This window comes from Prauserella flavalba (assembly GCF_003202235.1).
GTDB lineage: Bacteria > Actinomycetota > Actinomycetes > Mycobacteriales > Pseudonocardiaceae > Prauserella_A > Prauserella_A flavalba.
In genome coordinates this window covers 111,892-168,595 of the sequence record NZ_MASU01000007.1, presented here as the reverse complement: position 1 = coordinate 168,595, position 56,704 = coordinate 111,892, and the positions used below count along the sequence as shown (strand labels likewise).

Below are 56,704 nucleotides of genomic sequence, written 5' to 3'. Positions count from 1 at the left end.
GCTCGCGCAGGCCGCCGGGCACGACATCAACTACCTCGGCTTGGCGGGGGCGCTCGAGCCCATCGGCAGGGCCGGGGAACGCCCGGTGCCGCCGGTGAACTTTCTCGGCGACTTCGGCGGCGGAGGGCTGTTCCTCGCGATGGGGATCCTCGCGGCGCTGTACGAGCGGACCTCCTCGGGCAAGGGTCAGGTGGTGGACGCGTCGATGGTTGACGGGGCGGCCCTGCTCACCACGCAGCTCTACGGCCTCAAGGCCAGCGGCGTGTGGGAGGGCGGCCGCGGCGAGAACCTGCTCGACGGCGGCGCGCCCTTCTACGACACCTACGAGTGCGCCGACGGCAAGTACGTCGCGGTCGGCGCACTGGAGATGCGGTTCTGGGCCGCGCTCGTGCAGGTGCTCGACCTCGACGCCGACGAGCTGCCCGTGCACCTGGACCAGCGCGAGTGGCCGCGGTTGCGCAAGATCCTCGCCGAGGCCATCGGCAAGCACACCCGCGACGAGCTGGTCGCCAGGGCGGAGGGCACGGACGCGTGCCTCACCCCGGTGCTCTCGCCGTGGGAGGCGGCGGAACACCCGCACAACGCGGCGCGGGGCACGTTCGTCGACGTCGGCGGCGTCACGCAGCCCGCGCCGGGGCCCAAGTTCGACCGCACCCCGCCCGCGACCCCGGAGCCGCCGCACGAGAAGGGCGCCGACACCGCCGAGGTGCTGCGGGAGCTGGGCCTCGGCGACGACGAGATCGCGCGGCTGCGCGACGGGGGCGTGACGGCCTGAGGCGTGTCGTACCCGCGGTGGGTGGCCGAGCACGCCTAGGGTGACCCCTGTCAGCCGGACTGAAGGGAATTCACGACCTACGGGCAGTCACTACCGCCGCCCATTCGCGTGATTACCCGTCGGGATGCCCGGGGGTAGGGCATCATGGCGGTGTACTGCGCGGGGAGAGCAGCGCGGTCACCGTGCACGTTCGGTGCCGCCGAGATGAATCGGATGGAGCTATGTCGCCGGGTCTCAAGAAAATCCTCATCTTCGGCGTCGTCGCACTCGTCCTGTTCTTCTTGATCACCCGGCCGACCGAGTCGGCCGACGCCGTCCAGGCCGCCCTCGGCTGGCTGCGGGACGGCGCCGAAGCCATCGTCACGTTCGTGCAGAGCCTCTTCTCCTGACCCGAAACAGCGCCCGGCCGGCACCGCGAACCCGGTGCCGGCCGGTTTGGCGCGCGCGAGCCGAATGCGATCACTCTCCGTGGCGAAACTCGATTTTCGACATGGTTGCTCCACCATCCGGGTGGATTCACGGGGTTAAGACGCTGGTCAACGGATTGGTCACCGAGAAGGTCTGGCGGAGGGCTGGCCCGCTCTCATACGGTGCTCACATTGCGTGATCGGCCGGTTCCCCAGGCCTCACGCCGACATCTCGAACAACGTTGCTCGACCAGTCTTTTGCGATACGACAGCAGTGCCGTTGCAGAGGAGGCAGGGATGCGAGATCCCGGAGTTGACGCGGTGATCCGGCAGTGGACGTCCGAGCGCCAGCAGAGCGCCGAGGACCGCGAGATCACCAGGATCGCGTCGGCGTGGCTGGCGGAGGCCCCGCAGACCTCCCAGCCGGCCCCGGGCATCCCGGGCCAGCGCAGGAACACCGGTGCCGGCAGCTGGGCGCCGGTCGACGCCGCCGACCCCGGTTACCTCGCCGCCATGCGCGAGCGTCTTCCCGAGGTCCCCGACGAGCTGCTGACGGCCGCGGCCGGCTGGTGGCAGATGATCGGCGACGTGAGCGAGGCCGAGGCGTGGTGGGACGCCGGCATCAGCCCGCTCGACCAGCGTGCGCTCGACTATCGTGCCGCGGGCCTCACGCCCGCCGACCTGAGCAAGCGGCTCGGCCCGCTCACCGTGCTCGAGCACCTGCGCCGCGGCAGCGCCCCGGCGTGGTGCGTGGCCAGGCTCTCGCGGCAGCGCCGCGACGCCGCCAGCTGATCTCTCCAGGCCCGTAACGCTAGGCTGCACCGGCTCGTTGTCAGAAGGTCACAAGGTCGGCCAGGTGGGGGGCCCAGCGGTGCAGGATCCGGGGACGCCCGAGACGACGCGTCCGGGCCGGGCGGCCCTCGTCCGACTGGTCATCGTCGTCGCCGTACTGGGCGTGGCGGGCGCGGGAGCGTGGCTCATCGCCCGCGCGGGCACTCCGGAGGCGAGCCCGACCACCACCGACATCCCCGCCCTCCAGGTGGAACCCGCCGACGTCGAGCCGGGATCGGTGATCCCGGCGGCCGACACGATCGCGGGCGCCGAGACAGGTGCCGGCCAGGTCCGGCCCCGGCCACAGGCCGGTGCGGACCCGCTCCGGGAGTGGGCGGAACGGACGTCGGCCGCGGTCGGCGTCCCGGCCAGGGCCCTGCGGGCCTACGGCAACGCCGAGCTCGCGATGCGGGCCCACCAGCCGGACTGCCGGATCTCCTGGGCCACCCTCTCCGGGATCGGCCGCATCGAGTCCGATCACGGCCAGTACCGCGACGCCGTGCTCGGCGACGACGGCAGGCCGTCCACCCCGATCATCGGCGTCCCCCTCAACGGTTCCCCCGGGGTGCGGGCCATCCCCGACACCGACGGCGGCGCGCTCGACGGCGACCCGGTGCACGACCGGGCCGTCGGCCCGATGCAGTTCATCCCGTCCACCTGGGAGCGCTGGGCCAGCGACGGCGACGGCGACGGGCTCGCCGACCCGCAGCAGATCGACGACGCGGCGCTGACCGCGGCCCGGTACCTGTGCGCGGGCGGGCGCGACATGGCCAGTGCCGAGGGCTGGTGGGCCGGGATCATGTCGTACAACAACTCCGTCGAGTACGCGCAGAAGGTCTTCGGCCTCGCCGACACCTACGCGAGGCAGGCGCAGACCGCGCAGGGCTGACCTGTGGCGGCCCTCACGTCGGGGTTAGTGCTAGTTTCGTTGGCGTGTCCCTGAGCTCCACGACGGCACGCCGGCTCGCTATCGTCGGCGTCTCCGTGCTGAGCTTGATCATCTGCTGCGGGCTCGCCTGGTGGCAGTGGGAGCGCTACTCCTCGGCCGGAGGCACGTTCCAGAACCTGGGTTACGTCCTGCAGTGGCCGCTGTTCGGGCTCTTCCCCGCCTTCATGTTCTGGCGCATCCGCAGGCTGAACCGGCAGGCGAGGGAAGCCGAGCAGCACGGCGCGAGCGAAGGGCACACGCCGAGCAGTGGCCGGGTCGAGTGGGGCCGCAGGCCCGCCGACGTCCCGGCACCCCGTCCTGCCGCGCGTCAGGCTCCGCCTGCCGACGACGAGGACGAGGAACTGGCCGCCTACAACAGGTACCTGGCCGAGTTGAACGCCCGCGACCAAGAGGTGACATGACATGGTGACGACCGACCGCGACGAGACGCAGGCGGCTCCGGCCGCGACGTCCTTGCGTGGACCACTCCAGCGGTTCCGCATCGCGGCCTTCGCCACCGGCATCGGGCTGCTCGGGCTGTGCGCGGTGATGATCGTGCGCTACGGCTTCGACAACCCGGAACCGTCCGCGATCTACTCGCCCATCCACGGCGTGATCTACATGATCTACCTGGTCGTGGCGGTCGACCTCGCGCTCAAGGCGCGCTGGTCGGTGAAGGGGACCGTCGGCGTCCTGCTCGCCGGCTGCGTCCCCCTCCTCTCCTTCTACGTCGAGCGCAAGGTGACCCAGCGCGTCACCGAGGGCCGCAAGCTCTGACCGAATACGGCGGCACGGTGCAGCCGCGCAGCGCCTCGGCGTCGATCGATGCCGGGCGGTAGCCCGCTCCGGCCGCGAGCCGCGCGGTCATGGCGCCCACCGGATCGGCCACGGTGTCGGGCCGGCCGGACAGGAACGCCCACTCGTGCTCGTCGGAGCCGAAGTACACGACCGTGCCGAACACCTCGGTGAACCGGCGCCACGCCGCGAGCAGCGTCTCGTTGCGCCACAGCGTGGGGCAGCCCGCCTGGCAGGTCACCACGCCGCCCGGGGCCAGCACGCCCGCGCAGCGGCGCAGGAAGTCCGCCTCGTAGAGCCGGTTGTGCTGCGCCTGCTCGTCGGTGTTCTCGTCGGGCAGGTCGATCACCACGACGTCGTAGCGGTTCGTCGTGCCCGCGAGGAACTCGAAGCCGTCGCGGTAGTGCACCCGCACCCGGCCCTCGCCGCGCTCGGCCGCGGCCAGCTCGGCGGGGGAGTAGCCGTAGGGCAGGTGCTCGGCGCACGCGCGCACGGTGACGTGGTCGATGTCGACGTGGTCGACCAGCTCGGCGCCGTGCGCGACGGCGAGCCGGCTCACGACACCCTCGCTGGAGCCGATGATCAGCACGTTGCGCACCTGCTCGGCCAGCAGCAGCGGCGGCACCATCAGCGCCTCGTGGTAGACGAGCTGGCTCTGCTCCGTGCTCTGCCGCTCGTCGTCGCAGAACAGCGTGACACCCTGGGCGGTCCGCCCGATCACGACGTGCTGGAAGTCGGTGTGGGTGTCGAGGATGGTCTCGGACACCTCCCAGACCCTGGTGAGCCCCGGCCCGAGCGGTTCGACGATCTGCCTGCTCATCTCACGTCCCCGCGGTGGCGGCCTGCCGTCCGCGCTGGACGGTCCTCATGGTCAGCGAGCCGGTGCCGAGCGCGGCGGCGAGCAGCCGCACGGCCTCCTCGGGATCGGCCCGGTCGCCGCAGGTGAACACGTCGACGAACACCGCGCCGATCTCCGGATAGGTGTGCACCGAGGCGTGCGACTCGGCCAGCATGGCGAGCACGGTGACGCCCTGTGGCTCGAAGCGGTGCGCGATCACCTCGCGCACGGTCGCCCCGGCGGTGGTCAGCGTGTCCGCGAGCGTGGTGCGCAGGAACGACTCGTCGTCGAGCAGTCCCGGCTCGATGCCGTCCAGCTCGGCCAGGACGTGCCTGCCGGAGAAAACGCCGACCTCGGCGAACTCACTCGGCACTGCGGGGCCTCCCTTCATGGATGCTGTGGATGCAGTAGGTGCGCAGGGGCGGGATACCGTTGAACGCCACCGACGAGTAGCTCGCCGTGTAGGCACCGGCGGAGAGGATGTCGATCCGGTCGCCCGGCCGCAAGGACAGGGGCAGCCGGTAGGGCGTCCGCTGGTACAGCACGTCGTCACCATCGCACGTCGGACCTGCGATGATCACCGGCCCGTCCGCCGCGGAGTGATCTGTGACAACCTCGAGCCGGTAGGCGATCGCCTCGTTCTCCGTCTCGGCCAGCCCGTTGTAGCGGCCGATGTCGAGGTACACCCAGCGTTCCGCGTCGTCGGCGGACTTGCGGGACACGAGCACGACCTCGCAGCGGACGAGCCCCGCCTCGGCGACGATCGCCCTGCCCGGTTCGAGCACCACCTCGGGTGCCTGCCCGGGAAGATGCTCGCGCAGGGCGGCTCCGATCGCGGCGGCGTAGTCGGCGGGGGCGGGCACCGGGCCGGTGTAGCCGACACCGATCCCGCCTCCGACGTTGAGCCTGCGCAGCGGCACGCCGTGTTCCGCCGTCGCCGTGAACACCTTGGCGGCCGACGCGATCGCGAGGTCCCAGGCACCGGTGTCGAGCTGCTGCGAGCCGACGTGGAAGCTGACGCCCGCGGGATCGAGGCCGAGTTCGGCGGCCCGCAGCAGGAGCGGGACGGCCTGGTCGGCGGCACAGCCGAACTTGCGGCCGAACGGTGTCACCGAGGCGGGTGCCTCGACGAGCAGGCGCACCGACACCTGCGCGCCCTGCGCCTCCTCCGCGACGTTGACCAGGTCGCTCTCGGCTTCGATCACGTACTCGCGCACGCCCGCGCGGTGGGCGAACGCGATGTCGGCCCGTTTCTTGACGGTGTTGCCGTACGACAGCGTCTCCGGGGCGGCCCCCGCGGCGAGGCAGAGCTCGATCTCCGCCGGGCTCGCAACGTCGAAGGAGGCGCCGGCCGCCACGAGCGCGCGCAGGACGGCGGGTTCGGGGTTGGCCTTGACGGCGTACTGGATCCGGCAGCCGTCGAACGTCGCCGCCAGCGCGTGGTAGCGCTCCAGCACGGTGTCGACGTCGATCACGAGACAGGGAGTGGGTGGGTCGTGTTCGGCGAGGAAGCCGCGAATTCGATCGAGCGTGGTACTCACTCTGCCCAGGGTCTCAGCTCCCGGCACGTCGCGGGAACGCGGCTCCATTCCGCGCAGTGGGGCTGCACCGCGAGGAGCAGAGGGGGCGAAGTTGCAGTCCTGACCTCGGCGTCAGCTCCTCACGCGACGGCGAGGAGCTGCCTATTCACCTGGCGATCCGGTGCCGGAAATGTGGGGCTGCGACCATTGTGCAAACAGTTCGGTGCGAATTGGCCGCGATACGAATCCGATCTCCGCATGGGCTGTGCCGGCAATTCCGGAAGGCCGCGGAATGCGTCAGGGCGGGCTTCCGGGGAGCCGGGCGGCGGCTCGGCCGTCCGAGCGCCGCCGGCGGCCCGTCCGGTGGCCCTCGTGGTGTCGCGGGACGCCCTTCCGCGACCTGATCGCGGGTAAGTCCAGGCTAAATCGCAGGTTCACCGGCTGGACCGGCCCCGATGTCGCACTCGGTCATCGTCGGCGGGGATTCCTGAACCAAAGGGTGAATGATTCCCGAACCCGACACCGATGCGATTTACCCTGGGTAGCAGGCCACGATGGGAGAACGTGGCCCGCCCCGTGGTGTCCGACATGTCACGCTTTGGTGAAGATCCCCTGGCCGGGCCACTGAACTCGTTAAGAAGCACCGGATACATCCCGTTCGCCGAAGCCACAACATCGGGGACTCTTTGGCGTGTTCACTCCACCGTGACGGCGTGTCGGCTAGGCCGTTCGAGTGGCGTGAATGCCGCCCATTGGGCTATGTGGGTGACGCTTGATGCCTTGTCTGCGATGAATACGGTAACCGAATTGCGGGGTATCAGATCGCCGTCGGGTGATTCGGTAGGCCACCGAAGAGTGAAAATCGGTATTTCCGCTGGTCACGGGCCGCGGATCGAGAGCATTTGCCGAGCACCCGATTGGTGTACGCTTTCTGGCACCTCGACCGAAGTCAATTGGGCACTGATACGCGCCTGGACGCTGTGCAGTTCGCATGATGCGATGTGCGGTGCCCTCAGGGGGTTGACGGACGTCGTGCCGGTAGACGTACGACAACGGCTGAATGCTGGCGAGGACCAGCGGCGAAGGATGGGCTCACATGCGGTACACGACTGGTCGCGTACGACACTTGGCCTCGCCTCGCGGGACCTGGTAGGCGGGGCAGCCATGAGCCGTCGGCAGTCAGCGAGCAAGCCGGAGGAGGAGTCACCTTCGTGACCGTTGCTGGAGAAGGTCAAGTGCCCGTGGGGACGCTTCTCGGCCAGCCGGCCCCCACTCCGCCCAGATGGCGTGCCCTCGTGCGATGGCGCGACTGGAGCCTGCCCGTCAAGCTGGGCGCCGTCACGCTGGTCCCCATCGTCATCGCGCTCGTGCTGGGCGGCATCACGCTCGGCAACCAGATCGAGCGCTCCGACCGCTACGACCGCGTGGCGCAGCTCGCCGACCTCGGCGCCGCCACACGCACCGCGCTCGACGGCCTGCAGCGCGAGCGCACGCAGACCGCGCGGCTGCTCACCGACGGCTCCGGACTGAACTCACCGGAGCTTCGTGACGCGCGAGCCGACGTCGACCGTGCCGTCGGCCCGCTCAGCTCGGCGGCGGGCGCCGCCGAGTTGGACGGCATCGCAGGCCCCCGGCAGGAGGTCCGCGACCAGCTGGGCAGGCTCGCCAGCCTGCGCGAGCAGGTCGCCGCAGGGCAGGTCGGCGCCGTGCAGGCCGTCACCGAGTACTCGAGCATCACCTCGGCCCTGCTCAACCTCGACGTCGCCGTGGTGGCTGGCATGGGCGACGACGGTCTCGGCGGTACGCCGAGCGCGGCGCACGACCTGCTCGTCGCGCGGGAGGAGGTGTCCGTCCAGCAGGCGCTGATCGGCTACGGCATCGGCCGCGGCGGGCTCGCGCCGAGCGAGTTCAACCAGGTCCGCACTTCGGACGTGCGGCTGACCGACCGCATCGCGGAGTTCCGCATCGCCGCCACCGGCGCGCAGCGCCAGGACTTCGACACCACGGTGCGCGGCGACGCCTTCGACAACCGTGACCGCGTGGTCAAGACGGTGCTCGCCGAGCAGGACTCGGGTGGCTCCGCGAGCTTCGGCTCGACCTCGGAACAGCAGTGGGCCGACGCCTCCGGCGCCGTGTTCACGAGCCTCGGCGAGGTCGGTGACCGGCTCGGTGGCGAGCTCACCAGCACGGCGGGAGAGCTGGCCGACGGCGCGAGCACGGGCGTGGTCGTGCTCGCCGTGGTCCTCGTCATCGCGCTGCTGCTGGCCGCCGCCGTGGTCTTCCTCATCACGCGGCAGCTGCTGCGCTCGCTGAAGCTCCTGCGCACCAGGGCACTGGAGGTCGCCGAGCACGACCTGCCCGCCGCCGTGCGCAACATCCAGGAGGGCCGGTCGCAGAGCACCGACGTCACTCCAGTTCCCGTGCGGACCGACGACGAGATCGGCCAGGTCGCCAAGGCGTTCGACGCCGTGCACAGCCAGGCGCTGCGGCTCGCCGTCGAGCAGGCGGGCATGCGGACCGGCTACGCGAGCGTGTTCGTCAACCTGTCGCGGCGCAGCCAGAGCCTCGTGCAGCGGCAGCTGCAGCTGATCGAACGGCTCGAACGCGACGAGGAGGACGCCGACCAGCTTGCGACGCTGTTCCAGCTCGACCACCTCGCCACGCGCATGCGGCGCAACAACGAGAACCTCATGGTCCTCTCCGGCGCGGAACCGGGCCGCAGGTCCGGTCAGCCCGTCAGCACCACCGACGTCCTGCGGGCCGCGGTCTCGGAGATCGAGCAGTACCAGCGGGTCGTGGTGCAGCCTCCGCCGCAGGTGCGGGTCGTCGGCTACGCGGCGGGTGACCTGGTTCGCCTCGTCGCCGAGCTGCTCGACAACGCCACCGCGTTCTCCGCGCCGGAGACGCAGGTGACCGTGGCGACGCGGCGGCAGGAGGACGGCTCGCTGTCGATCGACATCATGGACCGCGGCATCGGCATGAACGAGGCCGAGGTGATGGAGGCCAACGCGCGCCTGACCGAGGCGGGCTCCGTGGACCTCGCCACGTCGCGCCGCATGGGCCTGTTCGTGGTCGGCCGCCTCGCGGGCAGGCACGGCTTCGGCGTCGCCCTGCACGGTGGCAAGGACATCGTCGGGGTGCGTGCCACCGTGACGGTGCCCGCCGAGCTCGTGATGGACGGCCAGGGCGCGCCGCACTCCATGCCCACGCAGGGCGAGACCACCCAGCAGCTGCCGCAGGCGCCGCAGCCCTCGGCCCCGGCCGGCCAGGGCCCCGGCGGGCTGCCGCGCCGGAAGGTCAACGGCGCGAGCAGGCCGGGTGCGGTGCCCGCGTTCTCGCAGGGCACGCCTCCGCCCTCGGCCAACGAGGTGTCCGGCACCGCGTTGTTCACGCCGATCGGGCGCGACGAGCCGCAGGACCAGGCCCGCACGCCGCAGGCACCGCCCCGCTGGCCGCAGCAGGACCAGCGGGCGGCCGAGGAGCCGTCCCGCAACGGCGTCGTGCCCCCGCAGACGGCGGCGGAGACCACCGCGGCCAACCCGGCTGTCACCGACGGCCCGGTCCCCGAGGACACGGAGGCCACCGAGCGCACGCCGTCCCCCGAGAAGCCTGCAGAGGAGACCGGGCAGCAGCCGGAGCCGGAGGAGAAGTCCGAGGCGTCCCCGGAGCAGGAACAGTCCGACGAGGCGTTGAGCGGCAAGGAACTGTTCGCCGCCAACAGCACCGTGGTGAGCGACTGGTGGAGCGCGGCGACCACGCAGAGCGACGCCGAGCGCCGCGCCCGGCAGAGCATGGACCCGTCGGAGACGACGCCGATCTTCGACGAGATGCTGTCGGTGTGGTTCCGCAGCGACGCCGACGCGGCGGCGTCGCAGGGCGGCCGCAGCGGCTGGGACTTCGCCGCGGACGAGCGGTGGCGCACCGTGCAGGCCGTGTCGGAGGTGTCGCCTTCGGACTACACCGAGGCGGGACTGCCCCGGCGCCGCAAGGGGGAACAGCTCCTGCCTGGCAGCGCGGTCCCGCCCGCACCGGCCACCGGCGCCGGGGCGAAGGAGAAGGACGGCAAGCCGGAACTGCCCGCCAGGGACCCGGTCGACGTGCGCAGCAGGCTCAGCAGCTTCCAGCAGGGCGTGAGCCGCGGCCGCAGGCAGAGCGGCGCCGCCGAGCCGGCGACCCCGGACCAGCCGCAGGCGGAGCAGCCGAAGACCACCGCCTCGGGGCTGCCGCAGCGGCAGCCGAGGAAGAAGTCGGCACAGACGCCGGAACCGAGGCAGGCGGCGGACACCGCGGCGGCGCGGTCCGCCCCGGACCCCGCGCCGCAGGGCGCGGCTCCCGCCTCGGAGTGGGCGTTCGCCTCCGACGACCGGTGGCGGACGGTGCAGGCGGTGGCCGAGTCCTCGCCGTCGAGCTACACGGCGGCGGGCCTGCCGAGGCGCCGCAGGGGCGAACAGCTGCTCCCCGGCAGCGTGTCCGCAGCGAGCACGACCGAGAGCCGGCCACGAACCGAACGCGACCCCGCGGACGTCAGGGGCAGGCTCAGCAGCTTCCAGCAGGGTATTCGCCGAGGCAGGCATCGGACCGCTCAGGCGACCGAGAGCACTCAAGAGAAAGTGGAGGGTGAATGACCGCGCCGGAACGGGCTCAGCCCCAGCAGAATCAGTTCGGGTGGCTGGTGAACGACTTCGCCGAGCGGGTGCCCGGCGTCGCCCACGCCGTGGTGGTGTCGGCGGACGGGCTTCTGCTCACCGCCTCCAACCGGCTGCCCCTCGACCGGGCCGACCAGCTCGCCGCGGTCGCCTCCGGGCTCGTCAGCCTCACCCAGGGTGCGGCGCGCTGCTTCGAGGCGGGTGCGGTCAACGAGACCGTCGTGGAGATGGAGCTCGGCATCATGGTGCTGATGTCCATCAGCGACGGCTCGTGCCTCGCGGTGCTGGCCGCGCCCAACTGCGACATCGGTCAGGTGGCGTACGAGATGACGCTGCTCGTCGACCGCGTCGGGCAGATCCTCACGCCGGAGCTGCGGGCTCAGCTGCAGGGCGCGGGCGGCCCGCTGGTCGGCGAACCGGTGGGATGACCGCGCGATGAGCACGGGGGCTGGATCCTCGGCCGAGGACGATCCGGGCACGTTCGCCGACGTGCTCAATGGTTTCGGGCTGGGTTCCGGTCGTGGCCGTCGCAAGAAGGTCAAACGCAGGGACGACCCCGGTGACGTCAACGGCCGGGAAGCACCACCGGCGCTCCCGCCGTCCGAGGCGGAGGAGCGCGGTGAGACCCGGTCAGGGACCGGAGAGGAGCAGTTCGTGTCGGCCGAAGCCATCCCGTTCATACCGGCCACAGCGCCTAATCCAGCGGAGGAGACCGGTTTCGTCCGTCCGTACGCCATCACCGGCGGCCGGACGAAGGCGAACTACCCGCTGGAGCTCGAGACCTTGGTCTCCACTCGCGAGGCCGCTGTGATGGCGGTGCCCGACCAGATCGAGCACCAGCTGATCATGGAAGAATGTCGAACCCCACGTTCGGTCGCCGAGATCGCTGCGGCTCTCCGTGTCCCGCTCGGCGTGGCGCGGGTGTTGATCAGTGACGCGGCGGACACGGGGCTGGTCACCGTGCACAAGACCATCTCCGGTGACGAGGGCGCCGAAGCGCATCTGATGTTGATGGAAAGGGTTTTGAGTGGACTCCGTCGGCTTTAAGGCACCGCGCGAAGCCGCGCCGAAGACGATGACGTCGGCCAAGATCGTCGTGGCCGGCGGGTTCGGGGCGGGCAAGACGACCTTCGTCGGTTCGGTGTCGGAGATCGTGCCGCTGACGACCGAGGCGATGATGACGGACGCCAGTACCGGCATCGACGATCTCGAGGCGACGCCCAACAAGGCCACGACGACCGTGGCCATGGACTTCGGCCGGGTATCTCTCGACGAGGATCTGATCCTGTACCTCTTCGGGACTCCCGGCCAGCAGCGCTTCTGGTTCATGTGGGACGACCTGGTGCGCGGCGCGATCGGCGCCGTGGTGCTCGCCGACACCAGGCGGCTCGCGGACTCGTTCGCCCCGGTCGACTTCTTCGAGGACAGGGGCCTGCCCTACATCGTGGGGGTGAACACGTTCGACGGCGTGTTACACCACGACCTGAACGATGTTCGAGAGGCGTTGTCGATCGACCAGGCCATCCCGATCGTGCGCTGCGACGCCCGTGACCGGGAGTCCACCAAGCAAACGCTGATCACGCTGGTCGAGTACGCGATGCGCCAGTGGATCGCGCTCCGTTCGCCGACCGCTGCCGGCTGAATCGATTACGGGCGGCTGAGACCGCCATCACGGTGAAGCTTGGGTTCAAAACAGTAGGAAGTCCAAGTATTTTGGAGGCATGACCTCCGAACTGCACCGGCCTGCGCACCCCGTCCGGTTCGTGACCGCGGCGAGCCTCTTCGACGGTCACGACGCGTCCATCAACATCATGCGGCGGATTCTGCAGTCGCAGGGCGCCGAGGTGGTCCATCTCGGTCACAACCGGTCGGTGGACGAGGTCGTCACGGCGGCGATCTCGGAGGACGTGCAGGGCGTGGCCATCAGCGCGTACCAGGGCGGGCACGTCGAGTACTTCACGTACCTCGTCGACCTGCTCCGGGAGCGCGGCGCCGGGCACGTCAAGGTGTTCGGCGGCGGTGGCGGCGTCATCGTCCGCGAGGAGATCGACCTGCTGCACTCCCGCGGCGTGGCGCGGATCTTCTCGCCGGACGACGGCCTCCAGCTGGGGCTGCCCGGCATGATCAACTCGATGATCGCGGCGTGCGACGTCGACCTCGCGGCGCAGGAGACCGGGTCGGTCGACCAGCTGCTCTCCGGTGACGTCCCCACGCTCGCGCGGACGATCACGCGCCTGCAGCAGGAGGTCCTGCCGGGGGAGTGGGTCACCGCGATCCGCGACGCGGCACGGGCCCGCACGGTTCCGGTGCTCGGCATCACCGGCACCGGCGGCTCCGGCAAGTCGTCGCTCACCGACGAGCTGGTGCGCCGGTTCCGGCTCGACCAGGAGGACAAGCTCCGCATCGCGGTGCTCGCGATCGACCCGACGCGGCGCAAGGGCGGTGGCGCGCTGCTCGGCGACCGCATCCGCATGAACTGCCTCGACGGCGACCGCGTGTTCTTCCGCTCGCTGGCCACGCGCACCACCAGCGGCGAGATCCCCGCCGGCCTGGACGAGGCCATCCTCGCGTGCAAGGCCGCCGGCTACGACCTCGTGATAGTCGAGACCCCCGGCATCGGCCAGGGCGACGCGGGCATCGTCGACCACGTCGACCACGCGCTGTACGTCATGACGCCCGAGTTCGGCGCGGCCTCGCAGCTCGAGAAGATCGACATGCTCGATTTCGCCGACGCCGTCGCCATCAACAAGTTCGAGCGGCGAGGCGCGGAGGACGCCCGTCGCGACGTGGCCCGGCAGCTCGTGCGCAACCGCGAGGAGTTCCACGCCGCGCCCGAGGACATGCCGGTGTTCGGCACGAGCGCCGCGAAGTTCAACGACGACGGTGTCACGGCGCTGTACCAGCACCTGCGCGACCTGCTCGCGGGCAGCGGGCTGTCGGTGTCGGCCGGGGTGCTGCCGAAGGCCGAGGGCAAGGTCTCCACCGAGCTCAGCACGATCATCCCCACCGACCGCACCCGCTACCTCGCCGACATCGCGGCCACCGTGCGCGGCTACCACGACCGGACCGCGAGCCAGGTCGAGGCCGTGCGCAGGCGCGAGCACCTCGCCGCCGCGCGCGACGAGCTGGCCGCGGCAGGCGCCGACACCGAGGCGCTCGACCGGCTGCTCGCCGACGCCGAGTCCGGTGTGGACGGTTCGACCGTGAAGCTGCTGGAGGAGTGGAAGCGCCTCGCCGAGGAGTACCGGGGCGAGGAGCTGGTCTTCAAGGTCCGCGACAAGGAGATCCACACGCAGCTCTGGCGGGAGACCCTGTCCGGCAACCGCGTGCCGAGGGTCGCGCTGCCACGCTACAGCGACTCCGGTGAGCTGGTGTCGTTCCTGCGCCGCGAGAACCTGCCTGGCTACTTTCCCTACACGGCAGGCGTTTTCCCGTTCAAGCGCGAGGGCGAGGACCCGGCGCGCATGTTCGCGGGCGAGGGTGACGCGTTCCGCACCAACCGGCGGTTCAAGTACCTTTCCGCCGACTCCGAGGCCAAGCGGCTGTCGACGGCGTTCGACTCGGTGACGCTCTACGGCTTCGACCCGGCGACCCGGCCTGACATCTACGGCAAGGTCGGCACCTCCGGCGTCTCCATCGCGACGCTCGACGACATGAAGGTGCTCTACGACGGTTTCGACCTCACGGCGCCGAGCACGTCGGTTTCGATGACGATCAACGGCCCCGCCCCGACGATCCTCGCGTTCTTCCTCAACACGGCGGTCGACCAGAAGCTCGACGCGTTCCGGGAGGAGCACGGGCGCGAGCCTTCGGCGGAGGAGGCCGAGCAGATCCGCGACTGGACGCTGCACCAGGTGCGCGGCACCGTGCAGGCCGACATCCTCAAGGAGGACCAGGGCCAGAACACCTGCATCTTCTCCACCGAGTTCAGCCTGCGGATGATGGCCGACATCCAGGAGTGGTTCATCGAGAAGGGCGTCCGCAACTTCTACTCGGTGTCGATCTCCGGCTACCACATCGCCGAGGCCGGGGCCAACCCGATCTCGCAGCTGGCCTTCACGCTCGCCAACGGGTTCACCTACGTCGAGTCCTACCTCGCGCGCGGCATGGACATCGACGACTTCGCGCCGAACCTGTCGTTCTTCTTCTCCAACGGCATGGACGCGGAGTACTCGGTGCTCGGCCGGGTCGCCCGGCGGATCTGGGCGGTCGCGATGCGGGAGCGCTACGGCGCGAACGACCGGTCGCAGAAGCTCAAGTACCACGTGCAGACGTCGGGCCGCTCGCTGCACGCACAGGAGATGAGCTTCAACGACATCCGCACCACGCTGCAGGCCCTGTGCGCCCTCTACGACAACGCGAACTCCTTGCACACCAACGCCTACGACGAGGCGATCACCACGCCGAGCGAGAGCTCGGTGCGCCGCGCGATGGCGATCCAGATGATCATCAACAAGGAGTGGGGCCTGTCGAAGAACGAGAACCCGCTGCAGGGCTCGTTCGTCATCGACGAGCTGACCGACCTCGTGGAGGAGGCCGTGCTCACCGAGTTCGACCGCATCTCCGAGCGCGGCGGCGTGCTCGGCGCGATGGAGACCGGCTACCAGCGCGGCAAGATCCAGGACGAGTCGATCCTTTACGAGCGGCTCAAGCACGACGGCTCGCTGCCGATCGTCGGGGTGAACACGTTCCGCAACCCCCACGCCGACGAGGAGGAGGTGGAGGTCGAGCTGGCCCGCGCCACCGAGGAGCAGAAGCAGTCGCAGCTCGACCGGCTCGCCGACTTCCAGCGGCGCCACCACGACGAGGCGCAGCAGGCGCTCAAGGAGCTGCGGGACGCGGCCACGCGCGGCGACAACGTGTTCGCGGTGCTGATGGACGCCGCGCGGGTGTGCTCGCTCGGCCAGATCACGGAGGCGTTCTTCGAGGTCGGGGGCCAGTACCGGCGCAACGTCTGAACCGGGCGGAACAATCGGCGGGCCGGCCGGGTTGCCTGGTCATATGAAGTTCGGTGTCTCGACCTTTCTGACCGACGAGGGCATCCGGCCGGACGTGCTGGGCAGGGCGCTGGAGGACCGCGGGTTCGACTCGCTGTTCGTGACCGAGCACTCGCACATCCCCGCGAGCAGGGAGTCGCCCTATCCGGGCGGCGGGGAACTGCCGAGGATCTACTACCGGACCCTCGACCCGTTCGTCGCGCTCGCGGGCGCGGCGACCGTGACGACGAACCTCCTGCTCGGTACCGGCGTGGCCCTGCTGCCGCAGCGCGACGTGCTGCACACGGCGAACGAGGTGGCGAGTCTCGACCTGCTGTCCGGCGGGCGCTTCGTGTTCGGCGTCGGGGTGGGCTGGAACCGCGAGGAGATGCGCAACCACGGCACCGACCCGCGCACGCGGGGCAGGCTGATGGACGAGCAGCTCCAGGCGCTCAAGGCCCTCTGGACGCGGGAGCGGGCCGAGTTCCACGGCGAGTTCGTGGACTTCGACCCGGTCTACGCGTGGCCCAAGCCCGTGCAGCGGCCGCACCCGCCGATCTACATCGGCGGGGAGAGCCCGGCCGCGCTGGCCCGGCTCGTCGCGTACGGTGACGGCTGGCTGCCGCGCGCCGAGACCACGCCCGAGGAGATCCGCCGGGTCCGCAAGTGGCTCGCCGAGCAGGGCCGCCAGGACGTGCCGGTGACGATGTTCGCGATCGGGCGCAGGGCGTCGGCGGACCTCGCCGAGTGGGCCGACGCCGGGGTCGACCGGGTGACCTTCTATCTGCCCACCAAGCCGGAGGACGAGACGCTGCGCAGGCTCGACGAGTTCGCCGCGCTCACCGAGCGTCACGGGCGGTAGGTTGACCGGAGAGGCACAGGGGCACGCAGAAGGGTTGGATCAGGCGTGAGTGACGTTCAGATCGGCATCGCGGCGGCGCTGGAGCAGTTCTCGCCGAGGGAGTCCATCAAGCTGGCGGCATTGGCCGAGCAGCACGGGTTCTCCGGGCAGATGGCGGCCGACCACTTCCAGCCGTGGGTGCCGGCGCAGGGAGAGGCCTCGTTCGTGTGGAGCGTGCTGGCCTCCCTCGCCGAGAACACCACGGGAGACCTCGGGCCGGGGGTGACCTGCCCGTCGTTCCGGCTGCACCCGTCGATGGTGGCGCAGGCGGCCGCGACGCTGGAGGCGACGTACCCGGGCCGCACGTGGCTCGGCATCGGCTCCGGTGAGGCGCTCAACGAGCACGTCATCGGTGGCTACTGGCCGGAGGCTCCGGAGCGGGTGCGCCGGATGTTCGAGGCGCTGGAGATCATCCGCAAGCTGTTCACCGGCAAGGACGTCAAGCACAGCGGCGAGTTCTTCAAGCTGCACACCACGCGGCTGTGGACGCTGCCGGAGGCCCCGCCGCCGATCTACATCGCCTCGGCGGGCCCGTACACCTCGCGCAAGACCGGCGAGCTCGCCGACGGGCTGATCACGCCGGGGGCGTCGCTGGAGAAGCTCGCGGGCATCCTCGACAACTTCGGCAAGGGCGCCAAGAAGGCGGGCAAGGACCCGGACAGCATGCCGAAACTGCTCCAGGTGCACCTGTCGTGGGCGGCGACCGACGACGAGGCGTGGAAGAACGCGATGGAGCAGTGGCCCAACGGCGGCATGAAGTTCCCGAAGGCCGACATCCGCTCGCCGTTCGACTTCGAGCAGATGGCCAAGCTCGTGCGCCCGGAGGACTTCGAGGGCCGCATGGTGGTGTCCTCGGACCCCGACGTGCACCGTGCGTCGCTGCAGAAGTTCATCGACGCCGGGTTCAACCGGATCTACATCCACAACGTGGGCCGCAACCAGGAGGAGTGGATCGAGACCTTCGGCCGCGAGGTGCTGCCGAAGCTCACCGCGTAACCCTCGGCCCAGCTGCAGTGAAGGCCACCTTGCCTGCGTTCAACGCAGGCAAGGTGGCCTTCACTGCAGTGGCGGGTCAGTCCAGGAGCAGGTGAACCGAGAGCTCCAGCCGGTTGGCGACGTCGGCGGCGGAGGCCCTGCGCGTCACCCACGCCACCAGATTCGCCATCCAGACGTCGGCGATGACGTGGAAGACGTCCCGGTCGCGGTCGGTGGGGTCCTCGATGCCCATCGCCTTGGCGAACATGTTCTCCATGTGCCTGCCGACCAGCTCGACCTCGGCGGCCGCGGTGGTGTCGGCGAACATGAACGCACGGACCATCGCCTCGGTGAGGTGCGGGTCGCGCTGCATCATCCGCGTGTTGCGGCCGAGCACGAACAGCAGCCGCTCGGTGGGCGTGTCGCCGGGAATGGAACCGCGGTCGAGCTTGTCCTGCGCGCGCTCGAACTCTCGCGCCAACCCCGACACGAGCAGGTGGATCTTGGACGGGAAGTAGCGGTACAGGGTGCCGAGTGCGACATCGGCGCGTTCGGCGACCGTCCGCATCTGAACGGCGTCGTACCCGCCTTTGGCGGCCAGCGCGAGCGTCGCGTCGAGAATGCGCTTGCGGCGGTCGCGCTGCGCGGCCGAGCCCAGCTCCTCGCCGCCGATCGGGCTGAGTGCGCTCCGGCCCTTCGGCTGGGCCGGTGCCTTGGGCTTGCTTGCCATCCGCATTCTCCCCGTGTGCAGAACTTGTTCCACTTTGCGTGCTCAGCCTACCTAATGCCGGGCGCGGATCGGGTATGAGGTCGATCGCCCAAAAACTGAAACACGTTCTATAATTGCCCGCGTGTCGATCGCGATCACCGATGAGCAGCGTGCACTGGCCACGTCGATCCGCGCCTGGGCGGCAGGCGGGCGCGACCCCGATGGTCTCACCGCGATCGGGCTGCCCGCGATCGCCGTGCCGGAGGCGCTCAGGGGTGCCGGAGCGGGCGTGGCCGACCTCGCGGCGGGTGTCGAGGAGGCCGCCGCCGCACTCGCGGAGGGGCCGCTGTTCGGCAGCCTCCTCGCGGGGCTCGTGCTGGCCCGGTTCCCGGACTCGCCGGTGGCGAAAGAGCTCGTCCCCGCGCTGGCCGAGGGCACCGTACGCGCCGCGGTGGCCCTCGGAGCGGGCGAGCTGTCCGGGCGCAGGGCGCCCGGCGGCGGGCTCGTGGTGTCGGGCCGTACGCCGGCGATCCCTGACGCCGGAGACGCCGGGCACCTGCTGCTGGCCGCGGGCGTCGACGGAGAGCCCGTGTGGTTCGCCGTCGACGCCGCCCGGGTCAGTGTCACGCCCGCGACCGCGTTCGACGCGTCGCGGCCCCTCGCGTACGCCGCCCTGGACGCCGTGGAGGTGCCGCCGGAGTCGGTGCTGCCCGGCGCGCCGGTGGCCGAGCTGGCCGCCACGCTCGCCGCCGCCGAGGCCGCGGGCGTCGCCGCCTGGTGCCTGCGCACGGCCGGCGAGTACGCGCGGGTGCGCGAACAGTTCGGTCGCCCGATCGGGTCGTTCCAGGCCGTCAAGCACCTGTGCGCGGAGATGCTGTGCCGCTCCGAACTGGCCTCGGCGCTGGCGTGGGACGCCGCCAGGGCGGCGGACGAGAACAGCACGGACCCCGCTCAGCTCGCGTTCGCCGCGACCGTCGCGGCGGCGGGCGCGCTCGACGCCGCGGTGGACAACGCGAAGGACTGCATCCAGGTGCTCGGCGGCATCGGCTTCACGTGGGAGCACGAGGCGCACCGCTACCTGCGCCGCGCGCTCGCGCTGCGTCAGCAGCTCGGCGGCACGGCACGCTGGCGTCGCCGGGCCGCGGAGCTCGCCCTCCACGGGACCCGCCGGGCGCTGGACGTCGACCTCGCAGGCCACGAGGGCGACCCCGTCGCCGTGGAGGCCCGGCGGCTCGCCGGCGAGCTGGCCGGGCTCGACGCGCACCGGCAACGGGAGCGGCTTGCCGAGACCGGGTACCTCGTGCCGCACTGGCCCCGCCCGCACGGGCTCGACGCGACCCCGGCGCAGCAACTGCTCATCGACGCCGAGCTGCGCCGCGCGGGCGTGCGCAGGCCCGACCTGGTGATCGGCGCGTGGGCCGTCCCCACGATCCTGCGGCACGGCACCGGCGAGCAGCGGGAGCGGTTCGCCGGGCCGACCCTGCGCGGCGAGCTCACATGGTGCCAGCTGTTCAGCGAGCCCGGCGCCGGATCCGACCTCGCGTCGCTGCGCACCAGGGCCGTGCGCGCCGAGGGCGGCTGGCGGCTCAGCGGGCAGAAGGTGTGGACGTCGCTCGCGCACGAGGCCGACTGGGCGATCTGCCTCGCGCGCACCGATCCGGACGCGCCGAAGCACCGCGGCATCACGTACTTCCTCGTGGACATGCGGGCCGAGGGCATCGAGATCAGGCCGCTGCGCGAGATCACCGGCGAGACGCGGTTCAACGAGGTGTTCCTCGACGACGTGTTCGTGCCCGACGCCGACGTGGTGGGCGAGGTGAACGACGGCTGGCGGCTCGCGAGGACCACGCTCGCCAACGAGCGGGTGGCCCTCGGCGGCGGGTCCTCGGTCGGTGAGGCCGTGGAGGAGCTGCTCGCCGCGCGCCCCGCCCTCGACTCCGAGCGGCTCGGTGCGCTCGTGGTGCGGGGCTGCGCGGTGTCGGTGCTCGGGCTGCGCGACACGCTGCGGCGGCTCGACGGCGGGGAACCGGGCGCGGAGTCGAGCGTGAGCAAGCTGCTGGGCGCGCGGCACCGGCAGGAGGTCGCCGAGGCTGCGCTCGACGCGCTGGGCGAGCACGGCGCCGTGGTCGACGAGTCGACCTCGGCCGCGCAGCACGAGTTCCTGCTCACCCGGTGCCTGAGCATCGCGGGCGGCACCACGCAGGTACTGCTCAGCGTGGTGGCCGAGCGGCTGCTGGGTCTGCCCCGGAGTTAGCGAGGTAACGCAGGTAGGTCCACTCCAGGAAGCGTTCGACGCCGCGGACGACGTGGGCGCTGCGGATGGACGGGAACAGGTCGAACGCGTGCTGCGCGCCGGGGATCTCCGCGTACGCCACCGTGTTCGGGGAGACCTCGCGCAGCCTGCGCACGAACTCGCGGGCCTCGCGCACCGGCACGAGCGTGTCGTGCTCGCCGTGGATGACGAAGAACGGCGGCGCCTTGTCGGTGATGCGGTCCAGCGGGGAGGCGGCCACGTACTCGTCGAGGAACTCGTCGGGGTCCTTGCCGACGACGAAACGCGCTAGCAGGTACCGCCGGGAGGTGCTCGCCCGTGACCCGCTCGTCGCGGCGAAGTCGTAGACGCCGTAGTGGGGCACGCACGCCTGCACGCTCGTGTCGATGTCGGTGAAGCCGGGCTGCAGGCGGGGGTCGTTGGGCGTGAGCGCGAGCAGTGCGGCGAGGTGCCCGCCCGCCGAGCCTCCGGTGGTCACCACGTAGTCCGGGTCGCCCCCGTACTCCGTGATGTGCTGCCGGATCCACGCCAGTGCCCGCTTGGCGGCGACGATGTGGTCGGGCCAGTGCGCCGAGGGGGAGAGCGGGTAGTTGATCGCCACGCACACCCAGCCGCGCTGGGCCATGTGCAGCATGAGCGGGATGCCCTGCTTGTCCTTGTTGCCGACCGTCCACGCCCCGCCGTGCACCTGCAGCAGCACCGGCCTGCCCGCCACGGGCTCGCGCGGGCGGTACACGTCGAGCAGGAACCGCCGCCCGCCCGGCGCGTAGGCGATGTCGCGGTCGCGCCGGACCTCCTTGTTGCGCATGCGGAACGGCAGCACGAGCTGGCCCCACGGCGTGGCGAGGTCCTTCGCGCTCGGCGGCCTGTCCAGCTCCTGCTGGTAAGCGGGGCCGAGCGCCTCGACGAGGGCGTCCTCCACCGCGCCCTTCGCGCGCTGCGCCGACACGATGAGCGAGGTGAGGCCCGCGGCGGACAGGCCGGCCATCGCGAGCCCGGGCCGGTCGGCCCGGCGCAACCCGCGCTTGGCGATGTGGGCCGCGGTGTCCGCGGCGGTGAGCGCGAGCAGGTGCGGTGCGAGCTCCGCGGTGAGCCAGCCCGCGAAGAAGGCCGGGACGGCGGCACGGCTGCCGGGCAGGGGGCGTACGGCGTTGGCCGTGAAGCCGAGCTGCACCGCCCGGCGGGTCCGGAACGAGGGGTGCATGATCCACGAGCGTACCGATCTCGTTCGCTTACGCTAGGCGAGTGGAGCGATTGAGCGGGCTCGACGCAAGCTTTCTCGGCTCATCACAGTTCAGGGTGTAGCGCTGGTCCGCCGGCTGCTTTCGATTGCTTAGAACTGCGGCGACCCCTTCCAGCTGAACAACTCGGATGAATCGGCCCGGATCGCCAGTGCTTCTGGAAGCGGCGTGGCCGCCTGTCGACGCCCGCCCGCCAACGCCAGCATCAGGTGACGCAGAGCTTCGGCTGCCGGGAGTTCCCGGTCGCGGCGCTCGCGGATCGGCGCCGGCCGTCTCTCCTGACCTAGATTCCTAGTATGCTAGCATCGCGACGTGAGCACCGATGAGGTCAAGCAGTTCAACGTGTACCTGCCGGTGGAGCTGATCAAGCGCGTCAAGCACCACGCAGTCGAATCGGAGCGATCGCTGAGCTCGATCGTGACTGAGGCATTGGCGACCTATCTGGACCAAGCAGACGGCTCACAACCCGGAACCAGCGAGAGGAAGAAGAACTGACATGGTGAGCGAGGGCATTGGGGCTCTGTTCCTGGAGACGCACAACTGGGGCAAGGCGGCCCGGTTCTTCCAGGCATTGGGGTACGAGATCGAGTTCGAGACCGATCATCAGTCCGGCCAACTGCGCAGCAAGGTCGGGCCGCCGGTGTTCATCGCCGAGATTCCCGAGGACCGCACTCCGGGCATGCAACTAGTGCTGAGGATCGCCGACGCCGAAGCAGCCGAGCAGCAACTGAAGGACCTTGGCCTCGAAGGCCCGTTCGAGCCGACGCACTTCGGAACCATGATGACCACCCTGCGCGATCCCGACGGGCGCGTGTGGGGCCTCCAGGCGCCGCTGAGCGGCCACACATCGGAACAGGCCTGAGGGCGTGTCCGAGGAACCCGACTCCACCGCAGTACGTACGGCGCTGTGGCGAGGGCTGCACACGCTGGTGGACGATCCACCGCACGTTCTCGACGACGCGATCGGGGTCGAGATCGCCGGGGTGGATGAAACGTGGCGGGCACGTCCTGACATGGACCCTGCACGGACGCGCGCCAACCGCGCTTCGATCGTCGCCCGGGCCAGGGCTGTCGAGGACACCGTGATCGCCTCTGGTGCGGGCCAGTACGTCATCCTTGGCGCCGGCCTCGACACTTTCGCTCAGCGACACAAGGGCCCTGTGCGTGTCTTCGAGATCGACGCGTCCGCGACCCAGGCATGGAAGAGGGCGCGGCTCGTGCAGCTCGGGCTCCTCGACTCGACGCGGCTGCACCTGGTGCCTGTCGATTTTGAAGCCGGTGAATCGTGGCTCGACAAAGCGGTCGAGGCCGGGCTGGATCCCGCAGTGCCAACGGTTGTCTCGATGCTCGGTGTGACCATGTACCTCACACCGGAGGCGATCTCGACGACGCTACGCCAGTCTGCTTCGCTGGCAGCGGGTTCGATCATGGTGTTCAGCTACTCACGACCGATCGAGATGGCACCGCCCGAGGTCCGCCCCATCCTCGAAGGCGCCGCGAAGGGCGCCGCCGCATCCGGGCATCCCTGGCTGAGCCTGTTGACACCTGACCAGGCCGCCGGTCTTGCCCGCCAGGCGGGGTTCGCCGACGTCGAAGTCGTGACCTCGACCGAGCTGCACGAGCGCTACTTCGCCCACCGCCACGACGGCCTCAGCCCGGTCGGAGGAGAAGACCTCGTGATCGCCACAGCCGGTGGGGATCACATCAGTCCCGAGTAGAAGCCCAGATTCCCGAGGATCTCGAACTGCCCATCCAGAAGACCTCGACTTGCCTGACGCTACTTTTGCACGCCCTGACCTGACCAAGTTCTGCCGACTGGACGAGCTCGGCCTCGTCGTCACGGGCCAGCGCCTCGAACCCGACCGAGCCGTCCTCACGCGCAGGGTCGTCGAGCCCGATCAGTGGTGCCGACGCTGCGGCTGCGAGGGAAGCCCACGCGACACCGTGACCCGCCAGTTGGCACACGAGCCGCTGGGCTGGCGTCCGACGATGTTGGAGGTGCTCGTGCGCCGCTACCGGTGCACCGGCTGTGGGCATGTGTGGCGGCAGGACACGGCCTTGGCGGCCGAACCGCGGGCCAAGCTGTCGCGCCGCGGGCTGCGCTGGGCGTTGGAAGGCATCGTCGTCCAGCACCTGACCGTCGCCAGGGTCGCCGAGGGACTCGGCGTCGCGTGGAACACCGCCAACGACGCCGTCCTGGCCGAAGGCAAGCGCGTCCTGATCGACGACGAGCACCGCTTCGACGGCGGCTGGCCGAGAAGCATCCGGTGGTGCACAACCTGGTGATCTCGAACGTGCCGGGCCCGCCCATGCCGATCTATCTGCTCGGCGCGCACGTCACCGGCCTGTACCCGCTGGGCCCGGTCGTCCACGGCGCCGGACTGAACATCACCGTCCTCTCGGAGGCCGGCAAGGTCGACATCGGCCTGCTCGCCGCACGAGAACTCGTTCCAGATCTCTGGCACCTCGCCGACGCGATGCCGGAAGCACTGCAGGAACTTCTCGCCGCCAGGCCCTGATCTGACTGTCCCCCAAGGCCACCTTTGTTGCGCTGAGCGCAACAAAGGTGGCCTTGGGGGACAACCGGGGAGCGAGGGGGTTGCCGTGGTCGGCTCCCGTGGTTAAGACTAGAACGTGTTTCAGTACTGGGTAGTCTTGGCCTAGTGAGGAGCAGCGTGGACTTCACCCCCGACGAGACCCAGCGCGAGATCGCCGAGCTTGCCGCAGGAGTCCTGCGCAGGGCGGGCGACGACGGCGAGGCCGCCTGGCGGGGGCTCGCCGGGTCGGGTCTGCTGGCGCTGTCGCTGCCCGCCGACCTCGGCGGCGACGGTCTCGGGGTCGCCGAGGTCGCCGCCGTGCTCACCGAGACGGGCCGGGCCGCCGCGTCCGTGCCCGCGCTCGCGACCCTCGCGCTCGGCGTGCTGCCGCTGGGCCGCCTCGGCACGCCCGCGCAACGCGCGACCCTGCTGCCCGACGTCGCCGAGGGCCAGGCCGTGCTCACCGCCGCGCTGCACGAACCGTCCGCCCCGCTCATCGCCCGGCCTGCCACCACCGCCGTCCCGGCCGGTGGCGCGTGGCGGCTCACCGGCGTCAAGACCGCCGTGCCGTACGCCGCCACGGCGCGCCGCGTGCTCGTCCCCGCGTCGGTGCCCGGCGGCACCGGGATCTTTCTGGTGGATCCGGACGGCGAGGGCGTCACGCTGACCGCGACGCCGACGTCGGCGGGCGGCCCCGAGCACACACTCCGCCTCGACGACGCGGTGGTCGCCGACGAGGACATGCTCGACGGCCCCGCCGCCGGTGAGGGTCTGCGCGTGCTGCACCGGTACGCGCTCGCCGGGGCCGCCGCGGTCGGCGACGGAGCACTCGCGGGGGCGCTCGCGCTCACCACCACCCACCTCGGCACGCGCGAGCAGTTCGGCAGGCCGCTCGCCACGTTCCAGGCCGTCGCCCAGCAGATCGCCGACGTCTACATCGCCTCGCGCACCGTGCACCTCGCGGCGACGTCGGCCCTGTGGCGGCTCGCCACGGGCCTCGACCCGGACGCGGAACTCGGCATCGCCACCTACTGGCTCGCGCAGGAGGCTCCCGCCGCGCTCGCCGCGTGCCATCACCTGCACGGCGGAATCGGCCTCGACATCACCTATCCGCTGCACCGCTACTCGTCGCTCGTCAAGGATCTCGTGCGCGGCATCGGCGGCGTGGAGTCGCGTGTGGACGGAGTCGGCGCGCTCGTGGGGAGTGTGTGATGGACATCGAGCTCACCTCGGCCCAGCGGGAGCTGCGTGCCGAGCTGCGCCGCTACTTCGCGAACCTGGTGACGCCGCAGGAGCGCAGGACGATGCTGCGTGAGCGGCACGGCGAGACCTACCGCGCGATCGTACGCCGCATGGGCCGCGACGGCCGGCTCGGTGTCGGCTGGCCCGTCGAGTACGGCGGTCGCGGCTTCGGTCCCGTCGAGCAGCACCTCTTCGTCGACGAGGCCGCGCGGGCGGACGTGCAGCTGCCGTCGGTGACGCTGCAGACCGTCGGCCCGACGCTGCAGCAGTTCGGCACCGAGGAGCAGAAGAAGCTGTTCCTGCCGAAGATCCTCGCCGGGGAGGTGCACTTCGCGATCGGCTACAGCGAGCCGGACGCGGGCACCGACCTCGCCTCGCTGCGCACCTCGGCGGTGCGGGACGGCGACCACTACGTCGTCAACGGGCAGAAGATCTTCACCACCGGCGGGCACGACGCCGACTACATCTGGCTCGCCGTGCGCACCGATCCGGACGCCCCCAGGCACAAGGGCATCTCGATCCTCATCGTCGACACGCGCGACCCCGGCTACTCGTGGACGCCGATCATCACATGCGACGGCGCGCACCACGTCAACGCCACGTACTACTCCGACGTCCGCGTACCCGCGAACATGCTGGTGGGCAAGGAGAACCGCGGCTGGAGCCTCATCACCACGCAGCTCAACCACGAGCGCGTGATGCTCGGTCCGGCGGGGCGCATCGGCGGCCTCTACGACCGCGTGCGCGACTGGGCTGCCACCCGCAAGACACCCGGCGGCACGCCGCTGCTGGACCTGCCCGACGTGCGCAGGGCACTCGCCGAGACGCTCGCCGTGGTGCGCGTGAACGAGCTGCTCAACTGGCAGGTCGCCGTGTCGGAGCCGGGTTCCGTGGCCGACGCGTCGGCCACCAAGGTGTTCTCCTCCGACCGGCAGCAGCGGGCGAGCCGGGCGCTGGAGGAGATCGTCGGCAGGCACGGCGACCTGGCCGACCCCGAGACCGCCGAGCTGGCCGCGTGGCTGGACGTGCTGGCCAAACGCAACCTCGTGCTGACCTTCGGCGGCGGTGTCAACGAGATCCAACGGGAGCTGATCGCGATGTTCGGGCTGGGCCTGCCGAGGGTGCCGCGATGATCGACGTCGAGGAGGCCGCGCGGCGGATCGCGGCGAAGGGGGAGTCGAAGCCGAGGCTCGCGCGCGACCCCGTGAACCAGGCGATGGTCAACAACTGGGTCGAGGCGCTCGGCGACGCCAACCCGGTCTACACCGACCCCGAGTTCGCGAAGAACTCCGTCCACGGCGGACTCGTCGCGCCGCCCGCGATGGCGCAGGTGTGGTCGATGGCTGGACTGCACGGCGCCCGCGCCGCCGACGACCCGCTCGGTGCGATGATGTCCATTCTGGACGAGGCGGGCTACACGTCGGTGGTGGCGACCAACTCCGAGCAGACCTACCACCGCTACCTGCGGCCGGGCGAGCACGTGTCCTCGTCGATCCGGCTCGAGGACGTCACCGGACCCAAGCGCACCGCGCTCGGCGAGGGCTGGTTCGTCACCACCAGGACCATCTGGCGCGTCGGCGAGGAGGCCGTGGCGGAGATGGTGTTCCGCGTGCTCAAATTCAGCCCCTCGGCGCGGCGCGAGACCGTGCCCGACACGGGTGCCGTGCTGCGGCCGGTGGTCAGCCGCGACACCGAGTTCTTCTGGGAGGGCACCCGCAAGGGCGAGCTGCGGATCCAGCGCTGGGGCGGCGTGCTGCGCCATCCACCGGGGCCCATGCCACCCGACGGTGACCTCACGGCCGAAGCGGACTACGTCGTGGCCGAGGGCACCGGCACCGTCTACAGCTACCTCGTGCACCACCACCCCCAGGTACCCGGCAAGAAGACGCCGTTCGTGGTCGCGCTCGTGGAGCTGGCCGAGGGGGTGCGCGTGCTCGGCGAGCTGGTCGACGCCGACCCGGAATCGGTCTACATCGGACTCCCCGTCGAGGTGACGTTCCTGCGCGTCGACGACGAGCTGACCCTGCCAGCGTGGAAGGTGCGCGCATGACCATCGCCATCGGCACCGAGCTGCCGGAACTGACCATCGAGGCCACGCCGACGTTCGTGATCAGCACGGCACTGGCCACCCGCGACTTCCAGGACGTGCACCACGACCGCGACGCCGCGATCTCCCGCGGCTCGAAGGACATCTTCGTCAACATCCTCACCGACACCGGCCTGGTGCAGCGGTTCGTCACCGACTGGGCGGGCCCGGAGGCGCTCGTGCGCTCGATCAGGATCCGGCTCGGCGTGCCGTGTTACGCCTACGACGTCCTCACGTTCACCGGGCACGTCACCGAGATCGACGGCGACGACGCGGAGATCGCCGTCACCGCGAAGGGCAGCCTCGGCGACCACGTCACGGGCACGGTGCGCGTCACGCTGCCGGGGGCGGGCTCATGACCCTCGCGGGCAGGGCGGCCATCGCGGGCATCGGCGCCACCGAGTTTTCCAAGGACTCCGGGCGCAGCGAACTGCGGCTGGCCGCCGAGGCGGTGAGTGCGGCACTCGGCGACGCCGGGCTCACGCCGTCCGATGTGGATGGACTGGTGACGTTCACGATGGACGGCAACGCGGAGATCGCCGTCGCCCGCGAACTGGGCATTCCCGAGCTGACGTTCTTCAGCCGCGTGCATTACGGCGGAGGCGCGGCCGCGGCGACCGTGCAGCAGGCGGCGATGGCGGTGGCGACCGGGGTCGCCGAGGTGGTGGTGGCCTACCGGGCGTTCAACGAGCGTTCGGGGCACCGCTTCGGGCAGGTGTCCTCCGCCGCCGCGCAGCAGGTGAACACGTCCGGTGTGGACAACGGCTTCCACTACCCGATGGGTCTGGCCACGCCCGCCGCGACCGTGGCGATGGTGGCGCAGCGGTACCTGCACACCTACGGCGCGACGAGCGAGGACTTCGGCCGGGTCGCCGTGCTCGACCGCAAGCACGCGGCGACCAACCCGCGCGCGTGGTTCCACGGCAAGCCGATCACGCTGGAACAGCACCAGGCCTCGCGCTGGGTCGCCGAACCGCTCCACCTGCTCGACTGCTGCCAGGAGAGCGACGGCGGCGTCGCGCTCGTGATCACCAGCGCCGAGCGGGCCCGCGACCTCGCGCAGCCACCCGTCGTCATCGCGGCCGCCGCGCAGGGCAGCGGGCCCGACCAGTACATCATGACCAGCTATTACCGCGACGACCTCGCCGCGCTTCCGGAGATGGGCGTCGTGGCAAGGCAGCTGTGGCGGCAGTCCGGGCTCGATCGGTCCGATGTGGACGTCGCAGTGCTGTACGACCACTTCACGCCGTACGTGCTGATGCAGCTGGAGGAGCTCGGCTTCTGTGGCCGGGGCGAGGCCAAGGACCTCGTCGCGAGCGGGGCGCTGGAACTGGACGGGTCGCTGCCGCTCAACCCGCATGGCGGCCAGCTCGGCGAGGCCTACATCCACGGCATGAACGGCATCGCGGAGGGCGTGCGGCAGGTGAGGGGCACCGCCGTGAACCAGGTGGCCGGTGCCCGCCACGTGCTCGTCACGGCGGGCACCGGGGTGCCCACGAGCGGCCTGGTGCTCGCCGCGAGCTAGCCGGGTCGGACACGGTCTAGCGCAGGTCCTCGAACTGCTGCGCGCCCAGCACGCCCAGCAACCGCAGCTTCTCGAACGACTCCGTGCGCGGCGGCGCGGTGAGCACCAGCAGGGTCTGCGACTGGTCCTCGGTGAACAGGGCCTGGCAGTCCACCTCGATCTCCCCGAGCCGCGGGTGCACCAGCACCTTGTGGTCCACGAAGCGCTTCGCGACCTCGTGCCGCTCCCACAGCCGTGCGAACTCCGCGCTCTCGCGGTTCAGCGCCCGCACCAGCTCTCCCGCCCGGGACCGAGGGCCCATCGAACCGTGTGCGGCTCGCAGACTCGCCACCAGTGCGCGGCTCTGCCGGTCGCGGTCGTGCTCAGGGTAGATCAGGCGCTCGCGGGGGTCGGTGAACCAGCGGTAGACCTCGCTCCGGGCGTGGCCGGTGTGCCGGGAGGCGTCGCCGTACAACGCCTCCGCGAAGCGGTTCTGCACGAGCACCTCGCCGAGGCTGGACAGGATGAGCGCGGGGGTGTCCGACAGCCGGTCGAGCACCCTCAGCAGGGCGGGGGAGACGTGCGTGGCGGCCACCGTCGGGGACGGCGTGTTCCGGCCGGCCACCACGAAGAGGTAGTCGCGCTCGTCGTCGCTCAGGCGCAGCGCCCGGGCGAGCGCGGCCAGCAGCTGCTCACTCGGCTGCGGACCCCGCTGCTGCTCCAGCCGCGTGTAGTAGTCCGTCGACATCGCGGCCAGCGACGCGACCTCCTCCCGCCGCAGCCCGGGGGCTCGCCTGCGCACACCCGGCGGCAGCCCGACGTCCTCCGGCCGCAGCAGCTCCCTGCGGCGGCGCAGGAACGCCGCCAGCTCCCCACGATCCATACCCCCAGTATCCGGCCAGGGCCGCCGTGAACCAGGGACCGCGGATCCCCCGATGAGCGATCTCTGCCGCGCCCGGACGGAGTGGCCGAGGGTCGAGGCATGAACATCACCGGAAACACCGTCTTCATCCCCGGCGCCACCAGCGGCATCGGCCTGGCCCTCGCGCTCGCACTCCGGCAGCGGGGCAACACCGTGATCGTCGGCGGGCGGCGCGCCGAACTGCTGGAGAAGATCGCCATCGAACACCCCGGCGTGGACACCGTGCGGATCGACACCACCGACCCGGCGAGCATCGCGGCCGCGGCCAAGGAGGTGCTCGCCCGCCACCCCGAGCTCAACGTGCTCGTACCCATGGCCGGGATCATGCGCGTCGAGGACTGGCACCGGCCCGAGTCGTTCCTTGCCTCGGCCGAGAGCGTGGTGACGACCAACGTGCTCGGGCCGATCCGGCTGATCGCCGCGTTCATCGAGCACCTGCGGGCCCGCCCCGACGCCACGATCGTGACCGTGTCGTCGGGGCTGGCCTTCACCCCGCTCAAGGCCACCCCGAGCTACAACGCGTCCAAGGCGGCCATCCACATGCTCAGCGAGTCGCTGCGGCTGCAGCTGGCCGGCACCTCGGTGAAGGTGCTCGAGCTCGAGCCTCCGTCCGTGCGGACGGACCTGCTGCCCGGCCAGGCCGGCAACGACGACGCCATGCCGCTCGACGAGTTCGTCGCCGAGGTCATGACCATCCTGGAGAACCGGCCGGACGCGAAGGAGGTCCAGGTCGAGCGCGTCAAGTTCCTCCGCTACGGCGAGGCCCGCGGCGACTACGAGCAGGTGGTGGCCGCGCTCAACGCGGCCGACCCGCACGGGCGCTGAGCGGCGTCCGTGCGAGCCGTGTTCCGGGCATCACCTGCTTGACCCTTGGCTTGCGTGCCGCTCCATGCGACGGTTGTGCCACGGTGCGCGAGTGAGGTGACGATGCAGATCCCGGGGATGGTGGCGTGGGTGCTGACGGCGGCCTTCCTGCTGCTCACCCTGCCCTGCGTGCTCCGGCTGGTGCGGCTCGACTACGTCCGGCTCGGAAACGGGGTACGGCACATCGACCTCGCCGGCCTGCTCATGACCCTCGCGATGGTGGCCATGGTGTCACCGGTCGGCGCGCCCGTCCCGGTGCCGGGGTGGCAGGCGTTGTTCCTGCTTACCGCGGGCTGGTTCCTCGCGGGCGCGGTGCGCGGCCGCACGGCCGACGGCGTGTGCCGCCGCTGCGACCTGCACCATGCCCTCGCGGCGGTGGCGATGCTGTACATGCTCACCGCGATGCCGCACGGCGGGCACGGCACGTGGCCGACGATGGTCACGGGCGACGTGGGCGGCCTGGCGTGGCCGGTGGTGGCCGGGCTGGCGGCGGCGTACTTCTCCTTCGACGGGATCCAGGCCGGTGTCCGGGGCCTGCGAGCGCGGGGCAGGGGCACGCTCCCCGAGGGGTTCGGCTCGCGGACGTTGTGCCGCGCGGTCATGGGCCTCGGCATGGGCTACATGTTCGTCGCCGCCCTCTGAGTCACGCCTCCGTGAGCACGGCGTCGGAGAGCACGGGCGCCTCGTCGCGGTCCGGTGCCGTCGTGGTGACCAGCAGCCGCCCTTCCTCGCGCCACACCCGCGTGCGCAGCCGCTCGCCGGGCAGCACGATGCCGGCGAACTTCGCCGACCACGACCGGATCGGCCGCACGTCGGCGTCCAGCAGCGCGTCGGTCACGGCCTTGAGCACCACACCGTACGTGCACAGCCCGTGCAGGATCGGGGTGTCGAACCCGGCACTCCTCGCGAAATCGGGGTCGGCGTGCAGCGGGTTGCGGTCGCCGCAGAGCCGGTAGAGCAGCGCCTGCTGGGGCAGGGTCGGCGTGTCGAGCACCACGTCGGGCTCGCGGGCGGGCGGCTCCACGCGGTCGGACGTGCCCCGCTTGCCGCCGAAGCCGCCCTCGCCGCGGGCGAAGATGCTCGACCTCGCCGTCCACAGCGGATCGCCGGAGTCGGAGGTCACGGCGATCTCCGAGACGATCACCGCGGCCTTGCCCTTGTCGAGCACGTCCACCACCCGCGAGCGGCCGGTGGCCTTGCCCTCCACGGGAATCGGCCGGTGCAGCACCACCTCCTGCGTGCCGTGCACCACCTTGGCGAGGTCGATGCTGATACCGGGGAACGTCACGGCGGGCGGCTCGAACAGCCGCAGGTTCGGCGCCACGGTGGCGAAGCTCGGCAGCACCCGCAGGTCGCGCTCGTAGGCGTAGCGCAGCTCACGCTCGTCGGTGGGGTCGGCGCCCGCGCCCAGCGCGAGGTGGTAGAGCAGCACGTCGGACGACGTCCAGGAGAACGTGGTCTCGCCGAGGTCGGCTCCGATGGCGGTGTCGGCGTCGATGGGCACGCGAAAAGGCTCCCTACTCGTAGCTGATCGTGATCTCGTCGGTGAGCGGCAGCGACTGGCAGGCCAGCACGATGCCCTCGGCGATGTCCTCCGAGTCGAGCACGTCGTTGTTCAGCATCTTCACCTCACCGGAGACGATCCGGCAAGCACACGCGCTGCACTGACCCTCGCGGCACGAGTACGGCGCGTCGAGCCCCGCCTCCAGCAGCAGGTCCAGCAGCTTGCGGTGCCGGGGCCACGGGAACGCGTGCTCCTGCCCGTCGAGCGACACCGACAGCGCGGTCGGCTCCTCCCCGGACGGCTCCGCGGCCCCGGCGCTCGCCAAGGCCTCGAAGGGGTTGCCCTCCAGCGAGACGAACTTCTCCACGTGCACGCGTGACCTCGGCACGCCGACGTCCGCGAGCGCGGCGGTGACCTCGGCCATGAACGGCCGGGGCCCGCACACGAACGCCTCGCGCCCGGCGAGGGGCTCCGCGAGCGACCGCACGCGGGGGGCGCTCGGCAGCCCCTGCAACGTCTCCAGCCAGTGCACGAGCGTGAGCCTGCCGGGATGGGCCTCGGCGAGCTCACGCAGCGTGTCCGCGAAGATCACCGAGCGCTCGTCGCGGTTGGCGTAGACGAGCGTGACCGAACCGCTTCCCTTCGCCAGCACCGACTTCAGGATCGACAGCACCGGCGTGATGCCGCTGCCCGCGGCGAACAGGGCGAGGTCGCCGTCGAGCGAGGCCGGGGTGAACAGCCCGCTCGGCGGCAGGACCTCCAGCTCGGTGCCCGCCGCGACGTTGTCGCAGATCCAGTTCGACGCGTAGCCGTCCCGCTTGACGGTGACCTGCGGCGCCTCACCGGTGTCGGGGGAGCTCGACAGCGAGTAGCAGCGCGCCACGGAGCCGCATCGTTCGCTCGGCACCCGCACGGTGAGGAACTGGCCGGGCCGGTAGGAGAGGTCGGCGTCGAACACCACCGAGCACGCCTGCTCGGTCTCGGCGACCACGCCGGCCACCCGCAGCCGCCGCGGGGACACCTCAGTCATGGGCGAACGTGCCTTCCCTCGCGGCCTCGGCGATGCTCTCGCGCAGCTTCTCGCACGTGTCGAGCAGCGCGGGATGCACGCCCTCGGCGACCTTCTCGGCGAACACGGGGCAGCTGGTCGCCGCGTCGGTGGTCCACTGGATGCTCGTGTGCTGCGGGCTGTTCTTCTTCGCCAGCACCGTCGTGGCGCACGAGCGGCAGGCCACGGGGACGAGTCCGCCGGTGAGGAACTCCCGCCGGTCGGCGAGGGTCTCGGCCCGCCCCACTACGACACACCGGCTTCCTGCTGCTGCCGGGCCAGGTTCGCGGCGACCTCCTGCTCCCACACCTCGTTGGCGCGCGTGGTGTCCACCTCGAACTCGAAGCGCCGCGTCATGTCGTCGGTGACGTCGGCGGCGTCGACGTAGAACTGGTCGTACCAGCGGCGTAGCTGGTACACCGGGCCGTCCTCCTCGCACAGCAGCGGGTTGTCGATGCGCGTCTTGTTCTTCCAGATCTCCACGTCCTGCAGGAATCCGACGCCGATGCTCTTGGCGAACTTGCCCGCGATCTTGTCGGCCTGCTCGTCGGAGACGCCGGGCAGCTTCTTCACGATCACGCCCCACTGCAGCACGAACGAGTCCGGCGTGACGGGGTAGTGGCAGTTGATCAGCACGTTCTCGATCTCGAGGCCCTTGTACGTGTTGAGCAGGGTGTTGATCATGTACGAGGGTCCGTAGTACGACGCCTCCGAGCGCAGCAGGTTCTCCTCGCCGCCGTAGTTGGACGCCATGCCGGCGTCGGGACGGCCCTTGGTGTTGAGGTACTGCGTCGCGATGTGGCCCTCGAAGACGTTCTTGAAGTAGGTGGGGAACGCGAAGTGGATGTAGAAGAAATGGGCCATGTCCACGACGTTGTCCACGATCTCGCGGCAGTTGGCGCCCTCGATGAGCACCGAGTCCCACGTCCAGTTGCTCCACTCGCCGTCGAACACGCCCTCGATGCGGGGGATCACGACGTCGCCGGGCGGCGGGTTGCCCTCCGGGTCGTGCCACACGAACAGCTGCTTGTTCTCCTCCAGTGTGAGCCACGAGCGGGTCCGGGCCCGCAGCGGAACCCGCTTGGCGTAGGGGATCGAGACGCACTTGCCGTTGCCGCCCCAGCGCCAGTCGTGGAACGGGCACGCGATCTCGTTGCCCTTCACGGTTCCCTGTGTCAGGTCGCCGCCCATGTGCCTGCAGTACCCGTCCAGCACGTTGAGCGTGCCGTCCTCGCCCTGGAACACCACGAGCTTGGTGCCGAAAGCGTTGACGGCGTGCGGTTTCCCGTCCTTGAAGGAATCCGCGAGCCCGAGACAGTGCCAGCCGCGGGCGAATCGGGTGGGCGGTGCGCCCGCGTCGATCGTGCGAACGGCTGACTGCGTCATCGCGGACCTCCAGCGTGTCGTGCCGTGGGCTGTGCTCGATTCTGTGCGGCGAGGTGGCGCGCCGCAAGGTAGCCGAAGACCATCGCGGGCCCGATCGTCGCGCCGGGGCCGGCATAGGTCCGGCCCATCACGGCGGAGCTCGTGTTGCCCGCCGCGTACAGGCCCTCGATCGCGGTGCCGTCCTCGCGCAGCACGCGGGCGTGCACGTCGGTGACGAGCCCGCCCTTGGTGCCGAGGTCACCCGGCACGATCTTCACCGCGTAGAACGGCGCCCGCGCCAGCGGGCCGAGGCTGGGATTGGGTTTGTTGCGCGGGTCGCCGTAGTAGTGGTCGTAGGCGCTCGCGCCGCGGCCGAAGTCCTCGTCGACGCCGCGCCTGGCGAAGGCGTTGAACCGTTCGACGGTCGCCGTCAGCGCGCCCGCGGGCACCTCGATGCGTTCCGCCAGTGCCTCCAGCGTCGCGGCCTTCGCGGCGATCCCGGCCTTGAACCAGCGGCCGGGCAGGGGTTGCCGGGGGCCGAGCCCGGTGAACATGTAGCGGTTGCGGTAGCGCTGGTCGAACACCAGCCACGTCGGGATGTTGTGCGCGGGGCCCTCGCCGGGGCCGTACATCGCGTGTACGGCCTCGACGTAGGGCGCCGACTCGTTGACGAACCGCTCGCCGCGCGTGTTGACGAGGATGCAGCCGGGGCGGGAGCGCTCGGCGAGCGCGAACCACGGGCCACCGGTCAGCGGCATCGACGGTCCCCACCACGCGTCGTCCATCAGGTCCACGGTCGCGCCCAGCTGCAGCCCCGCGGTGATGCCGTCGCCGGTGTTGCCCACGGCGCCGACCGTCCACTTCGTACCGATCGGTTGCCGCTGGTACTTCTGCCGCAGCTGGTCGTTGTGCTCGAAGCCGCCCGAGGCGAGCACCACGCCGCGCCGGGCACGCAGCAGCACCTCGCGTCCGTCGCGCCGGGCGAGCACCCCGGTGACGACACCGTGCTCGCTCTGCAGGTCCGTCATGGGTGTCGACAGCCACACGGGCACGTCCGCGCGCAGCAGCCCGGCGCGCAGTCCCGCCGCGAGCGCCTGGCCCATGGAGAGCAACCGCTTGCCGGTGAGCCGTCCCGCGAGCCCGCGCAGCCCGAGCCGCAGCAGCCGGGCGATGCCGCGCGGGTGCCGGGCGAGCAGGCTCAGCCAGCGGTAGTCGGCCTGCGTGATCGGCACGCCAAGGGGAGGCGCGCTGTAGGGCGGTTCGAGGTTGGCGAGCTCGTCGCCGAGCACCTTGCCGTCGAGCGGCAGCGGTTCGACGGAGCGCCCGCCGGGCCGCCCGCCGGGAGCTTCGGGGTGGTAGTCCGAGTAGTCCCGGACCCACGTCAGCCGCAGGGGAGTGTGTTTGTGGACGAACGCGACCACCTCGGCGCCGTGGTCGAGGTAGGCCTGACGCCGCTCGGCGGGGACGACGTCGCCGACGATCGCCTCGAGGTAGCGACGGGCGTCCTCGGGCGTGTCGGTGACCCCCGCGGCGCGCAGTGCCTCGTTGCCGGGGATCCAGACGCCGCCGCCGGAGCGGGCCGTGGAGCCGCCGAAGCGGGCGGCCTTCTCGATCACCACGACGTCGAGGCCCGCATCGGCGGCGGCCAGTGCGGCGGTCATGCCCGCGGCCCCACTGCCCACGACCACGACGTCGAACTCCGCGGAGTGATCGGCGTCCCCAGCCATGCCACCTCCTGTAACACGTTATAGACGGCTTCGTCGCTGCTTGACGGCGCTTCCGTCACGATAGACGAGAACGTGTTTCAGTTCTAGGGTAGTGGACGTGAGCGGTCATGCGGATGTGATTGTCATCGGTTTCGGCGCGGCCGGCGCGTGCGCGGCCATCGAGGCCGCCGAGGCGGGCGCCGACGTGCTGGTGATCGACCGGTTCGGCGGGGGCGGGGCGAGCGCGCTGAGCGGCGGGATCGTCTACGCGGGCGGGGGAACCGCCCAGCAGCTCGACGCGGGCGTGGACGACTCGGCGGACGCGATGTTCGACTACCTCCGGCTCGAGGTCGGCGACGTGGTCTCGGCCGAGACCCTGCGCCGGTTCTGCGACGGCAGCCCGGCCATGATCACCTGGCTGGAGGAGCACGGCGTGCCCTTCGAGGGCAGCCTCTGCCCGGTCAAGACGTCCTACCCCAACAACGACTACTACCTGTACTACTCCGGCAGCGAGGCCGCGGGCGGGTTCTGCGACGCCGCGAAACCGGCGGCGCGCGGGCACCGCGCCAAGGGCAGGGGCACGTCCGGCAAGGTGCTCTTCGCCGGCCTCGCCAAGTCCGCCGGCGCGCGGGGTGTGCGCGTGCGGCCGCAGACCACGGCGTACGAGCTGATCACCGAGGACGGCGCGGTCACCGGCGTGCGGGTGCGGACGCTGCGGGACGCGCCGCGCTGGGTCCGGTGGGCACACCGGCTGCTCGGCCGGTACTCGGCCAAACCGGGGATCTACGTGCCCGCGCTGCGCAAGGTGCTGCACCGCGGGGTGGAGCGGCTCGAACGGCGTTACGCCCGCGAGGCGGCGCTGACCGCGCGCCGCGCGGTGGTGCTCACCGCGGGCGGCTTCATCGCCAACCGGGCGATGGTGCGCGAGCACGCACCCGCCTACCGTGGCGGGCTCCCGCTCGGCACGGTAGGCGACGACGGGTCGGGCCTGCGCATGGGCATCGAGGCGGGCGCCGCCACCGCCGCGCTCGACAAGGTGTCCGCGTGGCGCTTCCTCACGCCGCCCAGCGCGTTCCTTGGCGGCGTGCTCGTCGGCCCCGACGGGCGGCGGTTCATCGACGAGTCCCGGTACGGCGCCGCGATCGGCGAGGCGATGATCCGCGAGCACGGCGGCAAGGGCTGGCTGCTCGTGGACGACGAGATCGTGCGCGAGGCCCTGGCGCGGGCGCGCCGGGAGAGTCAGTGGTTCCAGTGGCTCCAGGCGGTATACCTGCTGCGCCGGGGGCGCGTGAGCGCGGACTCGGTCGAGGCGGTCGCCCGCAAGGCGGGTGTGGACGCCGGAGCGCTTGCCGAGACCGTGCGCGCCTACCGGGCCGGGAACCCCGATCCGCTCGGCAAACCCGCGGCGTTCGTGCGGCCGCTCGCGACGCCGCCGTACTCGCTGGTGGACCTCACGATCAAGCCGAACATCGGGTACCCGTGCCCGATGCTGACCCTCGGCGGCCTCGTGGTGGACGAGGACACGGGTCAGGTGCGCGACACCGGGGGCGTGCCGATCCCCGGGCTCTACGCCGCGGGACGTACCGCGGTGGGAATCTGTTCCAGTTCGTATGTGAGCGGGCTCTCGCTCGCGGACTGTGTGTTCTCGGGAAGAAGGGCCGGGCTGGCCGCGTCGGGGTGACAAAAACGAGAACGTGTTCTAGTCTTGGCGATGTCAGGCCAGGTAGACCCGCATGGTTTCGTGACCAGGAACGAGGCAGGTATGAGCGAGCAGGGCACCCACGCGGTGATCGCCGGGATCGGGGAGCTGCTGCCCGTCCTGCGTGAGCGCGCGCAGGAAACGGAGGACGCACGCCGCATTCCCGACGCGTCGATCAAGGCCCTGCAGGAGACCGGTTTCTTCAAACTGCTGCAGCCCAAGCCCTACGGCGGCTACGAGGCCGACCCGGTGACCTTCTACACCGCGGTGAAGCTCATCGCGAGCGCATGCGGCTCCACCGGCTGGGTCGCCTCGATCCTCGGGGTGCACCCGTGGCACGTCGCGCTGTTCGACGCCGAGGCCCAGCGCGAGGTGTGGAGCGAGGACCTCGACACCCGGATCTCGTCGTCCTACGCGCCGATGGGCAAGGCGACGATCGCCGAGGGAGGTTACCGGCTTTCCGGCAGGTGGAGCTTCTCGTCGGGCTGCGACCACGCGACATGGGTGCTGCTCGGCGCGCCCGCGTTCGACGCCGACGGCACGCCGGTGGACTTCTGCACCTACCTGCTGCCGATCGCCGACTACACCATCGAGGACGTGTGGGACACGGTGGGCCTGCGCGGCACCGGCAGCAACGACGTCATCGTCGACGACGTCTTCGTGCCCTCGCACCGGGCGCTGAGCTTCGTCGCCACGTCGAAATGCAAGACGCCCGGCCAGGAGGTGAACCCCGGCCCGCTGTACCGGCTGCCCTACGGTTCCGTGCACCCGAGCACCATCACGGCGCCGATCATCGGCATGGCGCAGGGCGCCTACGACGCCCACGTGGAGTACCAGCGGGAACGCGTCCGCGCCTCCTACCTGGGTGAGCAGTCCAAAGAGGACCCGTTCGCGAAGGTGCGGATCGCCGAGGCGGCCAGCGAGATCGACGCCGCGTGGCTGCAGCTGACCCACAACATCGACGAGCTGTACCGGATCGCGTGCGAGGGCGGGAAGCTCCCGTTCGCCACCCGCCTGCGGGTGCGGCGCGACCAGGTGCGCGGCACCGAGCGCGCGATCGCCGCGATCGACCGGCTCTTCGAGAACTCCGGCGGCCGCGCACTGCGTTCCGGCACGCCGATCCAGCGGTTCTGGCGCGACGCACACGCCGGGCGCGTGCACGCGGCCAACGATCCCGAGCGGGCGTACACGATGTTCGGCACCGGAGCCTTCGGGCTGCCCGTCGAGAACGCGATGGTGTGAGGGAGTGAGCATGACCGAGGGTTCGTACGTCGAGGCACGGCCGGGACTGCGGCTGCACTACCACGAGGCGGGCGCCGGGCACGCCGAGACCGTGATCCTGCTGCACGGCGGTGGGCCAGGGGCGTCGGCGTGGAGCAACTTCTCCCGCAACATCGGGGTGTTCGCCAAGTCGTTCCGCACGATCGCCGTCGACCAGCCCGGCTTCGGCCGCTCCGGCAAACCCACCGACCACCCGCAGTACTTCACGCACAGCGCGGGCGCCGTCGTGGGCCTGCTGGACGCGCTCGGCATCGAGCGCGCGCACTTCGTCGGCAACTCGCTCGGCGGGGGAGCCGCGGTACGGCTCGCGCTCGACCACCCCGCTCGCGCGGGCAGGCTCGTGCTCATGGGCCCCGGCGGGCTGAGCGTCAACGTGTTCGCACCCGATCCCACCGAGGGCGTCAAGAACCTCGCGAGGTTCGGCGGGCAGCCCACCAGGGAGAACCTCGCGGCGTTCCTGCGCGTGATGGTGTACGACCAGTCGCTGATCACCGACGAGCTGGTGGACGAACGGTTCGCGGCGGCGAGCACACCCGAGTCGCTGGCCGCGATGGCGGCGATGGGCGCGTCGTTCGCCCGGCCCGAGACCTACGAGCAGGGCATGCTGTGGCGGGAGGCCCACCGGCTGCGCCAGCGCGTGCTGCTCGTGTGGGGCCGCGAGGACCGCGTCAACCCACTCGACGGGGCGCTCGTGGCGCTGAAGACCATCCCGAGGGCACAGCTGCACGTGTTCGGCCGGTGCGGGCACTGGGCGCAGCTGGAGAAGTTCGACGAGTTCAACAGGCTGGCCATCGACTTCCTGAAGGACGAGTAATGGGTATTCGCTCGCTCGGTTACCTGCGCATCGAGGCCACGGACCTGGCCGGGTGGCGCGAGTTCGGCCTCAAGGTGCTCGGCATGGTGGAGGGCAAGGGCACCGACCCCGAAGCGCTGTACCTGCGGATGGACGACTTCCCCGCCCGGCTGGTGATCGTGCCGGGGGAGACCGACCGGCTGGCTGTGGCAGGCTGGGAGGCCGCGAACGCCGCCGAGCTCGACGAGGTGCGCGAAAGCCTTGCCGCACACGGTGTTCCGGTCAAGGAGGGCACCGCCGAGCAGAAGGCCGACCGCGGTGTGTACGACCTGATCACCTTCGACGACCCTTCCGGCAACACCCTGGAGGTCTTCCACGGCATCGCGTTGCGGCACCGGCGGGTGGTCAGCCCCTACGGGCACACGTTCGTCACCGGCGAGCAGGGACTCGGCCACGTCGTACTGTCCACTCACGACGATGAGGTCGCGCTGCGGTTCTACCGCGACGTACTGGGCTTCCGGCTGCGTGACTCGATGCGGCTGCCCCCGCAGCTGGTGGGCAGGCCCGTCGACGGCGACCCGGCGTGGCTGCGGTTCTTCGGCTGCAACCCGCGCCACCACAGCCTCGCGTTCCTGCCCATGCCGACGCCGAGCGGGATCGTGCACCTGATGGTCGAGGTGGAGAACACCGACGACGTCGGCCTGTGCCTCGACCGCGCGCTGCGGCGCAAGGTGCCGATGTCGGCGACGCTGGGCAGGCACGTCAACGACCTGATGCTGTCGTTCTACATGAAGACGCCAGGGGGGTTCGACGTCGAGTTCGGCTGTGAGGGCAGGCAGGTCGACGACGAGTCCTGGATCGCGAGGGAGAGCACCGCGGTGAGCCTGTGGGGGCACGACTTCTCCGTCGGCGCGCGATGACCTCGGTGACGCTCGGTCCCGCGCGGTTCCGGTCGGTGCTCGGGCACTTCTGCACGGGCGTGGCCGTGGTGACGGCGTGCGACGGTGACGAGCCGGTCGGCTTCGCCTGCCAGTCCTTCGCCGCGCTGTCCCTGGATCCGCCGCTCGTACTGTTCTGCCCGGCGCGGACCTCGCGCACGTGGCCGGTGATCGAGCGGGCGGGACGTTTCGCCGTGAACGTCCTCTCCGGCGAGCAGCGCGACGTGAGCGTGACGTTCGGCGCGCGGGGAGCCGACAAGTTCGCCTCGGTGGACTGGACGCGCGCGCCGAGCGGCGCCCCGCTGCTGACCGGTGCGCTGACGTGGATCGACTGCGATCTCGACGCCGTGCACGAGGCCGGTGACCACTACGTCGTGATCGGCCGGGTGACCGCGCTCGGTGAGGTGTCGGACGCCCAGCCGCTGCTGTTCTACCGGGGCCGCTACACGGTGGCCGAGACCGGGGCCGTGGGGGAGCTGTTCGGCTGGCCCCGCCCCGACGACTGGTTCTAGACCCGGCCGCAGTGAAGGCGGCCATCACTGCGGGGGCTGTTCAGCTGAGCTTGTGCACGCGCACGCCCTCGAAGCGGGTGAAGTCCGCGTCGAAGGACACCACCTCGGCACCGTGCTGGGCCGCGATCGCCGCCAGATGGGCGTCGTTGACGAGGTTGCCCGCCGTACCGGCCTTGCCCAGCAGCCCGCGCAGCATTCCGGCATGCCGGCTCGTCGGCTCAACGAGCACCGCTCCGGGCTGACCCAGCCACGCCTCGACCGTGTCGAACGCGGTCTCCTGCGACAGCGGGCGAGGGAAGATCCCCGGGTGCGTGCTGATGCGGAGGAACGCCAGCAGCACGATCCACGAGAAGCCCACGGTCTCCTCGCCGGAGAGCGCCTCGTCCAGCCACTCGCGGGCGGCGCGGTGCTGAGGCACGTCGCTGTTGACGGCGTAGAGCAGGACGTTGGCGTCGACGATCTTCATCGGCCGGTGGCGAGCTTGCGCTGCAGTTCGGCGTCCTCGAGGTCGGCGGCCACGCGCAGCGCGTGGTCGAGCGGCACGGTGGGGCCGCCCATCGCGAACGTGGGGGTGTGGAACCGCTCGCGGGCGGGGGTGCCCAGCGCGGAGCGCAACGCGCTGTTGACGGCTTCCTTGAACGACAGTCCGCGCTCGGCCATCAGCTTGCGCACGAGCGCCTCGACGTCCGGGTCCAGCGTGATCGTCGTCCTCACCGGTGCATCATAGCATCAAACATGGTGATGCATCGATGTCTCTGGTGGCCGTGAGGCCCGCATGAGGTATCAACGGCCCATGACTCACGAACGCGTGGCGGTGGTGACGGGTGCCGGTTCCGGGATCGGCAGGAGCGTGGCGAGGGCGATGCTCGCGGACGGTTACCGGGTCGCGCTCGCGGGCAGGCGGGTGGACCCGCTCACCGAGACCGCCGGCGGCTCGGAGCGGGCGCTCGTCGTGCCCACGGACGTCACCGACGACGCGCAGGTCGCCGCGTTGTTCGGCGAGGTACGCCGCAACTGGGGCCGGGTGGACGTGCTGTTCAACAACGCGGGCACGTTCGGCGCACCGGGCTCGGTCGACACACTCGCGGTGGAGGAGTGGCGGCGGACCGTGGACGTGAACCTCACGGGCATGTTCCTGTGCGCGCACCACGCGGTGCGGCTGATGAAGGAACAGGACCCGAGGGGCGGGCGGATCATCAACAACGGCTCGATCTCCGCGCACTCGCCACGGCCCGAGACCGTGGCCTACACCGCCACCAAGCACGCGATCACCGGGCTGACGAAGTCGATCTCACTGGACGGCAGGGCATTCGACGTCGCGTGTGGACAGATCGACATCGGCAACGCCGCGACGGAGCTGACCGCGGGCATCGCGACCGGCGCCAGGCAGGCCGACGGCAGTGTGCGGCCGGAGCCGACGTTCGACGTCGAGCACGTGGCGGAGGCCGTGCTGGGTATGGCGGCACTGCCGCTGTCGGCGAACGTGCAGTTCCTCACGCTCACCGCCACGGCGATGCCGTTCCTCGGCAGGGGCTGATCCGGCCGGGCAAACCCCAATGGGTTGTCTCGGTCATCCGACCGGGTCACGTCGCGATCGGGCGCGGGCAGCGGGGGAAGCCCCGTCTCGTGCGGAAACGACGGCTCCCTGGGGGTGATGGTCCGGTGACGACACGGCGATGGCTGGCCGCGCTGGGTGCGGCGCTCGTCCTGCCGATCCTGACGGGGGCGGCCGCGCCCCCGCAGGTGCCCGCGCAGGCCGCCCAGCAGCAGCCCGCGGCCGACTCCGGCGACGGCGACGGCAACCCCGGCCTGTGGGGCCTGCTCGGCCTGACCGGCCTGCTGGGACTCGCGGGGCTGGTGCGGCGCAGGCCCAAGCCCACCCGAGGTGACCCGCTGGCCGCCTACCCCGCCGCTCGCCGGCAGCCGGCGCCGCACGGGCCCGCGGCGCGCCACCGTGCCGAGGGCGGCCCGTCCTTCTCCTCGGCGGAGACGGCGCCGGTCAGCGTGAACGGGCACAGGCCGCCCGCCGCGCCGGGCGACGTTCCGCCCCACGCGCCCCAGTACCCGCCACCGCGGGAGGACTGAGCGCCACCGGTCTGAAAAATCTTGCGTTGACGGCCTCCTCCGGCCGGGCGCATGATCCGGTGCGCAGGGGGCCGGCACTGGAGGCACTGCCATGACTTTCATGCAACTCATCGAGTTCAGCACGTCGCGGTACGACGAGATGAACGAGCTCATGGAGAGCTGGATGCGGGAGACGGAGGGCAAGCGGACCGCCACCCACGCGGTGATGGGCAGCGACCGCGACCACCCGGGCACCTATGTCGAGCTGGTGGAGTTCCCGTCCTACGAGGAAGCCATGAAGAACTCCGACCTGCCCGAGACGAGCAGGTTCGCGGAGCGGATGACGGCCCTGTGCGACGGCCCGCCCGTCTTCCACAACCTCGACGTCGTCAGGGACGAGAAGCTGTAGCCCTCACAGGCGTTCGAGGACGGTGGCCGTGGACAGCGCCCCGCCCGCGCACATGGTCACCAGCGCCGTCGCCGCGTCGCGCCGTTCCAGCTCGTGCAGCGCGGTGGTGAGCAGCCGGGTGCCCGTGCTGCCGACCGGGTGGCCGAGCGCGATCGCGCCGCCGTTGACGTTCACGGCGGCCGGGTCGGGCTCGTGCACCCGATGCCAGGACAGGACGACGGAGGCGAACGCCTCGTTCACCTCGAACAGGTCGAGGTCGCCGATCGTCATGCGGGCCCGCTCCAGCACCCGCGTGGTGGCCTGCACGGGCCCGTCGAGGTGGTAGTACGGCTCGGCGCCGACCAGGGCCTGCGCGCGCAGGCGCGCCCTCGGGCGGAGGCCGAGCGCGCGGGCCCGGTCCGCGTCCATGATCAGCACCGCCGACGCGCCGTCGGAGATCTGCGACGACGTGCCCGCGGTGTGCACGCCGCCGTCGAGCACGGGCTTGAGCTTCGCGAGCGCCCCGGTGCTGGTCTCCCGCAGCCCCTGGTCCCGGCCGACCAGCCGGGTCTCGCCCGTCGGCTCGCCGTCCTCGGCCGGCATGGGCGCCTTGACCGGCACGACCTCGCGGTCGAAGCGGCCCTCGGCCCAGGCGGTCGCCGCCTTGCGCTGAGAGCCGAGCCCGAACGCGTCGATGTCGGCACGGCTGAGCCCGCGGCGCCGCGCGATGCGCTCGGCGGCCTCGTACTGGTTGGGCATGTCGATCGACCACGACGCCGGTCTGCGGGATCCCGCGTCGACGCCCTGGTTGGCACCCAGCGGCACCCGGCTCATCGCCTCGACTCCGCACGCGATGCCGATCTCGATCGCGTCCGCGGCGATCAGCCCGGCCACCAGGTGGGCCGCCTGCTGCGCCGATCCACACTGCGCGTCGACGGTCGTCGCCCCGGTCTCCCGGGGCAGGCCCGCGTGCAGCCAGGCGGTGCGCGCGATGTTGCCCGCCTGCTCGCCGGCCTGCGTCACGGTGCCGGCGATGACCTGCTCGACGAGCTGCGCGTCGAGTCCGGCGCGCTCGACGAGCGCGGTCTGGGCCGCGCCGAGCAGCTCGGCGGCGTGCAGGCCGGACAGCCAGCCGTTGCGCCTGCCGATCGGGGTGCGCACGGCCTCGACGATGACGGGTACGCCCACGCTGGTCTCCTCGGTTTGGGGGAAGTAGCTCAAAAACTAGAACACGTTCTCAAGCTTGGCAACGCTCAGCGAGGTCAACCGCCATTCGGTGACCGATTGCGAACGCGTTGTCTACCAGGAGTTTCAAGATCCTCATCGATCCAGTAAACATCGTTCACTAAATCCCTTCCCGTAGTTAACGCCGTATGCTTCAATCAGGCTCTAGAACGTGTTCCACGACGCTGCTGTCGGAGGTACGGCGTATGAGCCCCTCGCTGCTCCCCACCGGATTCGACTTCACCGATCCCGACCTGTACGCCACCCGGCTGCCGCTGGAGGAGTTCGCGCTGCTGCGGCGCACGGCCCCGGTGTGGTGGAACGCCCAGCCCTACAACAAGGCCGGGTTCAAGGACGAGGGCTTCTGGGTGGTCACCCGGCTCGAGGACGTCAAGGCCGTCTCGAGGGACAGCCAGCTGTTCTCGTCGCAGGAGAAGACGGCCATCATCCGGTTCGACGAGAACATGGACGAGGACGGCATCAACGCCAACCGGCTCGTGCTGCTCAACATGGACGCGCCGCAGCACACCAAGCTACGCCGCATCGTGTCCAAGGGGTTCACCCCGCGGGCGATCGGCAAGCTGGAGGACGCGCTGCGCGAGCGCGCCCAGCAGATCGCGCACACCGCCAAGGCCAAGGGCTCAGGTGACTTCGTCGCCGACGTCGCGTGTGAGCTGCCGCTGCAGGCCATCGCGGAACTGATCGGCATCCCGCAGGAGGACCGGCTCAAGATCTTCGACTGGTCCAACCAGATGATCGGCTACGACGACCCCGAGTACGACGTGGAGCCGATCGCCGCCTCGGCCGAGCTCGTCGGCTACGCGTTCAACATGGCCGAGCAGCGCCGCCAGTGCCCGATGGACGACATCGTCACCAAGCTCGTCCAGGCCGATGTGGACGGTGAATCGCTCGCGTCCGACGAGTTCGGCTTCTTCGTGATCCTCCTTGCCGTCGCGGGCAACGAGACCACGCGCAACGCGATCACGCACGGCATGAAGGCGTTCCTCGACCACCCCGACCAGTGGGAGATCTACAAGGAGCAGCGGCCCAAGACCGCGCCCGACGAGATCGTGCGCTGGGCGACGCCGGTGGTCGCGTTCCAGCGCACGGCGACCGCCGACACCGAGCTCGGCGGGCAGCACATCAGGGCGGGCGACCGCGTCGGCATGTTCTACAGCTCCGCCAACTTCGACCCCGAGGTGTTCGACGAGCCCGAGAAGTTCGACATTCTGCGCGAGGACAATCCGCACGTCGGCTTCGGCGGCACCGGATCGCACTACTGCATCGGCGCCAACCTCGCGCGCCTGGAGATCGACCTCATCTTCAACGCGATCGCCGACGTGATGCCGAACATCCGCGAGCTGGCCCCACCCGACCGCCTGCGCTCCGGCTGGCTCAACGGTATCAAGCACTACCAGGTCGCCTACGAGTAAACCGGGTGCGCGAACGCGTGCCCGCTGGCACGCTGGCGGCGTGATCGACCCGCACGACGCCGTCGGCCCGGCCGGGAGCCGGGTCACCATCCCCGTCACCGAGGACCTCGTGCGGGGCGCGCTCGAACTGGAGCGCACCCCGCACGGGATCCGGCCGCACCGCCTGCCCGCGTGGGCCAGGGCCCAGTGCGCCGACGGGCAGCTTCTCCTGGCCGAGTCGCAGCCCTCCGGCGTGCGGCTGGTGTTGCGCACCCGCGCCACGATGATCGAGCTGGAGACCCTTCGCACCACGATCGCCTACCGCGGCGCGCCGCCCCGGCCCGACGGTGTCTACGACCTGCTCGTGGACGGTGAGCTCGCGGGCCGGGGGAGTGTCACCGGCGGCAACGTCCTGCTGGTGGACATGCTGAGCGGCGACCGGGAACTGCGGCCCGGCCCGTCCGGCACCGTGCGCTTCACCGGGCTGCCGGACCGGGTCAAGGACGTCGAGATTTGGTTGCCGCACAACGAGATCACCGAGCTGGTCGCGTTGCGCGCCGACGCGCAGGCCGAGCCCGTGCCGCCGGGAACGCGCCGGGTGTGGGTGCACCACGGCAGCTCCATCAGCCACGGCTCCAACGCCGCGAGCCCGACCACGACGTGGCCCGCGCTCACCGCCGCGCTCGGCGGGGTCGAGCTGGTCAACCTTGGGCTGAGCGGCAGCGCGCTGCTCGATCCGTTCACCGCCCGCACCATCCGGGACACGCCCGCCGACCTGCTCAGCCTCAAGCTCGGCATCAACGTCGTGAACTCCGACCTCATGCGGCTGCGGGCCTTCGGCCCGGCCGTGCACGGGTTCCTCGACACCATCCGCGACGGGCATCCCACCACGCCCCTGCTGGTGGTGTCGCCGGTGCTGTGCCCGATCCACGAGGACACGCCCGGTCCCGGCGCCCCGGAGTTCGACGCCGCGACGGGGACGGTCCGCTTCCGGGCCACGGGCGACCCACGGGAGTCCGGCAAGCTCACACTGCGTGTGATCAGGGACGAGCTGTCCCGCATCGTCGCCGAGCGCGCGGCCTCCGACGAGAACCTGTACCACCTCGACGGTCTCCGGCTCTACGGCGAGGCGGAGCTGCCGCTGCCCGACCGGCTGCATCCGGACGCGGCCACCCACCGTCGCATTGGTGAGCGCTTCGCCGGGCTCGTGTTCGGCGAGGGCGGGCCGTTCGCGGGACCGCCGTGCCCGATCCGACCGCAGTGAAGGCCACCTTCACTGCGGCTGGGGTGTGCTGTCAGTTCCCCGGCTTCGCGGAGCCGACCACCCACATCGAGAAGTACTGCGAGCCGCCGCCGTAGGCGTGGCCGAGCGCGGTGCGGGCATCGTCGACCTGGTAGTCCCCCGCGCGGCCCATCACCTGCTTGGCCGCCTCGGAGAAGCGCAGCATGCCCGACGCGCCGATCGGGTTCGACGAGAGCACCCCGCCCGACGGGTTCACCGGCAGCCGCCCGCCGATCGCCGTCTCGCCGGCCTCGGTCAGCTTCCAGCCCTCGCCCTCCGGCATGAAGCCGAGGTTCTCCAGCCACATCGGCTCGAACCACGAGAACGGCACGTAGATCTCCGCCACGTCCACTTGGGACAGTGGGTCGGTGATGCCCGCCTCCCGCCACAGCGCCGCCGCCGCGTCCCGGCCTGCCTGCGGGTTCACCTGGTCCCGCCCGGCGAACGTCGTGGGCTCGGTGCGCATGGCAGTCGCGTGGATCCACGCGGCACCGCCCTCGACGGCGTCGCCCGCCGCCTCGTCGCCGAGCACCATCGCGCACGCGCCGTCGGAGGAGGGGCACGTCTCGTCGTAGCGGATGGGGTCCCACAGCATCTGCGACGCCCGCACCGACTCGACGGTGATGTCGGCCTGGCGCAGGTGCGCGAAGGGGTTCAGCGCGCCGTTGCGCCGGTCCTTGGCCGCGACGATCGCGCCGACGTGCTCGGGCGCGCCAGAGCGGCGGATGTAGGAACGCACGTGCGGCGCGAAGTACCCGCCCGCACCGGCCCCCACCGGCATCTGGAACGGCGGCACGATCGACAGCGCCCACATCGCGTTGGACTCGGACTGCTTCTCGTACGCCACGGTCAGCACCCGCCGGTGCACGCCCGCCTGCACGAGGCTCGCCGCTACCAGTGCCGTCGAACCGCCCACCGACCCGGCGGTGTGCACCCGCAGCAGCGGTTTGCCGTTCGCGCCGAGCGCGTCGGCGAGGAACAGCTCGGGCATCATCACGCCCTCGAACATGTCCGGCGCCTTGCCCACCACGACGGCGTCGATGTCCGGCCAGTCGACCCGCGCGTCCGCCATCGCCCTGTCCACGGCCTCGCGCAGCAACCCCGGCATGGACACGTCGGTGCGCTTCGCGCGGTGGTGGGTCTGTCCCGTGCCGAGCACGGCGGCGAGTTGCTTGCCCACGCCCTAGCCCCTTTCCAGTACTGCCACGAGGTTCTGCTGCAGCGCGGGCCCGCTCGTCGCGTGCGCGAGGGTCCGGCGCGCGTTGCCGGCGAGGATCTGCCTGGCCGCCTCGCCGATGCGCACGAGGCCGGCCGAGAACATGGGATTGCCCGTGAGTGCCCCGCCGGAGGGGTTGATCCGCACCTGCTCGCCCAGGCCCAGCGCGTCGCGCACGATCAGCTCCTGGTGTGTGAACGGCGCGTGCAGCTCCGCGATCTCGACGTCCGTGCCCGCCCCCGCCGCGCGGCCGGCCGACGCGGTCGAGGGGGAGCGGGTGAGGTCGCGTACGCCGAGCCCGGGGGAGTCGACGCGGTGGTCGATGCCGGTGATGACGGCGGGCCGCTCAGCGAGGTCACGGGCCCGCTCTGCGGAGGCCAGCACGATCACCGCGGCGCCGTCGGTGACGGGCGCGATGTCGTGGGCCCGCAACGGATCCGCGACGAACGGAGTGTCGAGCAGCTCGGCGACCTCGGTGTCACCGGAGACCTGGGCGAACGGGTTGCCCGCCGCGTCCCGCCTGCTGCGGGCGGCGACCTCGGCGAGGTCCTTCTCGCTCCACAGCCCCGCCTCCATCCCGAGCCGGGCCTGCAGGCCCGCCAGCGAGATCGAGTCCGGCCACAGTGGTGCGACCACGTACGGGTCGAGCTGCAGGGCGAGCACCCGGCGCAGCTGTCCCGCCGAGGACTTGCCGAAGCCATACACGAGCGCGGTGTCGACCTCGCCCATGCGGATCTTCAGCCACGCCTCGTAGAGCGCCCACGCGGCGTCCATCTCGACGTGCGACTCGTGGATCGGCGGGAAGGCGCCGATCGCGTCGATCGCGGCGATGAAGGAGAAGGCCCTGCCCGCGAGGTAGTCCGACGAACCGGAGCACCAGAACCCGATGTCGCGTTTGGACAGTCCGGTTTGCTCGAAGACCTCCTTGAAGATCGGCACGAGCATCTCGACGCCGTTGGTGGTGCCCTGGGTCCGCCGCACGCTCGGTGACTGCGCGAACCCGACCACCGCCACGTCTGTCATGGCGTACTCCTCACAAGTGGTGGGCGAAGGACTCGTACGGTGCGTCGGGCTCGCCGGTCGGCTCGAAGTGCGCGATGTTCTCGAGCGTCGTCGACCACTCCTCGCGCGGCTTCCACGCCGCCCGCACCCGCATGCCCATGCGCACCTCGGACGCCTCGCAGCCCAGCACGAGGTGCAGGAACGCGATGTCCGCGCCGTCGAGCAGGATGTAGGCCGCGACGTAGGGCGGCTTGATGCGCTGGCCGAGGAAGGGCACGTTGACGATGCAGAACGTGGTGACGATCCCGGTGTCGGGCAGCTCCACCTCGTCGGTGGTCGGCACGCCGTCGGTGGGGCACGCGCCGCGTGGCGGCACGTAGACCTTGCCGCACGCGGGACAGCGCTGGCCGAGCAGCCTGCCCTCGGCGAGCCCGCGCAGGTAGCGGCTCTCCTCGGGGGACGCGGAATGCAGGTAGTGCAGGTGGATCGGCGTGATGACCGTGCGCACGGGCTCGCCCTCGGCCTGTTCGGCCACGGGTGGCGCGGGAGGGGCGGGTGCCGGGTCGTCCGGCGGCGCGTCGACGCCGGTGAAGCACACGATGTCGCGGATGTGCCCCACGGTCGCGTCGGCCCAGCGGGCCTTCACGCGCATGCCGGTGCTGATCTTGGAGGGTGACCCGGCGTCGACGGCGTGCAGCAGGCACGTGTCGGCGCCGTCGAGGCGGATCAGCGCCCACGCGAAGGGCCGCTGGAGCGGTTGTCCTTCCAGCGGCTCGGCGACCCACGACCAGGACACCACGGTGCCCTCGTCGGCGACGTCCGTGAAGTCGGTGAGCGCGCGGGCGGTGTCCGGGTCGTACTCGACGGGCGGTACGTGCACGCGGCCGTCGTCGCCCCGCACGCCCATCACGCGCCGCTCGCGCAGCGCGTTGACGAAGCGCCCGAGGACGGGGCCGACCGAACGGGTGTAGTCGAAGCCCACGTCGAGCGGAGCCGACAGTGGTGTCTCGGGTGTCTCGGTCTCGGCGGCAGTCACGCACAGAAGTGAAACACGTTCTCGTGATCGCGGCAAGCATTGGATCGCGCGTTAAGCTGCTCGTTCTTGCTCATTAGTGGAACGCGTTCTAGATTCTGGGGTATGCCCACAACCACTGCTCCGGCAACGGACACCATCGGCCTGTGGAACCTCGCCGCCGAGCGGCCCGACCTCGTCGCGGTGGTGGATCCCGACGGCACCGAGGTCACCTACGGCGAGCTCGCCGGCAAGGCGAACGCCTACGCCAGGGGCCTGCAGGCGCTGGGGCTGGAGACCGGCGACGCGATCGTGGTGCTCCAGCCGAACGGCTCCGAGCTGCTCGCCGCCTACTTCGCGGCGATCCAGTCCGGCCTCTACGTCGTGATGGTCAACTGGCACCTCGTGGGGCCCGAGGTCGCCTACATCATCGGCGACTCGGGGGCCAAGGCGTTCCTCGCGCACGAACGGTTCACCGACGTCGCCGTCGCGGCCGCCGACGAGGCGGGACTCGCGGCCGACGGGCGGTTCGCCGTCGGTGCCGTACCGGGTTTCCGTGACGTCGCCGAGCTCGCCGCGGCCGGCGGCGAGGGGCGGCCCGAGCGCAGGACCGCGGGCTCGCCGATGCTCTACACGTCGGGCACCACCGGCCGGTCCAAGGGCGTGCGCCGCCCGCTCACCGGTGCCGACCCGGACACCGTGCCCGCCGCGTCGACGTGGTTCTTCGGCATCTTCGGGCTCAAGCCGTTCGACGGGCACGTGCACCTGTGCGGCTCGCCGCTCTACCACACGGCGGTGCTCAACTTCGTCGCGATCTCCATCCAGCTCGGGCATCCCGCCGTGCTGATGGACCGCTGGGACCCGGAGCGGATGCTCGCGCTCATCGAGCGGCACCGCGTGACCCACAGCCACATGGTGCCCACCCAGTTCCGCAGGCTGCTGGCGCTGCCGGAGGACGTGCGCGAGCGCTACGACCTGTCGTCGCTGCGGAATATGATCCACGGCGCGGCGCCGTGCCCGCACGAGGTGAAGCGGCGGATGCTGGACTGGTGGGGGCCCGTGGTCACCGAGTACTACGCGGCCACCGAGGGCGGCGGCACCGCGATCAGCGGCGAGGAGTGGCTGCGCAAACCCGGCTCGGTCGGCAGGCCGTGGCCGGGATCGACGATCAAGGTGCTCGACGACGACGGCGCCGAGCTGCCGCCCGGCGAGGCCGGGACCGTCTACATGCGCATGGGCGACTCGTCGTTCGAGTACCACAGGGACAGGGCGAAGACCGAGAAGGCCCGTGTGGGCAACCTGTTCACGCTCGGCGATGTCGGTTACCTCGACGAGGACGGCTACCTGTACCTGCACGACCGCAAGAACGACATGATCATCTCGGGTGGGGTGAACATCTATCCCGCCGAGATCGAGAACGAGCTCGTGTTGCACCCGAAGGTCGCCGACGTGGCGGTGTTCGGCGTGCCGCACGAGGACTGGGGTGAGGAGATCAAGGCGGTGGTCCAGCCCGCGGAGGGCGTGGAACCCTCCGATCGGCTCACCGAGGAGCTGCTGGAGTACGCGCGCGGCCGGCTCGCCAGGTTCAAGCTGCCGCGCAGCATCGACTACACCGAGGCGCTGCCGAGGGATCCCAACGGCAAGCTCTACAAGCGCAAGCTCCGTGACCCCTACTGGCAGGGCCGCGAACGCTCCATCTGACGCCCCGCCCTGACCTGCCCCCAAGGCCACCTTTGGTGCGCTCAACGCACCGAAGGTGGCCTTGGGGGCAGCAGTGTCGTCATCGGTCCTGGAAGTTCGGCGTGCGCTTCTCGGCGAAGGCGCGCGGGCCCTCCCTGGCGTCCTCGCTCGCGAAGACGGCGACGCCGTACTGGGCGTCGAGCTTGAACGCCTCCTCCTCGTGCATGCCCTCGGTGTCGCGCATGGTCCGCAGGATCGCCCGCACCGCGAGCGGTCCGTTCGCGGCGATCGTGTCCGCGATCTCCAGTGCCCTCTCCAGTGCCGTGCCGTCGGGGACGACGTGCCCGATGAGGCCGATCTCCTTCGCCTCCGCCGCCGTGAGGTGCTTGCCGGTCAGCAGGATCTCCGCCGCGAGCGTGTACGGGATCTGCCGGGGTAGCCGTACCGCCGAGCCGCCGAGCGGGAACAGCCCCCAGCGCGCCTCCGACACGCCGAACTTCGCGCTCTCCCCGGCGATCCGGATGTCGGTGCCCTGCAGGATCTCGGTGCCGCCCGCGATCGCGGGGCCCTCGACCGCGGCGATCAGCGGCTTGGTGAGCCTGCGGCCCTTGAGCAGACCGTCGATGTGGCTCGGGTCGAATGTGCCCTTCTCGAACGCCGTCGACGGGCTGTCGCGGCTCATCGACTTCAGGTCCGCCCCGGCGGAGAACGCCCCGCCCGCGCCGGTCAGCACGCACGCGCGGATCTCCGGATCGTCGTCCACCCGGTCCCACGCCTCGACCATGATCGCCAGCATCTCGCCGGTGAGGGCGTTGCGTGCCTCGGGCCGGTTCATCGTCACCACGAGCGTGTGCCCGCGTTGTTCCACCAGAGCGTGCGCGTCGGTCATCGCTGCCTCTCCTCGTAGGAGCATTGCCCAAAACAATAACATGTTCTAGTTTGTTCGACGTGGCTCTCAACATCGCGGATCTGCTCGAGCACGCCGTCGACGCCGTGCCGGATCGCACCGCGGTCGTCTGCGACGGCAGGTGCCTGACCTACGCGCAACTGGACGAGCGGGCCAACCGGCTCGCCCATCACCTCGCCGCCAACGGGATCGGCAAGGGTGACCACATCGGCGTCTACTCCCGCAACTCCATCGAGATGATCGAAACGATGTTCGCGGCGTACAAGCTCCGCGCCATCGCGATCAACGTCAACTACCGATACGTGCACGGCGAGCTCGCCTACCTGTTCACCAATGCCGACCTGGTCGCTCTCGTGCACGAGCGGCAGTACTCCGACAGGGTCGCCGCCGTGCTCCCCGACGCGCCCGAACTGAAACACGTTTTAGTCGTCGAGGATGGCAGCGACGCCGACTTCACCGCCCACGGCGGCATCGCCTACGAGGACGCACTGGCCCAGGGATCGCCGGAGCGCGACTTCGGCGAGCGCAGCCCCGACGACCTCTACATCCTCTACACCGGCGGCACCACCGGGTACCCGAAGGGCGTGATGTGGCGGCACGAGGACGTCTGGCGCGCTCTCGGCGGCGGCATCGACTTCGTCACCGGCGAGTACGTTCCCGACGAGTGGACGATGGCGGAGCAGGGCAAACAGGGTGCGCTCGTGCGCCTGCCCGCGGCGCCGCTGATCCACGGCGCGGCGCAGTGGGCGGCGTTCGGCGCGATGTTCGCGGGCGGGACCGTGGTGTTCGTGCCGCAGTTCGACGCGCACGCGATCTGGCGGGCCGTCGAAGAACACCGGGTCCAGGTGCTCACCATCGTCGGCGACGCCATGGCGCGCCCGCTCATCGAGGCCTACCGTGAGGGCGGCTACGACGCCTCCTCGCTCGTCGCCGTCTCCAGCCACGCGGCCCTGTTCTCCCAGTCCGTCAAGCAGGACTACCTGAACACCTTCCCGACCGTGGTGCTCACCGACGCGATCGGCTCGTCGGAGAGCGGGTTCACCGGCATCGGCATGATGGCCAAGGACGCCGACCACTCCGCCGGGCCCAGGGTCAACTTCGGCAAGGACGCGATCCTGCTCGACGACGACGGCGTCGTGGTGAAGCCCGAGCCCGGCGCGATCGGCCGCATCGGCAGGCGCGGCCACGTCCCGCTCGGCTACTACAAGGACCCCGCGAAGAGCGAGACGATCTTCGTCGAGGCTGACGGCGTGCGCTACGTCGTGCCCGGCGACTACGCCCGCTACGAGGAGGACGGCACCGTCACGCTCCTCGGCCGGGGCTCGCAATGCGTCAACACCGGCGGCGAGAAGGTGTTCCCCGAGGAGGTCGAGGGCGCGCTCAAGTCGCATCCGGACGTCTTCGATGCGCTCGTGATCGCCGTGCCCGACTCCCGGCTCGGCCAGCGCGTCGGCGCCGTCATCCAGCCGAGGCCGGGCGCCACCCCCGACCTCGCGGCGGTCGAGGCCCACGTCCGCGCCGAGATCGCCGGGTACAAGGTGCCCCGCAGCATCTGGGTCACCGACGAGATCGGCAGGCTGCCCAGCGGCAAGCCGGACTACCCGTGGGCCCAGCGATACGCGGCCGAGCACGAGCCGGCCGTCGACCTCTTGAAAGCGTAGGAGGAAGCCAGGAATGCGCACCGCGCTGTGCGACACGCTCGGGATCGATCTGCCGATTGTCGGGTTCACGCCGTCGGAACACGTCGCCGCGGCGATCAGCAGGGCAGGCGGGCTCGGTGTGCTCGGCTGCGTCCGGTTCAACGACGCCGCCGAGCTCGACAAGGTGCTCCACTGGATGGACGCCAACACCGGCGGCAAGCCCTATGGCGTCGACGTGGTGATGCCCTCCAGGATCCCGACGGAGGGCAGCTCGGTCGACCTCACGAAGCTGATCCCGGACGAGCACAAGGCGTTCGTCGAGCGCACGCTCGCGCAGCTCGGTGTGCCGGAGCTGCCCGAGGGCACCGACGAGCGCGCCGGCGTGCTCGGCTGGCTGCACTCGGTGGCGCGCTCACATGTGGAGGTGGCGCTCGAACACCCGATCGCGCTGATCGCCAACGCGCTCGGCTCGCCGCCCGAGGACGTGATCGCGCAGGCCCACGAGCACGGTGTGCCCGTCGCCGCGCTCGCCGGTAAGGCCGAGCACGCGGTGCGGCACGTCGACAAGGGCGTGGACCTCGTGGTCGCGCAGGGCTACGAGGCTGGCGGGCACACCGGCGAGATCGCCTCGATGGTGCTGCTGCCCGAGATCGTCGACGCCGTCGGGGACCGGGCGCCCGTGCTCGCCGCGGGTGGCATCGGCACCGGCAGGCAGGCCGCCGCCGCGCTGGCGCTCGGCGCGGCGGGCGTGTGGACCGGCTCGCTGTGGCTGGCCACCAAGGAGTACCTGGAGACGATGCCGGAGTCGGAGGCCATGCAACGGGCGCTGGTGGGCGCGACGTCGTCGGACACCGTGCGCACCCGCATCTACACCGGCAAGCCGGCCCGGCTGCTCAAGACCCGCTGGACCGACGCGTGGTCGGCGCCGGACGCCCCCGAACCGCTGCCGATGCCATTGCAGAACCTGCTCGTCGCGCCCGCGCACGATCGGATCCACGCTGCCGCCGACCCGTCCGTGGTGTCGATGCCGGTGGGACAGATCGTCGGCAGGCTCTCCGAGAT

General features: G+C 70.9%; 54 protein-coding genes and 3 pseudogenes (2 of these 57 running past the window's edge). 39 read left to right on the top strand and 18 right to left on the bottom strand.

The window, feature by feature from the left end; all coding sequences use genetic code 11:
• The 6 genes from BA062_RS19295 to BA062_RS19275 form a co-directional block, all read left to right on the top strand.
• Positions 1-775 carry the 3' portion of a CaiB/BaiF CoA transferase family protein gene (locus BA062_RS19295; protein WP_110338668.1) on the top strand. Its footprint begins 368 nt before the window's first position, so 775 of the gene's 1,143 nt are visible here — the last part of the coding sequence; the start codon falls outside the window, past its left edge; its stop codon occupies positions 773-775.
• A gap of 221 nt (positions 776-996) precedes the next feature.
• Positions 997-1,164: a hypothetical protein gene (locus tag BA062_RS39885; protein ID WP_168214022.1), complete on the top strand. Its 168-nt coding sequence runs from the start codon at positions 997-999 to the stop codon at positions 1,162-1,164.
• A 315-nt stretch (positions 1,165-1,479) separates the two neighbouring features.
• Complete coding sequence (locus BA062_RS19290; protein ID WP_110338666.1) at positions 1,480-1,974, top strand: helix-turn-helix transcriptional regulator; 495 nt, start codon at positions 1,480-1,482, stop codon at positions 1,972-1,974.
• Positions 1,975-2,038: 64 nt separating this feature from the next.
• Positions 2,039-2,902, top strand: a complete 864-nt coding sequence (locus BA062_RS19285; protein ID WP_168214021.1) for a lytic transglycosylase domain-containing protein — start codon at positions 2,039-2,041, stop codon at positions 2,900-2,902.
• Between the two features lie 44 nt (positions 2,903-2,946).
• Positions 2,947-3,363, top strand: a complete 417-nt coding sequence (locus tag BA062_RS19280) for a hypothetical protein (protein ID WP_110338662.1) — start codon at positions 2,947-2,949, stop codon at positions 3,361-3,363.
• A 1-nt stretch (position 3,364) separates the two neighbouring features.
• The gene (locus BA062_RS19275) at positions 3,365-3,718 is read left to right on the top strand and encodes a DUF3817 domain-containing protein (RefSeq protein ID WP_110338660.1); all 354 of its coding nucleotides are present in this window, start codon (positions 3,365-3,367) and stop codon (positions 3,716-3,718) included.
• Here BA062_RS19275 and BA062_RS19270 read toward each other — a convergent pair.
• The 3 genes from BA062_RS19270 to BA062_RS19260 are packed head-to-tail and all read right to left on the bottom strand — an operon-like array spanning position 3,696 to position 6,115.
• Positions 3,696-4,556 (bottom strand): spermidine synthase, encoded by an 861-nt coding sequence (locus tag BA062_RS19270; RefSeq protein ID WP_110338658.1) that lies wholly within the window; start codon positions 4,554-4,556, stop codon positions 3,696-3,698. The two genes, BA062_RS19275 and BA062_RS19270, sit on opposite strands and share 23 nt — an antisense overlap.
• Position 4,557: 1 nt before the next feature.
• On the bottom strand, positions 4,558-4,947 hold the full coding sequence (speD, locus tag BA062_RS19265; protein WP_110338656.1) for an adenosylmethionine decarboxylase: 390 nt from the start codon (positions 4,945-4,947) through the stop codon (positions 4,558-4,560).
• The gene (locus BA062_RS19260) at positions 4,937-6,115 is read right to left on the bottom strand and encodes a type III PLP-dependent enzyme (protein ID WP_110338654.1); all 1,179 of its coding nucleotides are present in this window, start codon (positions 6,113-6,115) and stop codon (positions 4,937-4,939) included. Before BA062_RS19260 ends, speD begins: the two co-directional genes overlap by 11 nt.
• Positions 6,116-7,329: 1,214 nt before the next feature.
• Here BA062_RS19260 and BA062_RS19255 point away from each other — a divergent pair.
• The 7 genes from BA062_RS19255 (at position 7,330) to BA062_RS19225 (ending at position 17,613) form a co-directional block, all read left to right on the top strand.
• Positions 7,330-10,719: a sensor histidine kinase gene (locus BA062_RS19255; protein ID WP_245959917.1), complete on the top strand. Its 3,390-nt coding sequence runs from the start codon at positions 7,330-7,332 to the stop codon at positions 10,717-10,719.
• Complete coding sequence (locus BA062_RS19250; RefSeq protein ID WP_110338650.1) at positions 10,716-11,168, top strand: roadblock/LC7 domain-containing protein; 453 nt, start codon at positions 10,716-10,718, stop codon at positions 11,166-11,168. Before BA062_RS19255 ends, BA062_RS19250 begins: the two co-directional genes overlap by 4 nt.
• A gap of 7 nt (positions 11,169-11,175) precedes the next feature.
• Positions 11,176-11,787, top strand: a complete 612-nt coding sequence (locus BA062_RS40540) for a DUF742 domain-containing protein (RefSeq protein ID WP_110338648.1) — start codon at positions 11,176-11,178, stop codon at positions 11,785-11,787.
• Complete coding sequence (locus tag BA062_RS19240) at positions 11,768-12,382, top strand: GTP-binding protein (protein WP_168214020.1); 615 nt, start codon at positions 11,768-11,770, stop codon at positions 12,380-12,382. Before BA062_RS40540 ends, BA062_RS19240 begins: the two co-directional genes overlap by 20 nt.
• A gap of 79 nt (positions 12,383-12,461) precedes the next feature.
• The gene (gene icmF / locus BA062_RS19235) at positions 12,462-15,698 is read left to right on the top strand and encodes a fused isobutyryl-CoA mutase/GTPase IcmF (protein ID WP_110338646.1); all 3,237 of its coding nucleotides are present in this window, start codon (positions 12,462-12,464) and stop codon (positions 15,696-15,698) included.
• A 43-nt stretch (positions 15,699-15,741) separates the two neighbouring features.
• Positions 15,742-16,578: an LLM class F420-dependent oxidoreductase gene (locus BA062_RS19230; RefSeq protein ID WP_110338644.1), complete on the top strand. Its 837-nt coding sequence runs from the start codon at positions 15,742-15,744 to the stop codon at positions 16,576-16,578.
• Positions 16,579-16,623: 45 nt separating this feature from the next.
• Complete coding sequence (locus tag BA062_RS19225) at positions 16,624-17,613, top strand: TIGR03557 family F420-dependent LLM class oxidoreductase (protein WP_110338642.1); 990 nt, start codon at positions 16,624-16,626, stop codon at positions 17,611-17,613.
• Between the two features lie 76 nt (positions 17,614-17,689).
• On the opposite strand, the gene kstR is transcribed toward BA062_RS19225, so the two are convergent.
• Positions 17,690-18,322, bottom strand: coding sequence for a cholesterol catabolism transcriptional regulator KstR (kstR, locus tag BA062_RS19220; RefSeq protein WP_110338640.1), 633 nt, complete (start codon positions 18,320-18,322; stop codon positions 17,690-17,692).
• A 121-nt stretch (positions 18,323-18,443) separates the two neighbouring features.
• On the opposite strand from kstR, the gene BA062_RS19215 reads away from it, so the two are divergent.
• The gene (locus BA062_RS19215; protein ID WP_110338638.1) at positions 18,444-20,555 is read left to right on the top strand and encodes an acyl-CoA dehydrogenase family protein; all 2,112 of its coding nucleotides are present in this window, start codon (positions 18,444-18,446) and stop codon (positions 20,553-20,555) included.
• Here the strand turns inward: BA062_RS19215 and BA062_RS19210 are convergent.
• Complete coding sequence (locus tag BA062_RS19210; protein WP_110338636.1) at positions 20,512-21,777, bottom strand: alpha/beta hydrolase; 1,266 nt, start codon at positions 21,775-21,777, stop codon at positions 20,512-20,514. The two genes, BA062_RS19215 and BA062_RS19210, sit on opposite strands and share 44 nt — an antisense overlap.
• A 349-nt stretch (positions 21,778-22,126) precedes the next feature.
• Here BA062_RS19210 and BA062_RS19205 point away from each other — a divergent pair, with 349 nt between their 5' ends.
• The 10 genes and pseudogenes from BA062_RS19205 to BA062_RS19160 all read left to right on the top strand — a co-directional run bounded on the left by BA062_RS19205 (position 22,127) and on the right by BA062_RS19160 (position 29,204).
• Positions 22,127-22,309 carry a ribbon-helix-helix domain-containing protein gene (locus tag BA062_RS19205; RefSeq protein WP_110338634.1) on the top strand — a complete coding sequence of 61 codons (183 nt, stop codon included), beginning with the start codon at positions 22,127-22,129 and terminating at the stop codon, positions 22,307-22,309.
• A 1-nt stretch (position 22,310) separates the two neighbouring features.
• The gene (locus BA062_RS19200) at positions 22,311-22,676 is read left to right on the top strand and encodes a VOC family protein (protein ID WP_110338632.1); all 366 of its coding nucleotides are present in this window, start codon (positions 22,311-22,313) and stop codon (positions 22,674-22,676) included.
• A 4-nt stretch (positions 22,677-22,680) separates the two neighbouring features.
• Complete coding sequence (locus BA062_RS19195) at positions 22,681-23,532, top strand: class I SAM-dependent methyltransferase (protein WP_110338630.1); 852 nt, start codon at positions 22,681-22,683, stop codon at positions 23,530-23,532.
• A 49-nt stretch (positions 23,533-23,581) separates the two neighbouring features.
• Positions 23,582-24,061: pseudogene (locus BA062_RS19190) on the top strand (ISL3 family transposase); the annotation flags it as partial.
• A pseudogene (locus BA062_RS19185) lies at positions 24,043-24,333 on the top strand (WS/DGAT domain-containing protein); the annotation flags it as partial. The pseudogenes BA062_RS19190 and BA062_RS19185, both read left to right, overlap by 19 nt.
• A 156-nt stretch (positions 24,334-24,489) precedes the next feature.
• Complete coding sequence (locus BA062_RS19180) at positions 24,490-25,563, top strand: acyl-CoA dehydrogenase family protein (protein ID WP_110338628.1); 1,074 nt, start codon at positions 24,490-24,492, stop codon at positions 25,561-25,563.
• Positions 25,563-26,726: an acyl-CoA dehydrogenase family protein gene (locus tag BA062_RS19175; RefSeq protein ID WP_110338626.1), complete on the top strand. Its 1,164-nt coding sequence runs from the start codon at positions 25,563-25,565 to the stop codon at positions 26,724-26,726. The genes BA062_RS19180 and BA062_RS19175 overlap by 1 nt, the downstream gene beginning before the upstream one ends.
• Positions 26,726-27,643 carry a bifunctional MaoC family dehydratase N-terminal/OB-fold nucleic acid binding domain-containing protein gene (locus BA062_RS19170; RefSeq protein WP_110339062.1) on the top strand — a complete coding sequence of 306 codons (918 nt, stop codon included), beginning with the start codon at positions 26,726-26,728 and terminating at the stop codon, positions 27,641-27,643. Before BA062_RS19175 ends, BA062_RS19170 begins: the two co-directional genes overlap by 1 nt.
• Positions 27,640-28,038, top strand: coding sequence for a MaoC family dehydratase (locus BA062_RS19165; protein ID WP_110338624.1), 399 nt, complete (start codon positions 27,640-27,642; stop codon positions 28,036-28,038). Before BA062_RS19170 ends, BA062_RS19165 begins: the two co-directional genes overlap by 4 nt.
• Positions 28,035-29,204, top strand: a complete 1,170-nt coding sequence (locus BA062_RS19160; protein ID WP_110338622.1) for a lipid-transfer protein — start codon at positions 28,035-28,037, stop codon at positions 29,202-29,204. The genes BA062_RS19165 and BA062_RS19160 overlap by 4 nt, the downstream gene beginning before the upstream one ends.
• Positions 29,205-29,220: 16 nt before the next feature.
• Here the strand turns inward: BA062_RS19160 and BA062_RS19155 are convergent, their stop codons facing one another.
• Positions 29,221-30,066: a helix-turn-helix transcriptional regulator gene (locus BA062_RS19155; RefSeq protein WP_110338620.1), complete on the bottom strand. Its 846-nt coding sequence runs from the start codon at positions 30,064-30,066 to the stop codon at positions 29,221-29,223.
• Positions 30,067-30,165: 99 nt separating this feature from the next.
• On the opposite strand from BA062_RS19155, the gene BA062_RS19150 reads away from it, so the two are divergent.
• The gene (locus tag BA062_RS19150) at positions 30,166-30,930 is read left to right on the top strand and encodes an SDR family oxidoreductase (RefSeq protein ID WP_110338619.1); all 765 of its coding nucleotides are present in this window, start codon (positions 30,166-30,168) and stop codon (positions 30,928-30,930) included.
• 102 nt (positions 30,931-31,032) lie between these two features.
• Positions 31,033-31,611: a DUF5134 domain-containing protein gene (locus BA062_RS19145; RefSeq protein ID WP_110338617.1), complete on the top strand. Its 579-nt coding sequence runs from the start codon at positions 31,033-31,035 to the stop codon at positions 31,609-31,611.
• Between the two features lies 1 nt (position 31,612).
• Here BA062_RS19145 and BA062_RS19140 read toward each other — a convergent pair whose 3' ends face one another.
• The 5 genes from BA062_RS19140 to kstD are packed head-to-tail and all read right to left on the bottom strand — an operon-like array spanning position 31,613 to position 36,613.
• Positions 31,613-32,473: a MaoC/PaaZ C-terminal domain-containing protein gene (locus BA062_RS19140; protein ID WP_110338615.1), complete on the bottom strand. Its 861-nt coding sequence runs from the start codon at positions 32,471-32,473 to the stop codon at positions 31,613-31,615.
• 13 nt (positions 32,474-32,486) lie between these two features.
• The gene (locus tag BA062_RS19135) at positions 32,487-33,503 is read right to left on the bottom strand and encodes a ferredoxin--NADP reductase (protein ID WP_110338613.1); all 1,017 of its coding nucleotides are present in this window, start codon (positions 33,501-33,503) and stop codon (positions 32,487-32,489) included.
• Entirely contained in the window at positions 33,496-33,768 is a 273-nt protein-coding gene (locus BA062_RS19130) for a hypothetical protein (RefSeq protein WP_110338611.1), read from the bottom strand. The genes BA062_RS19135 and BA062_RS19130 overlap by 8 nt, the downstream gene beginning before the upstream one ends.
• The gene (locus tag BA062_RS19125; protein ID WP_110338609.1) at positions 33,768-34,907 is read right to left on the bottom strand and encodes a 3-ketosteroid-9-alpha-monooxygenase, oxygenase component; all 1,140 of its coding nucleotides are present in this window, start codon (positions 34,905-34,907) and stop codon (positions 33,768-33,770) included. The genes BA062_RS19130 and BA062_RS19125 overlap by 1 nt, the downstream gene beginning before the upstream one ends.
• Positions 34,904-36,613, bottom strand: a complete 1,710-nt coding sequence (kstD, locus tag BA062_RS19120; RefSeq protein WP_110338607.1) for a 3-oxosteroid 1-dehydrogenase — start codon at positions 36,611-36,613, stop codon at positions 34,904-34,906. The genes BA062_RS19125 and kstD overlap by 4 nt, the downstream gene beginning before the upstream one ends.
• Positions 36,614-36,704: 91 nt before the next feature.
• On the opposite strand from kstD, the pseudogene BA062_RS19115 reads away from it, so the two are divergent.
• The 5 genes and pseudogenes from BA062_RS19115 (at position 36,705) to hsaB (ending at position 41,815) form a co-directional block, all read left to right on the top strand.
• A pseudogene (locus tag BA062_RS19115) lies at positions 36,705-38,295 on the top strand (FAD-binding protein).
• Positions 38,296-38,354: 59 nt separating this feature from the next.
• Positions 38,355-39,533, top strand: coding sequence for a 3-hydroxy-9,10-secoandrosta-1,3,5(10)-triene-9,17-dione monooxygenase oxygenase subunit (hsaA, locus tag BA062_RS19110; RefSeq protein ID WP_110338605.1), 1,179 nt, complete (start codon positions 38,355-38,357; stop codon positions 39,531-39,533).
• Positions 39,534-39,543: 10 nt separating this feature from the next.
• Positions 39,544-40,386: a 4,5:9,10-diseco-3-hydroxy-5,9,17-trioxoandrosta-1(10),2-diene-4-oate hydrolase gene (gene hsaD / locus BA062_RS19105; protein WP_168214018.1), complete on the top strand. Its 843-nt coding sequence runs from the start codon at positions 39,544-39,546 to the stop codon at positions 40,384-40,386.
• Complete coding sequence (gene hsaC / locus BA062_RS19100) at positions 40,386-41,285, top strand: iron-dependent extradiol dioxygenase HsaC (RefSeq protein WP_110338601.1); 900 nt, start codon at positions 40,386-40,388, stop codon at positions 41,283-41,285. Before hsaD ends, hsaC begins: the two co-directional genes overlap by 1 nt.
• Positions 41,282-41,815: a 3-hydroxy-9,10-secoandrosta-1,3,5(10)-triene-9,17-dione monooxygenase reductase subunit gene (gene hsaB / locus BA062_RS19095; protein WP_110338599.1), complete on the top strand. Its 534-nt coding sequence runs from the start codon at positions 41,282-41,284 to the stop codon at positions 41,813-41,815. Before hsaC ends, hsaB begins: the two co-directional genes overlap by 4 nt.
• A 40-nt stretch (positions 41,816-41,855) precedes the next feature.
• Here the strand turns inward: hsaB and BA062_RS19090 are convergent, their stop codons facing one another.
• Positions 41,856-42,281, bottom strand: coding sequence for a type II toxin-antitoxin system VapC family toxin (locus tag BA062_RS19090; protein WP_110338597.1), 426 nt, complete (start codon positions 42,279-42,281; stop codon positions 41,856-41,858).
• Positions 42,278-42,529, bottom strand: coding sequence for a ribbon-helix-helix domain-containing protein (locus BA062_RS19085; RefSeq protein ID WP_110338595.1), 252 nt, complete (start codon positions 42,527-42,529; stop codon positions 42,278-42,280). Before BA062_RS19085 ends, BA062_RS19090 begins: the two co-directional genes overlap by 4 nt.
• A 79-nt stretch (positions 42,530-42,608) precedes the next feature.
• Here BA062_RS19085 and BA062_RS19080 point away from each other — a divergent pair, with 79 nt between their 5' ends.
• From BA062_RS19080 to BA062_RS19070, 3 genes are all read left to right on the top strand, one after another.
• Positions 42,609-43,352 carry an SDR family oxidoreductase gene (locus BA062_RS19080; RefSeq protein ID WP_110338593.1) on the top strand — a complete coding sequence of 248 codons (744 nt, stop codon included), beginning with the start codon at positions 42,609-42,611 and terminating at the stop codon, positions 43,350-43,352.
• 125 nt (positions 43,353-43,477) lie between these two features.
• Positions 43,478-43,900, top strand: a complete 423-nt coding sequence (locus BA062_RS19075; RefSeq protein WP_110338591.1) for a hypothetical protein — start codon at positions 43,478-43,480, stop codon at positions 43,898-43,900.
• A 91-nt stretch (positions 43,901-43,991) separates the two neighbouring features.
• Positions 43,992-44,288, top strand: coding sequence for a hypothetical protein (locus BA062_RS19070; RefSeq protein WP_110338589.1), 297 nt, complete (start codon positions 43,992-43,994; stop codon positions 44,286-44,288).
• A 3-nt stretch (positions 44,289-44,291) separates the two neighbouring features.
• Here the strand turns inward: BA062_RS19070 and BA062_RS19065 are convergent, their stop codons facing one another.
• The gene (locus BA062_RS19065) at positions 44,292-45,455 is read right to left on the bottom strand and encodes a steroid 3-ketoacyl-CoA thiolase (protein WP_110338587.1); all 1,164 of its coding nucleotides are present in this window, start codon (positions 45,453-45,455) and stop codon (positions 44,292-44,294) included.
• Positions 45,456-45,697: 242 nt separating this feature from the next.
• Here BA062_RS19065 and BA062_RS19060 point away from each other — a divergent pair, with 242 nt between their 5' ends.
• Positions 45,698-46,924: a cytochrome P450 gene (locus BA062_RS19060; RefSeq protein WP_110338585.1), complete on the top strand. Its 1,227-nt coding sequence runs from the start codon at positions 45,698-45,700 to the stop codon at positions 46,922-46,924.
• A gap of 43 nt (positions 46,925-46,967) precedes the next feature.
• Complete coding sequence (locus BA062_RS19055) at positions 46,968-48,167, top strand: GDSL-type esterase/lipase family protein (RefSeq protein ID WP_110339060.1); 1,200 nt, start codon at positions 46,968-46,970, stop codon at positions 48,165-48,167.
• A 31-nt stretch (positions 48,168-48,198) separates the two neighbouring features.
• On the opposite strand, the gene BA062_RS19050 is transcribed toward BA062_RS19055, so the two are convergent.
• From BA062_RS19050 to BA062_RS19040, 3 genes are read right to left on the bottom strand one after another with little or no spacing between them, the layout of a single operon-like run.
• A complete protein-coding gene (locus BA062_RS19050; protein ID WP_110338583.1) occupies positions 48,199-49,365 on the bottom strand; it encodes a thiolase domain-containing protein in 1,167 nt (388 codons plus the stop codon).
• 3 nt (positions 49,366-49,368) lie between these two features.
• Entirely contained in the window at positions 49,369-50,424 is a 1,056-nt protein-coding gene (locus tag BA062_RS19045; RefSeq protein ID WP_110338581.1) for a thiolase domain-containing protein, read from the bottom strand.
• 10 nt (positions 50,425-50,434) lie between these two features.
• Complete coding sequence (locus BA062_RS19040) at positions 50,435-51,439, bottom strand: Zn-ribbon domain-containing OB-fold protein (protein WP_110338579.1); 1,005 nt, start codon at positions 51,437-51,439, stop codon at positions 50,435-50,437.
• Positions 51,440-51,541: 102 nt separating this feature from the next.
• Here BA062_RS19040 and BA062_RS19035 point away from each other — a divergent pair, with 102 nt between their 5' ends.
• Entirely contained in the window at positions 51,542-53,116 is a 1,575-nt protein-coding gene (locus tag BA062_RS19035; RefSeq protein WP_110338577.1) for an acyl-CoA synthetase, read from the top strand.
• Between the two features lie 79 nt (positions 53,117-53,195).
• Here BA062_RS19035 and BA062_RS19030 read toward each other — a convergent pair whose 3' ends face one another.
• On the bottom strand, positions 53,196-53,984 hold the full coding sequence (locus tag BA062_RS19030; RefSeq protein ID WP_110338575.1) for a crotonase/enoyl-CoA hydratase family protein: 789 nt from the start codon (positions 53,982-53,984) through the stop codon (positions 53,196-53,198).
• 59 nt (positions 53,985-54,043) lie between these two features.
• Here BA062_RS19030 and BA062_RS19025 point away from each other — a divergent pair, with 59 nt between their 5' ends.
• Positions 54,044-55,663: an acyl-CoA synthetase gene (locus BA062_RS19025; RefSeq protein WP_110339058.1), complete on the top strand. Its 1,620-nt coding sequence runs from the start codon at positions 54,044-54,046 to the stop codon at positions 55,661-55,663.
• 13 nt (positions 55,664-55,676) lie between these two features.
• Positions 55,677-56,704 carry the 5' portion of an NAD(P)H-dependent flavin oxidoreductase gene (locus BA062_RS19020; protein WP_110338573.1) on the top strand. It continues 85 nt past the right edge of the window, so only the first 1,028 of its 1,113 coding nucleotides appear in the window; its start codon is at positions 55,677-55,679; its stop codon lies off the right edge, out of view.

Excerpts from the sequence above, each read along its gene's own strand:
- BA062_RS39885 (WP_168214022.1), top strand. The coding sequence starts at position 997 with ATGTCGCCGGGTCTCAAGAAAATCCTCATCTTCGGCGTCGTCGCACTC.
- BA062_RS19290 (WP_110338666.1), top strand. The coding sequence starts at position 1,480 with ATGCGAGATCCCGGAGTTGACGCGGTGATCCGGCAGTGGACGTCCGAG.
- BA062_RS19275 (WP_110338660.1), top strand. The coding sequence starts at position 3,365 with ATGGTGACGACCGACCGCGACGAGACGCAGGCGGCTCCGGCCGCGACG.
- BA062_RS19270 (WP_110338658.1), bottom strand. The coding sequence starts at position 4,556 with ATGAGCAGGCAGATCGTCGAACCGCTCGGGCCGGGGCTCACCAGGGTC.
- BA062_RS19250 (WP_110338650.1), top strand. The coding sequence starts at position 10,716 with ATGACCGCGCCGGAACGGGCTCAGCCCCAGCAGAATCAGTTCGGGTGG.
- BA062_RS40540 (WP_110338648.1), top strand. The coding sequence starts at position 11,176 with ATGAGCACGGGGGCTGGATCCTCGGCCGAGGACGATCCGGGCACGTTC.
- icmF (WP_110338646.1), top strand. The coding sequence starts at position 12,462 with ATGACCTCCGAACTGCACCGGCCTGCGCACCCCGTCCGGTTCGTGACC.
- BA062_RS19230 (WP_110338644.1), top strand. The coding sequence starts at position 15,742 with ATGAAGTTCGGTGTCTCGACCTTTCTGACCGACGAGGGCATCCGGCCG.
- kstR (WP_110338640.1), bottom strand. The coding sequence starts at position 18,322 with ATGGCAAGCAAGCCCAAGGCACCGGCCCAGCCGAAGGGCCGGAGCGCA.
- BA062_RS19210 (WP_110338636.1), bottom strand. The coding sequence starts at position 21,777 with ATGCACCCCTCGTTCCGGACCCGCCGGGCGGTGCAGCTCGGCTTCACG.
- BA062_RS19200 (WP_110338632.1), top strand. The coding sequence starts at position 22,311 with ATGGTGAGCGAGGGCATTGGGGCTCTGTTCCTGGAGACGCACAACTGG.
- BA062_RS19175 (WP_110338626.1), top strand. The coding sequence starts at position 25,563 with ATGGACATCGAGCTCACCTCGGCCCAGCGGGAGCTGCGTGCCGAGCTG.
- BA062_RS19165 (WP_110338624.1), top strand. The coding sequence starts at position 27,640 with ATGACCATCGCCATCGGCACCGAGCTGCCGGAACTGACCATCGAGGCC.
- BA062_RS19160 (WP_110338622.1), top strand. The coding sequence starts at position 28,035 with ATGACCCTCGCGGGCAGGGCGGCCATCGCGGGCATCGGCGCCACCGAG.
- BA062_RS19155 (WP_110338620.1), bottom strand. The coding sequence starts at position 30,066 with ATGGATCGTGGGGAGCTGGCGGCGTTCCTGCGCCGCCGCAGGGAGCTG.
- BA062_RS19150 (WP_110338619.1), top strand. The coding sequence starts at position 30,166 with ATGAACATCACCGGAAACACCGTCTTCATCCCCGGCGCCACCAGCGGC.
- BA062_RS19145 (WP_110338617.1), top strand. The coding sequence starts at position 31,033 with ATGCAGATCCCGGGGATGGTGGCGTGGGTGCTGACGGCGGCCTTCCTG.
- BA062_RS19135 (WP_110338613.1), bottom strand. The coding sequence starts at position 33,503 with ATGACTGAGGTGTCCCCGCGGCGGCTGCGGGTGGCCGGCGTGGTCGCC.
- BA062_RS19125 (WP_110338609.1), bottom strand. The coding sequence starts at position 34,907 with ATGACGCAGTCAGCCGTTCGCACGATCGACGCGGGCGCACCGCCCACC.
- kstD (WP_110338607.1), bottom strand. The coding sequence starts at position 36,613 with ATGGCTGGGGACGCCGATCACTCCGCGGAGTTCGACGTCGTGGTCGTG.
- hsaA (WP_110338605.1), top strand. The coding sequence starts at position 38,355 with ATGAGCGAGCAGGGCACCCACGCGGTGATCGCCGGGATCGGGGAGCTG.
- hsaD (WP_168214018.1), top strand. The coding sequence starts at position 39,544 with ATGACCGAGGGTTCGTACGTCGAGGCACGGCCGGGACTGCGGCTGCAC.
- hsaC (WP_110338601.1), top strand. The coding sequence starts at position 40,386 with ATGGGTATTCGCTCGCTCGGTTACCTGCGCATCGAGGCCACGGACCTG.
- hsaB (WP_110338599.1), top strand. The coding sequence starts at position 41,282 with ATGACCTCGGTGACGCTCGGTCCCGCGCGGTTCCGGTCGGTGCTCGGG.
- BA062_RS19090 (WP_110338597.1), bottom strand. The coding sequence starts at position 42,281 with ATGAAGATCGTCGACGCCAACGTCCTGCTCTACGCCGTCAACAGCGAC.
- BA062_RS19080 (WP_110338593.1), top strand. The coding sequence starts at position 42,609 with ATGACTCACGAACGCGTGGCGGTGGTGACGGGTGCCGGTTCCGGGATC.
- BA062_RS19070 (WP_110338589.1), top strand. The coding sequence starts at position 43,992 with ATGACTTTCATGCAACTCATCGAGTTCAGCACGTCGCGGTACGACGAG.
- BA062_RS19060 (WP_110338585.1), top strand. The coding sequence starts at position 45,698 with ATGAGCCCCTCGCTGCTCCCCACCGGATTCGACTTCACCGATCCCGAC.
- BA062_RS19045 (WP_110338581.1), bottom strand. The coding sequence starts at position 50,424 with ATGACAGACGTGGCGGTGGTCGGGTTCGCGCAGTCACCGAGCGTGCGG.
- BA062_RS19035 (WP_110338577.1), top strand. The coding sequence starts at position 51,542 with ATGCCCACAACCACTGCTCCGGCAACGGACACCATCGGCCTGTGGAAC.
- BA062_RS19030 (WP_110338575.1), bottom strand. The coding sequence starts at position 53,984 with ATGACCGACGCGCACGCTCTGGTGGAACAACGCGGGCACACGCTCGTG.